The sequence below is a fragment of the Paenibacillus sp. FSL M7-0896 genome (genome assembly GCF_037975415.1).
In the GTDB taxonomy this organism is placed as follows: Bacteria; Bacillota; Bacilli; order Paenibacillales; family Paenibacillaceae; genus Paenibacillus_AQ; species Paenibacillus_AQ silagei.
In genome coordinates this window covers 57,672-115,342 of record NZ_CP150250.1, presented here as the reverse complement: position 1 = coordinate 115,342, position 57,671 = coordinate 57,672, and the positions used below count along the sequence as shown (strand labels likewise).

Here is a 57,671-nt window from a genome sequence, read left to right as displayed (position 1 = left end):
CGGCTGTGCTTGACGATATTGGTCACGCCCTCCTTGATGCAGAGGCTGAGAATACTCTGCGTCAGATCGGATACGCCCGGCAACGCTGCATCCCCTTCTACCTCAAGCGCAATCTCGGCGCTGCGCAGCATCTCCGCTGCCTCAACCAGCTCTTCGGCAACTGAGACTGCACGCATCTCTGAGACCAGCTCCCGCACCTGGCGCAACGCGGCCCGCGAGGTCCGCTGGATCTCACGGGCTTCCGCCTGCGCCCGCTCGGGATTTTTGACAACCAGCTTTTCAACAAGCTGGCTTTTCAGCGTAATCAGTGACAGCGTGTGTCCCATCGTGTCATGCAGATCGCGGGCGATGCGCATCCGTTCCTCGCGCTTGATCATCTCTCTAATCACCTCATTGGCCTGATCCAGCTCCTTCTCCAGCATCCTCCGCCGGTTCATGGAGCGGATACCGAAGGGAGTAATCAGCATCATCAGCGCAAAGGGCACCATGAACAGCAATCCCCCCGTGCTGTACATTTGATCCAGGGACAGCAGAGCCAACGTGATCAGCACAGCTGTGAATATGGCCAAGGCCCGTCTGAACCGGCGCAAGTCGGTATACCAGCCGATAAAGTTGCTGGTGAAGAAGCCCATATACATATTGTAGGGGCTATAGACTACGGTTAGCACGACAATAATCAGCATCTGCAGCCCCAGCCAGGCCGTATACGTTCTCTCTTCCGCCCAGTAGAGCTGGCGGTAAATCACCAGGAACAGCAGGAGCAGCGCCACTCCCCACACCAGCTTATAGCCGCTGTAGCCATCGAGATTCAGCACCGGGAACACCAGATAGAACAGCCAGATATAGGGGAAGAAACCGAATCTTTTCGGAAATATCCGGAACTGCTTACGTGCCACCATGGATTACACCGCTTCCTGTTTTCGCCTTATATAGACCGATAATAACATAAATACAGCCAGGTAACCGAGCAGCAGCAGTACGGCCTTCCACGACGGGGAATCTCCCGCTACAATCGCCCAGGCTCCATCTCCATAATTGTAGGACGGCAGCCAGTGTCCGATCTTCTGCATCAGCTTAGGCATAATCTCCAGAGGCATCCACATGCCCCCGGCCACCGCCAGCCCCATATAGAGCACATTGCTCACCCCGCTGGCCGTATCCACCCGCTTCATGGACCCGATAATCGTACCCAGCGCCAGAAAAGGCAGAGAGCCCGCAAGCAGCCACAGTCCGCTAAGCAGCCACTGCGCTGCTGTCAGCGATACCCCGTTAATCAGGTACCCGGCTGCGAAAATGCACAGAACCGAGAACAGATGCATGATGCTCTGACCGAACATTTTGCCGAAAAAATATACCGAAGACGGCAGCGGAGTAATGCGGATAAACGTATTCCAGCCCTGCGTCTGCTCCTGCACCAGCCGGACGCCGAGGGTCATAATCGCCGAGCCCATCACGCTGAAGGCCGCCATCGACATCAGATAATGCGCCTGCCACTGCTTCGTATCGTCCGTCCCCGTATTCACCACCCGGGTGAAGATGAAGTAGAACATAATCGGCATGAGCAGCGACCAGAATACATAATAGGGATTGCGGATAATCCGCAGCAGCTCTGCCTTGCACTGGGCTATCATAGGGTTCATCATACTGCCGCCTCCTCTTGATTCAGGGTCAATTGCTCGAACGCTTCATCCAGCTTCCCCTGGTCGATCCGTACATCCTGCACGGCCAGCCCGTTCACGAAAATAGCCCGCAGCGCCTCATCCGTATTCCCTGTCGACACATGCAGCCGTCCATCCTTCTCGTAGCAGCCTTCCACGGCTGGCAGCTCCAGCAATTGACCGCGCAGCAGCGCCGGGTCGCCGGACGCCAGGAAGGACAGCGACTTCTTGACCAGTCTCGCCTTAATCTCATCCGGGCTTCCGTCCGCCGCCAGCACTCCCCGGTTGAACAGCAGAATCCGGTCCGCGATATCCTCCGCCTCCTGCAGATAATGGGTGCTGAACAGAATCGTCTTGCCCTGATCGGCCAGTCCCCGCACCCTCTCCCAGAAATGCCGCCGCGCTGTCGTATCCAGCCCCACCGTGGGCTCGTCAAAAAACAGCAGATCCGGGTTGCCCGCCAGCGCCAGCGCGAAGCTGAGACTGCGCTTTTGTCCGCCGGAGAGCTTCTCCGCATAGCGGTTCAGATCCGCCTCCCCCAGCCCCGTCGCCTGAAGCAGCACCTCCATCTCCATGGGCTGCGGATAATAGCTGCGGATCAGGGCCAGAAGCTCCCGGACCTTGAGCCGGTCCATGACACTGACCTCCTGGAGCATGGCTCCGGTCCGCTGCTTCACTCTGACGTCTGCCGGCTTAAGACCGAACACCTTCACGCTGCCCTCCGAGGGCTCGAGCAAGCCCAGAAGCATCGCCAGTGTAGTGGTTTTGCCGGCTCCATTAGGGCCAAGCACCGCTGTGATCGAGCCGCGGCTAATCGTAAAGCTCACCTGCTTCACCGCTTGCTTCTCCTGGAAGCTGCGGCTGACATTGTTCATTTCAATGACATGTTCCATCGTGTATCCCTCCGTGTCCTTCTGCCCTCTTGGCTATATTGCTATAGTACCGGAGACCGGAGAGAAGCATCAGTATGGACTGTCACCGATTCAAAGTGACAACTGTCACCCGGGCAACAAGTGGAAACGGCTTTGCCGGTCTTTTAAAGGACGGTAGCGTTTCAGCGAGAAATAGAAGGATAATTTATCATGTGAAACATATAAATTCTTATATTTAAATAAAGCGCTCCTGTCCACGATTCCGTTATCGTAGCAGGAGCGCCTCCGTGTGCATATTACTCAAACCTCAATTGCCCAATCGCCTGTTCCAGCATGCCGTTCAGCGTCTCCCCTCCGGGAGGGGCGCTTACCCAATGGAAAACCGCTGTGCGTATCGCTGCCATAAGCAGCGCGGCCAATAAATCCGGGTACAGGTCGAGCTTCACATCCTTGTGTGTACGCTCCGATATCACCTTGGCGAGCTCCCGCTCAATCTCGATCTCCACCTTCCGTGTCGCGCCGAACAATGCAGGATCATCGCGGAGGAGGACGATGCGTGCATACCACTGCCGGTCTGTAGTCTCAGCGAATCCGTCAAGCACAGCGGCGCGGATGGAGTCCTGAAGCGGTTCACCTGAAGGACGGCTGGCAAGGGTAGCCGCTATCCGCTCGGAACGCTGATAGGCATTGCCGACAATAGCAGCCTCTTTGGACGCAAAATAGTTATTGAACGTCCGCATGGAGACATTCGCAGCTGCGGCAATATCCTCCACCCGAACCTGACTGGCCCCTTTCTCCATGGCAAGTCTGCAGGCTACATCACTTAGCGTCCGCCTGGTCTCTTCCTTCTTGCGTTCTCTCAAGCCCGGTTTCTCAGTCGTCATGTCCGTCTATGTCTCCATTCCTGTATGTAGTCAATTCTATATGTAATCAAAGGCCTGCGGTGCTGAAAGTTTCAGCACTACAGACCCTGGTATCATTCTGCGGAATGGTTTACTGCGCCACTGGAAGCTGAATGTTATAATCCAGCACCTCGTCCAGCCAGTCAAACATCACCTGATAGCTGAGCGGCAGATTGTTCAGTTGGCAATGCAGGTCGGCACCATCCTCTTCCGTCCCCTTGAATATCGCATTCTTCTCATTCGGAGCCTTCTCGTAAGTGTCTATCGCTTGCCGCTGCATCTCAGGATGCTCTGCTTCCGAATACATGGAGAGCAGGGGACATTTGACGTCCTTCGGGTCCACTTCGATAGCTTCCCTGGCTACATGATACCACTCGGCAATACTATCGAAGCCGTGCGACCAAGCCGATCCGGCGAATAGAACCTGGCCGGTATAGGGCATCTTCTTGCTCTGCTCCGCCGCTTCTTCCGCGGTGCCCCGCAGGAATGAAGGCATCCCGCGTTCAATGAAGGACGCCATGGAGTATACCGGGGAGTTCGGTACTGCCGCTGCGAAGCGGTCGTCACAGCTGGCATGCACCATCGTCTTGGCCCCGCCATAGCTCATGCCGCTGACCACCAGCCGCTCAGGATCCACATCCGGACGGGCCAGGACGAAATCCGTGGTGGCTCTGTAGACATTATGCAGTTCCTCGCGCGGGAAGTTCCGGGCTGTCGCCTCAGGCTCATAGAATCTGACACATACATCATAAGGAAGGTCTACGATCAGCGCGTTGTATCCCCGGTCAATAGCCGCTTGCCCTCCGAGAAAATAGGTATCTTCCTTGTGCGTCTCCCCGCCGTTATGGAAAATAATCGTTGGCTTAGGCGCATTCCCGTGCTCCGCCTTCAGGAAGCAGCCCGGGAACTTATACCCCTTGTACTCCACCTCGACCCACTCATGGGGAATCTGCTCAGACTTCGCATCAAGCGCCTTACGGAAGCATTCCACACTTTTTCCGTGATACCGAACGAAATCCGGTTCACCGGGAAAAGCTCCATAGAAGGCTGCCCTGTAATACGAATGGGCACGAATGAATGCCTCACCGGCGCTGATCAGATGCCCTTTCTTCATGCAGCGCTCTGCTGTTGCCTCGATTTTAACGGCTTCCTTCTCGAATTCAGTCTTCCAGCTGGTTAAAGAGCCGGGATCGATGTTCCTTGCAAGCTTGAATACTTCCCCCTGTGCCACACCGCCGCAGTATACGAACGACAGCAGCCACTGGAATGTGAACTCAATGTCATCCCGCTCAAAGAATACCTTGTGCGTCAATCGTGCAGCCACCTTTGTCTCTTGCCCATCTACCTGTACCATACCATTCTCCTCCTTCTCCAATCTATCCTTTCAAGATCATCCACAGCAGACACAGCCGCGAAGCGGAAGAGGGAATCAGGCTACGGCGCGATTCCGGGCCCGGGTGTTGGCGTCCAGCGAAATTCGGTCTCTAACCAGATTTTAGCACTTTCCATATTTTTGCGCAACACGCAATATTTCTTTTGATGCAATTTTTCAATACGTGCAAAATAATCAAATGGGGGAATAGTATTCCGCTCGCTTCGTCTCACTCACCTTCAATCGAACCCACTGTAATCGGTTTTCCACATACATTCGCCCCGCTCCCCCCCCGCAGTTGCACATTGTATGTTGTTTTCCACATACATTCACCCCGCTCACCCTTGCAGTTGCACATTGTATGTTGTTTTCGGCATACATTTACCCCGCTAACCCTTGCAGTTGCACATTGTATGTTGTTTTCCACATACATTCGCCCCGCTAACCCTTGAAGTTGCACATTGTATGTTGTTTTCCATATACATTCGCCCCGATCACACGCAGTAGCACATCTTGGCGACGTTCTGCCTATCTCTGGCCAATTTTGATGGTTTTCACTCTCACCAACCGCTTGTATGGAGCAACATTGTTGCAGTTTTTGCAGGATTTCTCCAGACATCTTACTGGCTGCGGTGCAATGTTGCATCATTTGCAGGAATTTTGGTATTTTGAGCAGGTTAGCTCTGACATTGTTGCATTTGGTGCAGGATTTCTGCATAGGCCGCTTATATTGGACAGCATTGTTGCATTTCTTGCAGGAAATTTCAATATTTGTTACTGGATGTGGCGTATTGAGCCTGCGTACCTTCGCGCCAGACCACTATGTTCGGTTAATACGAAAATAAAAGTCGGGATGCGACTGATGCACCCGACTTATTTTCATTCCTGGGGGCGACAAGGCCTCTGTCTTGTCATGCCTGTTTTTCGCATACATTCGCCCCGCGCCCCTCCAATCCAAAAAAAGCCTCCCCCGCGACCACGGGGAAGGCTCACCAAATCTCTACCTCTGCATGAATCCCTTGCTAAGCAGGAATTCCTTCATGTGCAGCCGGGCAGGCTGAGCCAGCCGGCCGGCCATCATCTCCGACCAGGAGGCTGCGCTCTGGCCGCCGGTACGCTCGCGCATATAGTCGCTGGAGATGGTGTCGTATACGCGGGCCTGTTCCACTGCGGCTTCGGCATTGTAGCCGTTATGATGCAGCACCGCTGCCTGCGGCAGGCGCGGGCGGATGCCGTTCACGGCGGCCGGATACCCGAGGCACATGCCGAAGACCGGATAGACCAGCTCTGGCAGGCCGAGCAGCTCAGATACAGCGGCGATCTGATTGCGGATGCCGCCGATGTAGACAATGCCAAGGCCAAACGATTCTGCGGCAACGGCAGCATTCTGCGCGGCCAGCGCCACATCGACAGTCGCTACAATCAGATTCTCGGCCGTGTCCTCATAGGACGGCTTCTCCTCCAAATGCGGAGCAGACGCTTCCCGCAGCCGGTACAGATCCGCACACCAGACCAGAAAGACCGGGCACTGCTCGATGTACACCTGATTGCCGGATAAGGCAGATAACTGGGCTTTCAGTGCTGGCTCCGTTACAGCAATAACTGTGTACGCCTGGACATTGCTGGAGGTCGAAGCCATCTGCCCCGCTCCAATCACTGCTGCCAGCAGTTCGTCACTAACCGGCTTGTCCTGGTACTGGCGGACAGAGGTATGACGGTTCAACAGCTCAAGGGTTTCATTCGTGGGTTTCATTATCATCCCGCCTCTCTTCACTCCTATATAAGCCTATTATGATCCCATTTCGCGGCTCAGACAACAAGTGGGGCTTCCTTCCAGCCTCTTCCTCCCTCTTTCGACTCTTTCGACTCTTTCGGCTCTTTCGACTCTTTAGCCTCTTCCGCCTCTAAGGCCTTTACCACCCGCTCCCCCGCTTCACCTCCTGGACTATCTCCCGGATTCCCTCATCAATCTGCGTAAGCCCCGCCCGGGAAATACTGATGCGCAGGAATTTGTCGCGACTCTGGTAACCCGGCAGATAGAAGCCGTTCCCCGGCACCACGTGGATCTTCCGCCCGGCCAGGCGCTTGACCAGACGCTCCAGGTTGACGGTGAGCGGCAGCTTGAACTGGATATAGATGCCGGAGCTGTCCGCAGAGGCTTCGATGATGCCTTCCGTATTATGCCGCCCAAGTGCTTCGTATACCGCGCGGATTTTTTTGGCGTACATAGCTTTGATCTTGTGCCTGTGATGCCCGTACATCCCGTTCTTGATGTATACCTCAAGCGCAGCCTGCGACAGCAGCGAGGTATCGGTGTAGCCTTTATAGGAGCGGAAGGTCTCCAGCAGTGGCTGCGGCACCACTACCGCACCGAGCCGGAGGCCCGGGAAGATGATTTTGGAGAAGCTTTTGAGATAAATGACATGGGAGGTCTGGTCATACGCATAGATCGGGTCATAACGCCGTCCGATCCCCAGATCCGCCATATAATCATCCTCGGCGATATAGACATCGTACCTTGCTGCCAGTCCGGCAATGGCCTTGCGTTCCTCGGTGCTGTACGTTGTCCCAAGCGGATTGTGATATCTGGGCATCGTATAAAAAAACTTGAATCTCCCGCTGGCGAACCGCTCCTCCAGCTCCTGCAGGTTGATGCCGGCCGCCGAACGCCCGATTCCGCTCACCGGCAGCCCCTCAGCCTCCAAATACCGCAGATAGATATCATATCCCGGCTGTTCTACCAGAATCTCCGTCCTGCCGCCGGGAAAAGGCATTCTGGCCAGAATCTCCAGCGCCTGCTGTATCCCGGAGGTAATCAGGATCGACTCCGCCTTGGCGAACACCTGATACTCCGCCAGATGCGACACCAGGGTGCGGCGCAGTGTCTCCAGCCCCAGCGCATCGCCATAGGTGAACAGATGGTATTTGTACTGGTCAATCGCTTTATTGAGGCAATGCTGGAAGTCCAGGTACGGAAACACGTTCAGATCGGGCGAAGCCGAAGCAAAATCAACCGCCCCTTCACCCCCCGCCGCTGCCGAATCGTCACTCTTGTCCACCATGTAATAGCCGCTCTGCGGAATAGAGTAGATCGTATGCGTCCGCTCCAGCTCCCCGTAAGCCTTCAGAATGGTACTGACGCTGCAGCCATAGATTTCTGAAGCACTGCGCACAGACGGTAGCTTATCCCCGGGGCGGTACTGCCCTTCCTTCATCTGCCGCTCCAGCTCTGTGATCACCTGATGATACTTGTTCATCGCCCGCCTCCGTTCGCCGTCATTACCATGCTATGCCTTGTATTTTATCCTATTATTCTTCCCTTATTATATAGGGATCGCTGCAAACTGTACCGGTACAGTTAAGGAAACCTTGTATTGTTGGTGTACGCCTTTTCCTTTAATTTTAAAGTAATAGATCGAATGTTTACAGCATCCAATCTTCACTAACCTACAAGGAGATGTACCCATGCACAAACAAGGACTCAAGCTGGCCTACAGCTTCGCCGTACTCAATGCGGTCATTATCGGCTTCTCCTTCCTGTTCACCAAAGTGGCGCTCGTTCATGCCGGGCCGCTCGACACGCTGACCTTCCGGTTCGCCGCCTCTTTTGCCGTCATGTCGGTTCCGGTCGCCCTCGGCTGGGTAAAGGTTTCCTACCGGGGCAAGCCGATGGGCCGGGCCCTGCTGCTCGCCGCGATGTACCCGCTCGGCTTCTTCACCCTGCAGGTCTTCGGACTTCAGCGCGCCACCTCAGCCGAGGGAGGCATCCTCTATTCGTTCACTCCGGTGGTGACGATGATCATCGCCTCGATTTTCCTGAAGGAGAAAACCACCCTGCTGCAAAAGCTGTGCATCTTCCTCTCGGTATTCGGCGTGGTATTCATCTTCGTCATGAAGGGAAGCGGCATTCAGCTGTCTAATATGACCGGGATTGTGCTGCTGTTCATGACTTGTCTCGCTTTTGCCGGGTACAGTGTGCTGGCCCGCTCTCTCTCCAGCCACTTCAGCCCCGCTGAGCTCAGCTACCTGATGATGGGGGTCGGCTTCGCCACCTTCCTGATCATCTCGCTCACCGGTCATACAGTCAGCGGGACGCTCGGGGAGTTCCTGAATCCGCTGGGAAGCGCAACGTTTGTCCTGTCCGCCGTATATCTTGGGGTGGTCGCCTCGCTGGTCACAACCCTGACTTCAACCTATATTTTATCCAAAATCGAGGCCTCACTCATGAGCGTCTTCACTAATCTGTCCACCATCGTATCCATTGCAGCCGGAGCGGTCTTCCTGGGTGAGCAGATTACGGTCTATCACTGGATCGGATCCTTCCTGATCATCGCCGGGGTCATTGGCACGAACCTGCTTGGCCGGAAAAAGACCGCTGCAGCTTCCGCAGCAGCCAGCGAATAGAGTAGCTTAGACTTCATTCGCCTATCCATTCAGCTTCTTCGATAACAAGCGGAAACGGTACCGTCCTTTTAAAGGACGGTACCGTTTCCGCGAGAAATAGAAGGATAATTTATAGAGTAAAATATATAAATTCTTATATTTAAATAAAGAATCGCCGGCAGATACACTCCGGCGATTCTTTGAGTTGCGGCCTTCTGTCCGTCCGGATGACTCCGGCTGCGGCAGGCCGCATAATTCTTATAGCTTGACGCGCTGTAGCCGCAGCGCATTCAGTACAACCGACACCGAGCTGAAGGCCATCGCGGCTCCGGCCAGCCAGGGCGCCAGGAAGCCGAGCGCTGCAATCGGGATTCCGACCGTATTGTAGGCCAGCGCCCAGAACAGATTCTGCCTGATATTACGCATAGTCTTGCGGCTCATCAGGATCGCATCCGGGATGCTCATCAGATCACCGCGCATCAGCGTAATATCCGCCGCCTCCATCGCCACATCCGTGCCGGTGCCGATCGCCATGCCTGTATCCGCGGTCGCCAGCGCCGGAGCATCGTTGATGCCGTCGCCTACCATAGCCACCTTGACCCCGCCGCTCTGGAGCCTGCGAATCTCTTCCGCCTTGCCCTCAGGCAGCACCTCCGCCAGAACCGTGCGGATGCCCGCCTGATCCGCAATCGCCTGGGCCGTAATCTTGTTGTCTCCAGTAATCATGACAACGTCGATGCCCATGGCATGCAGCCGGGATACCGCCTCACGGGAGGTCTCCTTGATGGTGTCAGCCACGGCAATCACTCCCGCTACCGCATCATCGACGGCTACCAGCATCGCTGTTTTGCCTTCCTGCTCCAGCTTGGTCATGATCCCTGTCCACGGCCCGATATCCAGCCCGTTCTCCACCATCATCCGCCGTGTGCCTACGCTTACCTTCTGGCCGTCCACTACCGCCGACACCCCGCGCCCCGGTACCGCCTCGAACTGGCCCGCAGGCGGCAGATCGATTCCTCTGCCCTGTGCTCCGGCCACAATGGCCTCCGCCAGCGGATGCTCCGAGAGCTTCTCCGCAGCCGCTGTTATGGCCAGCAGCCGGTTCTCGCCAAGCACCCGGCCTTGTGCAGCTATTGCTGTAGTCGCTACAATATCGGTCAGCACCGGCTTGCCGTTGGTCACGGTCCCGGTCTTATCCACGACCACTACCTTCACGCCCTGCGCAGCTTCCAGATGCTCCCCGCCCTTGAACAGAATGCCGAACTCAGCAGCCCGCCCGGACCCGGCCATAATCGAGGTTGGCGTCGCCAGTCCCAGTGCGCACGGACAGGCAATGACAAGCACCGCAATGGCTTTTTCCAAGGCCTCCGCGAACTGACCGGGCGCTCCCCAGATATACCAGACACCAAACGTTACGGCAGCAATACCGACCACAATCGGCACGAAGATCCCGGAGATGACATCGGCAACCCGCTGAATAGGCGCCTTCGAGCCCTGCGCTTCCTCCACGACTCTGATGATCTGTGCCAGCGCCGTATCGCGGCCGACCTTGCGGGCTTTGACCCGCAGCATTCCGTTCTTGTTCAGCGTGGCTCCGATAACGGAATCCCCCGGCTTCTTCTCTACCGGGATACTCTCGCCCGTGAGCATGGATTCATCGACGGAGGATAGCCCCTCTACGACTTCACCGTCTACAGGCACCTTCGTGCCGGGCTTCACCAGCACAATATCGCCGATCACTACATCCTCCACCGGAATACTCAGCTCTGCACCGTCCCGCAGCACCAGCGCTGTCTTGGCCTGCAGCCCCATCAGGCTGCGGATCGCATCTGATGAACGCCCTTTGGCCAGCGCCTCAAACCATTTGCCCACCAGAATCAGCGTGATCAGCACCGCGCTGGTCTCGAAATACAGCTCCACGGTATGGTTCATCCCGCTCATTTTCAGGGAATCGATCGTCAGGTACAGGCTGTAAAAATAAGCCGCAGAGGTGCCCAGCACCACCAGCACATCCATGTTGGCACTGCCGTTCTTCAGCGCCTTATAGGCGCTGACATAGAACTGCCAGCCGATCACAAACTGAACCGGGGTAGCCAGCACAAGCTGGAACCAGGGATTCATGAATAGCTCAGGCGTCCAGATCCACGTAGTGAACGAGAAGTGGCCTGCCATGGCCCAGAGCAGCGGGAGAGATAACAGCGCGGAGATCATCCACTTATTCCGCTTGCGTGTAATCTCTTCGCTGCGCTGCTCCGCGATATCCTTCCGGTCCTGCTTAAGCGCCGCCTTATAGCCGATGCTGCTCACCTTATCCATTATCTCGGCGGTACTGATATTACCCGGCGAGTACTCCACATGCGCGGTCTCCAACGCCAGGTTCACATTGACCGCAGCAATCCCCGGCATCCGTCCCAGCACCTTCTCAATCCGTGACGAGCAAGCCGCACAGGTCATTCCTGTGATATCGAAATCCGCCGATTCCTTTAGCGTATCATAGCCCAGAGAGCGGATTTTTTCCTCCATCTGCGGCACATCCATAGCCGCCGGGTCGAAGCCCACCGTAGCCTGTTCCAGCGCCAGATTGACATTCGCCCGGGTCACCCCCTCCATGCGGGACAAACCCTTCTCGATCCGCGCCGCACAGGCGGAGCAGGTCATGCCGGTAATCTGCAGCGTTGCCTGCTGCTGCGGGGCGGACTCTGCACTCTTTTCCATCCTCATGCACCTCCATATACCCCCAAGGGGTATATTTATTTTGAAAAGAAAAGGCATTGGCGCCCGGCCCTGTACCCCAGGGTTCCCTGCTCCAAGCCCTTATATTACACCCTTAGCTTACACTACGTCGTAGCCCTGATCTTCAATAGCAGCCTTGATCTTATCCAGGCTTACCGTATTCTCATCGAATTCAACCGCCACCGTCTTCGCCGGCAGATCCACCTTCGCCGCAGCGCCTACGCCGCTAACAGCCTTCTCTACAGCACTTACACAATGACCGCAGGACATTCCTTCAACATTCAGTGTTACATTCGACATTTGAATAACCTCCTAATTGTTGTTGGTATACGCATAATTTGTGTTCATATTCGACAGCCAGCTATATAGATTTTGATACGCGAGGAAGGGATGGCTGTGCTTGATTGTACTTTGTACAACAGATACCGGATAAATCAGCCTCCAAATCGAATCTATTGTATTTTGTACATTAGATTTTCAACTTTTAGGCACTTTAACCTTATTTCCCTGACTTCAATTGTACGGAATACAATAGAATAGGTGTTTGGATTGTTTAGCAGGAATTCTATTGCACTAAGTACAATCAGACCTTTGGTTGTTTCTTCTTCCTCACCACAGCCTGGAGAACTTGAACTATTAAATCCCCTACAAAGGTGATCTTCACCGTTCCATTTCTCCAGGCCCCACCTTTATTTCATCAGCTTGTTCACCGTGACCAGCAGCTCATCAATCACCTCATGCTCACCGGCTTCGATCCGTTCGATAATGCAGCTCTTCATATGGCCTTCAAGCAGCAGCTTGCCGACACTGTTCAGGGCCGCCTGCACCGCCGCCAGCTGATTCAGCACATCATCGCAGTAGGTATCGCGTTCAATCATGCCTTTCACACCGCGGATCTGCCCTTCAATCCGGTTCAGCCGGGTCGTCAGCCCATTCTTGAATTCCGGGGAATGATGACTCTTGCGGTCGCCGGAAGCAGAAGAATGGCAGGCTTCGGCGCAATCTTGTCCGGCAGGGTCCTTCTCATTTGTAGACACAGGAATCAGCCTCCTTATGTACCAATATAATATACCCCCCATGGGTATGTCAAGACCTTAGCGGACAAGTGCCCTCCGCCCCTCCTTCAGATACTTTGCCCTATTGCAGCTGGAATAAAGGACCGGCCGATAAGGAATACCAAGTACACGCATGCAAGTTCCCAAGCAGATCCCAACCCGTCTGTCCTCCTGAAAAAAACAATTGCCACCCTATTCAAATTTGAATATAATAAAATTCCATTGAATTTTAAACATAAAGGAGCTTAACATGCACACCAAAGAAAGTAATCTCAAGCTCGTCATTGTCGGACTGCTGCTCGGCATTCTGATGTCGGCCATGGATAATACCATTGTTGCCGCAGCTATGGGCACGATTGTGTCCGATCTTGGAGGACTGGATAAAATCGTCTGGGTCACCTCTGCTTATATGGTCATGGTTATGGCCGGCACCCCGATCTTCGGCAAATTGTCCGATATGTACGGGCGCAAGCGGTTTTTCATCTTCGGGCTTATCGTGTTCCTGATTGGCTCCGCCCTGTGCGGAACGTCGGCGAGCATTACCCAGCTCAGTATTTACCGTGCGATTCAAGGGATTGGCGGCGGTGCACTGATGCCGATTGCCTTCACGATTGTCTTCGACATCTTCCCGCCTGAGAAAAGAGGCAAGCTCACCGGACTCTTCGGCGCTGTCTTCGGGATCTCCAGTGTGATTGGGCCTCTGCTTGGTGCTTATATCACCGAATATATGAGCTGGCACTGGATTTTCTATATTAACCTGCCCATCGGGATTGTCTCGTTCTTCCTTATTATGACCTCCTACAAGGAATCCATATCGCATTCCAAGCAGCGGATTGACTGGGGCGGCGCCTTCACCCTGGTGGCAGGGATTATCTGCCTGATGTTCGCCCTGGAGCTTGGCGGTAATCAGTATGCCTGGGACTCTGCGGCCATTCTCGGACTGTTCGCTGCGTTCGCCGTGCTTCTGATCGCCTTCATTGTCATTGAAAAATTCGCGGCAGAGCCGGTCATCTCCTTCGCCATGTTCCGGGGGCGCCTGTTCGCAACCAGCAGTATCCTGGGGCTGTTCTATGGTTCGGCATTCATCGTAGCAACGGTATATATCCCGATCTACGTCCAGGGGGTATACGGCGGCTCGGCCACCAACTCCGGCCTGATTCTGATGCCGATGATGATCGGTACCGTAATCGGCAGCCAGTCCGGCGGCCTGCTTACCACCAAAACGAGCTTCCGCAACATCATGCTGCTGTCAGCAGTCTGCTTCGTAGGCGGGATCTACTCCCTCAGCACCTTGACCCCAGAGACCTCCCGGATGGCGCTTAATGCCTTCATGGCCCTGACCGGCTTCGGAGTCGGCTTCTCCTTCTCCGTGCTCAGCCTGTCTTCGATCCAGCATTTCGACATGCGCCAGCGCGGCTCGGCAACGTCCACCAGTACCTTCATGCGCTCGCTCGGGATGACGCTGGGGATAACGATCTTCGGCATCATCCAGCGTAACCACTTCGCCTCCGAGCTTAGTACAGCCTTCGGAGACAGCGGCCAGGCCGCTTCCTTCGGCGACCCGCGTTCCGCGTTGACGCCCGAGGCCAGAGCGCAGATTCCGCCGCCTGTACTGGAGAAAATCACGAACTCACTGTCTTCGTCGATCTCGCATACCTTCTTGTGGGCCATCGTTCCGGCGGTGCTTACGGTGGTCTTCGTCCTGCTGATGCCGAAGGACCGTCTGCTGCCGCAGGGCAGCCAGCACGGTGCAAATCAAGGTCAGCGGTAAGCCCATGCCGATGAAGCTGCTGATTCTGGGACTTCTGCTGGAGCGGGATATGCATCCCTATGAGATTACCCTGGTCATGAAGGAACGCTCCATGGATCAAGTCATCAAGCTGCAGACCGGTTCCTTATATTATGCCGTTGACAAGCTGGCCGCAGGCGGCCATATCGAGGCGGTAGAGATTATCCACAGCCCGGACCGGCCGGATAAGACCATCTACCGCATTACGGATAAAGGCAAAGAATTGATGGAGCAGCTCATTCTCCAGCAGATTAAAAAAAGTGATCCACCCTATCATCCGCTGTACATGGCCCTGGCCCTCGCGCGTCATATCGACCAGGGCAAGGTGGCGAAGCTGCTGGAGGAACGCATCCGGGAGGCGGAGCATCAGGTGAATTATGCCTACCAAGTATACGAGGAGCATATCTCCATCGTGCCCCGCTCGGTGCTGCATATGATGTACGGCAGATATGAGCATAGCCAGACCGAGCTGAAATGGCTGAAGCGCCTGTATGAGGATGTAGCCGTCCGCAAAATGAATGATATCGGCAGACCGATTATCGCAGACTAAAAGAAGTAGATAGCCGATGTGATTGTTTAGCGAAGACGATATGTGTTTATTAGCAAGTGGAAACGGCTTTGCCGACCTTTTAAAGGGCGGTACCGTTTCAGCGAGAAATAGAAGGATAAGTTATCGTGTGCAACATATAAATTCTTATATTTGGAGCAAACCGCTGGCGAGCGGCTTGGGCATCCGGCTGTACTACAGTTTGTATTCGTGCGGTGTGCCGGCCCCGCCCTGGCGGATACTCTGGAAAGGGAAGTGAAGCCGCTATGAGCGATGATAAAAAGCCGATCAGAGACGAGCGTGACCACCCGGAGCAATACCCTACAGACAAGCCCAGCCTGTTCGATGTAGATGAGAGCGAGCAGCATGTGGACCCGATACCGGTAGAGGACCTGACTCTTGAGAAAGAGGAAGAGAAGGATAAAGAGACCACAAAACACCGCTCCTCCAGTGACAAGAGATACCACACCGGGTTCTAAAGATGTATGCTTTTCCGGTAGTATCATCGGAGCATTACAAGCTTAATGGTATGGAGGGATCACATTGCTGAGAGCGTTACCCCTTAACCGGCGCGGCATACCTGCCAGCCGTATCGCCCTGGGCTGCATGGGGCTGGGCGGCGGGTGGGACCGTGAACCGGTCACGGCTGCGAACATAAAGCAGGGACACGAGGCGCTGGATGCGGCGCTGTCTATAGGTATTAATTTTTTTGACCATGCGGATATCTATACCCGGGGCAAGGCGGAGAAGGTGTTCGGGCAGATCTTCAAGGAGCGGCCGGGGCTGCGCGAGGACATTCTCCTCCAGTCAAAATGCGGCATCAAGCTGATGGAGCCAGGCGATATCTCCAATAGCTTCGACCTCTCCAGGGAGCACATTCTGTCCAGCGTCGATGGAACTCTCGCACGGCTGGGCACAGAGTATATTGATATTCTGCTGCTGCACCGCCCCGACCCGTTAATGGACCCTGAAGAGGTGGCGGAAGCACTCCATCAGCTCAAGGCCTCCGGCAAGGTGCGCCACTTCGGCGTCTCCAACATGAGCGCCGCCCAGATCCAGCTGTTACAGACTTATTGCGACGAGCCGTTCATTGTCAACCAGCTGCATATGAGCCTGTCCCGGATCAGCTGGGTCGACGCCGTACTCAGCGTGAACCGCGACCCGTGGAAGGACATTACATTCCCGGAGGGCACCATGGAGTATTGCCGCGCCGGGAACATCCAGCTCCAGGCCTGGGGCCCCCTGGCCCAGGGACTCTTCAGCGGACGGCCGCTTGAAGGCCAGCCGGAGAAGGTTGTGAATACAGCAGCCATGGTACGGAGACTCGCTGACGAGAAGGGCACGACACCCGAGGCCATCGTACTGGCTTGGCTAATGACGCATCCCGCAGCCATCCAGCCCATCATTGGCACCGTGAATCCGCTGCGGATCGCCGCCTGTGCAGACGCAGACCAGGTAGAGCTCTCACGCAAGGAATGGTATGAGCTGTACGTCACCTCCCGCGGGGAGAAGCTTCCTTGAGATTGAATTTTACTGGAAATTACATGATTGAACAGGTTCAGATTCAGCGAAACCGGACATTTTCATAAAATAGCGGAGAGGTACTGTCCTTGTATGGACAGTACCTTCTTTGTGTCGAAATACGCTAACCCTATCGTTTAGCCAACTGGTGCAGCATCCGAATTATACTCGCATACATTGAGTCCGATTACTTTCCTCATTCCCGCTCGCCGCCCACTTTTGCCCCATTCAGGGGCACTTGTGCCCCTCATTTCCGCTCGCCGCCCACTTTCGCCCCATTCAGGGGCACTTATGCCCCTCATTTCCGCTCGCCGCCCACTTTCGCCCCATTCAGGGGCACTAATGCCCCTCATTCCCGCTCGCCGCCTACTTTCGCCCCATTCAGGGGCACTAATGCACCTCATTTCCACCTCCCGCCCACTATCAGCGGATAACTCCTATGCACTTTACCTCCCCCTCGTCTCCCCCTCACCTTTCTCTGCTCCTCCCAGCCACGCTCGCCGACCGTTCTTTATAATGAACTTTTGTGAAAAACAGCGATATCGTCAGATAAATCGAGATATCCCATACATTTCGTACTTTATTGCGAACATTCCGCTGAAAATAACATTTTTCTTTTCTCAGCAGCACAGTGTATGATTTGCTTACGATATCGTTCTTTATTAAGAACGAATATAACGAATTATTCATTAGCAACTCGAGAGGGGGCTTAGCTATGTACCCCAGATCTGCCAAGCGGCGCAAACGGAAAACCAGGAAGCTCGGCCTGCGGATTCTGCAATCGGGTATGGCCATATCTGTGCTCCTGATGTACACCTCAGGCCAGATCGGCAGCACCTATGGAGAGTTCAACACCTCCCAGGAACAGATCAGCTCCATCGGGCTGTGTTCGGTTTTCCCGGGTCAGATTGAGCAGTTGTTGTCGGAATTCAGCGGGCATCTAAACACCGTCATAGAGCTGAAAGCTTCCCTTGGCAGCCATAGCATCAGCGGAGTGTATAACACCTCAGTCGCTGCCGGAGAGCTGTCGCTTGCAGAGCTGGATCAGGCTGCGGATGAACTCTCGTCCGAGCTCACTCAAGCTGGCAGCGAGATCGACCTGCTGGAGAAGCAGCTGAGCTTCAACGGGACGGTCTGGCAACAAATTCTGCAGGAAATCGGCCATGCAGCGGCCATTCTGCACAAGCTCGGAGGGTATATGATGAATCTCGACCCTAACTGTCTGGAAATCCGTGATGCACAGTTCTTCGACCAGCTTCAAGAGAGTCTTCATCAAAGCGGGATTCTGTCGGAATCGCTGGCGGAGACGTTAAGCGGAATTGTAGAGTACCTTGGCTCGATTCATGATTTCGGCGGATCTTTGCCTACAGGCAATCCAGACCGCGTCTTGCTCCGGCAGCATGACTCTAGCTTCCCCGCCGAGGAGCCTATCCTCTCATTCGTAACCAGCGCCTACCAAGCAGATTCGCAGGTATCTCCCGCGCTGCTGACCACGTATGAGCAGTTGAATACCGAATTAACGGCGTCCAAGGATACCCTGTCCTCCACAATTCACACCTTGCAGGAACGGCTGGCAGAAATCGCTGAGGCCAAGACGGCCCTGGAGGACAAGGCGAAGGCACAGCAAGAGGAAGAGGAACGCCTGGCGCTTGAAAAAGCCGATAAAGCCAGAGCGGAGGAAGCCCAGCGGCTCGCCATAGAGAAGCAGAAGGCTGCTGACGAAGCGCTGAAGCTGGAGCATGAACAAGCCCAGAACCAGCCGACCGCAACCAGTCCTCCTGACAAAAGCCAGCCGACAGAGGTGCCCGCTCCCGAAGCGCCTGTAGAGGACAATCCAGTCCCCACAGCTTCTTCAGCAGCAGAGGTTATTCCCACTGCCACTCCGGCGTCTGAGATTCTTTTACCGGAGGCAACTCCAGATCCATTACCCGGCAGCGTAATTCCAGGCACTGTAATGGACGGCGCGCAGCCTGCTCCTACAGCTACACCGGCTCCACAATCCGACACCAGCAAAGGCGGCGAATAAGATGCGCATCCGAAAAATAGCCAATACGATAATTTCCACTCTGATTCTAATAGTGTTCCTGGTGCTGATCACAGCCGTTGTGATCTCCAAGGCCTCCGGCGGCGAGCCCTCCTTCTTCGGCTACCAGATCAAGACGGTATTATCCGGCTCCATGGAGCCCGGCATCCAGACCGGTTCCATTGTGGCCATTAAGCCGGGCGGGGATATGACCCGGTTCCAGAAGGGCGATGTGATCACTTTTCTGAATCCCGATAATATTCTGATTACCCACCGCGTGGTCGATGCCGAGCTGAACAGTGCTCTGGGGGAAGCCAGCTACACCACCAAGGGCGACAATAATGATTCAGCCGACACCGCAGCCGTCAGTTCCACGAATGTGGTAGGTGAGTACACCGGCGTGACCGTCCCCTATGCGGGCTATGCCATGAGCTTCGCAGTCTCCAAAGCCGGAAGCGTAGTGCTGATGATTATTCCCGGACTGCTCCTGCTTCTCTACGCGCTGTATTCTTCCTGGAAGGCCGTTGCAGCACTGGAAAAGAAGAATGCCCCGTCATCCGCAGCCAGCAGCGGCGGGCCGGATACTCTGACTGATCTCGTACAATGATCAATTGTTCTCTCCCGTTTACGAAACGCGGAGCCACAATACAGCTTGCCGGAAGCACCGGCTATGCACAAAGCAGACTCATAAGAGAGGGATGAACAAATGAACGTCAAAAAAACATTAGGTCTCGGCGTTGTATCGGCAGCATTAGGCTTAACCCTGGTCGGCGGAGGCACCTTCGCTTACTTCAGCAGCACTTCTACTTCCTCAGCTTCTTTTAACAACGGAACCCTATCACTGCAATCTGACCCCTCCGTCATTGTTAATCTCAGCAATCTCAAGCCGGGTGATACGGTCTTACGGGACTTCAAACTTAAAAATGACGGGACGCTCAATATTCCCAAAGTGGTACTGCGCACCTCATCGGCCATTACAGACGCCCAGGGAGACAACGGCTCCCATAATTTCAAGGATGATATTATTGTGACCTTCCTCGTGAACAAGGATAAGAAGGAATCGCCGCTCCTGGTCATCTCGCTGGCCGATCTGGAGCAGGAGAGTCCCGATCTGGTGGCCCGGGGAATTCTCGGAGCGATCTTAGGCGGAGAGAAGTCCGGCATCAAAGCCGGCACCTCGGATAACCTGACCATCCAGTTCGCCTTCAAGGAGACCCTCCAGCCGCAGAACTATTATCAGGGCGACACGCTTGCACTGACTCTGAATTTCGAAGCCAACCAGGAAAAAGGCACGCTCAAATAATTCCACAAAAACAAACCATTCGAGGAGGAAATAAATAATGGGTATCAAAAAAACATTGGGTCTTGGCGTAGCATCGGCAGCACTGGGCTTGTCTTTAATCGGCGGGGGCACCTTCGCTTACTTCAGCTCCACAGCTACCAGCACGGCAACCTTCGCAGCGGGTACGCTGAAGCTCGGCTCTTCCTTCAATACTCCGGTAGCGCTGACGAATCTGAAGCCGGGAGACTACACCGTCCGCACCTTCACCTTGTCCAATGACGGCACACTGGATATCAAATTCCTCAAGCTTGCCACCACTTACACCGTGACCGATGCCAAGGGCGATAACGCGGGCCAGGATCTCGGAGACCACTTCAAGGTCAAGCTCCTCGATAATACGTACACCGGCGGATCATTAAGCGGTCATGTGCTGTCCGAGATCTCCCTGAAGGATCTGAAAAATACCCCCAGCTACGATCTCGTAGCAGCAGGTGTACTGCCAGGAGGGATTGCCGCCGCCGGGTCCAAGACCTTCAAGATCGCCTTCGAATTCGTAGACAACACGCTCGATCAGAACATTTTCCAGGGTGACGGCTTAGCTCTGAACTGGACCTTCGATGCTCTTCAAGGAGTGGGAGAAGCCAAGTAGATCAGGGGCCAGCCTATACAAGTGAAAATGGCTTTGCCGTCCTTTTATTAGGAAGGCAGCGTTTCAGCAATCCATCAAGACGGCATATCCTCCCTCATCCGGGCCGGGTATGCCGTTTCTTTTTTCCCGCTGCCGGGTTCAAGGATTTTTGTCCGTTTTGCGGATTTTTGTTATACTGACAAGAGAAAACGGCTTTGCCGGCCTTCGAACGGGCGGTACCGTTTCAACGAGAAAGATAAGGAGAATGTATAGCGCGAAGCATATCACTTCTTATTTTTCACCAAAAAAAGTACGGAGGGCGTTGTAATCGTGTCAGATACTATGGGAAGCCGCATCCACAAACTCCGGCTGGAGAAGGGCTATTCGTTATCCGAGCTTGCCGATAAGGCTGATGTGGCGAAATCATACCTCAGTAATGTGGAACGGAACATTCAATCCAACCCCTCCATTCAATTCATCGAAAAAATCGCTGACGCGCTTCAGGTATCCATTCATGCACTGTTGTATGGCGGACTGGCAGAGACGGAAGAACAGGCTCTGGACGGGGAATGGTTCCGGCTTGTTCAGGAGGCCATGGCCTCCGGTATAAGCAAACGCGAATTCAAGGAATTCCTCGATTACCAGAAATGGCGCATGGAACAAAAGGACAACTAGACGGGCATTATATGCCACAGGGAAGACTCCGCACGGCAGGGAGGCCGCCTTCGGCGAAGGCAGCCTTTCAAGCGGCATACAGAAAAGGCACAGCGTACCGGACGCTGTGCCTTTTCTGTATGTATCGCAGCAATGATGACCGCCCTTACATCGCCTGGAGCGCCTTCTCACTTAGAAACCGGCGGATATCCTCCGCCGCGATCCCCGCCTGCTTGGCAGACATCAGCAAGTGCACCCATTCTAAATCCAGATCTACTGCCTGCAGCTCGTCATTCCCCTGGTTGGACATATCCAAGAAATCTCCTCCTAGAATTTTCGCGTCCCCAGGCAGTCCGGCCATCATAGTAGTATTGCTACTTTGTAGTATTTCTACTTTAGATCCGAGACTTTGTGCCCCTGTCTTTCGGCAGGTTTACCTTTTACTGGACCCTTTCCATCATGAAAGGATCTGGCAAGAATCGATGAAACCGTTCTCCGCAATAACATTATACAAGATCATACGCAATTAGTGTGTCGTTTTCTGGAATTTTTTTATGAAAAAATGTGAGGAAACTTAGCTGAAATTGCCAGCGGCTTGTATAAATATTTCCAGTTCCAAGTTCAAACACTAGCTAATAGTTTAATTATACTAAAGGGAACCCCATCCGCCCCGACTTGCCGCTGCACGCAACATCGTATAGAGACAATTACCCATTTGTATGTATAACGGGCTGTTATATGAGTTTTTTCTATTTATGATAGTTCCGTATGAATACTGTAATGAATCATGCCAAATTGCGAACGGATTGACCGAAAGTATGAATTGATTACCCCGCCGGAAAGTAGCACAATAGGATGAGAATGAAACCGCAAACATTTGCAGCTCCGCCAAGTGGCACACTGGATGCCTCGCGTGGAGTTTATCCGTTAGGAGGACCTATTCATGGCAGTCAAAGAGCCCTATAACGACACAGTATGGAGCAAATACTACGGCCCCAACCTGGGCTACATCCAAGAAAGATATGAGCAATTTGTCAAGGACCCCTCTTCTGTTGAACAGCATTACCGCGATCTCTTCACCGTATCCGGCCCCCCTCCACTGGCACCCGATGCCGAGAGGGCTCCAAGGCCTGCCGTATCAGCAGATGCCGAGTGGCTCAAGAAGGCTGTCAAGGCCTCGAAGCTGATCGCCAATATTCGAATATATGGCCATATGGCCGCAGACATTGACCCGCTGGAGCGCAGCACGAACCCGATGGCCAAATGGCTGGAGCTGGAGACCTACGAGCTTACCCGTGAGGATCTTAATGCCCTGCCCGCTTCGCTGATCTGGGATAATGCCCCTGCGGATGTGCATACCGCGATGGATGCCGTCCACAGAATGCGCCAGGCCTATACACAGACCATTGCTTATGAATTCGGGCATGTGCATGATGAACGCGAGCTGCGTTGGCTCAACAGCCAGGCGGAATCGATGACCTCCCCTGCCCCGCTGAATAATACAGAACGCAAAGAGCTGCTGAAGCGGCTGGTTCAGGTGGAGCATTTCGAGACCTTCCTGCACAAGACCTTCGTCGGCCAAAAGCGCTTCAGCCTGGAGGGCAATGATGCCCTTGTGCCGATGCTGGATGAGATTGTGCGGGCTGCCGCGCATGACGGCGCCGAGCATATCCTGATGGGTATGGCCCACCGCGGAAGACTTAATGTGCTGGCCCATATTCTGGGCAAGCCTTATGATATTATTTTCTCAGAGTTCCATCATTCGCCGAACAAAGAGCTGTTCCCTTCGGAAGGCTCCATGGGCGTGACTTACGGGTGGAGCGGTGATGTGAAGTACCATCTCGGGGCTGACCGTGCCGTCCGCGAAGGCGAAACCGTACGTACCCGGATCACGCTGGCCAATAACCCCAGCCATCTTGAATTCGTCAATCCTGTAGTCGAGGGCTTCACACGCGCCGCACAGGAAGAACGCAACGCTCCGGGACTGCCTAAGCTGAACACAAGCAAGGCTATGGCTGTGCTGATGCACGGCGATGCAGCCTTCCCTGGCGAAGGTATTGTGGCTGAGACGCTTAATATCGGCAAATTGCAGGGTTATCAGAATGGCGGTACCGTGCATATTATCGTCAATAACCGGATCGGCTTCACCACCGAGAGCGAGGATTCCCGCTCCACCCATTATGCCAGCGACCTGGCCAAAGGGTATGAGATTCCGGTTGTGCATGTCAATGCCGATGACCCGGAAGCCTGCATTGCCGCAGTCCGTCTGGCCAGCGCTTACCGCCATATGTTCAAGAAGGACTTCCTGATTGATCTGATCGGCTACCGCCGCCACGGACATAATGAAATGGATGATCCCGAGACGACCCAGCCGATTGTGTACGGCAAAGTGCGGAACCACCCTACTGTGTACCGTGCTTATGCAGAACGCCTGGAGCGCGAGAAGGTAATCACAGCCGATGATCTGAAGAACATGATTGCCGAGGCTGAGAGCGTCCTCCAGCAGGCCTTCGATCAGATGAAGGAAGGCAAGCAGAAGAATGCGGAGTCCAAAACCGCCGTCGCGCTGGATAACAGCAGTCCCCAGCAGCGTCCGACAGCCTTCCCTCTGGCCGGTCTGCAGGAAATTAACCGCGAGCTGCTGCGCGTACCGGCGGGCTTCAAGGTCTATCCGAAGCTGGAACGGATTCTGCAGCGCCGCAAGGATGCGCTGAATGACGGAGAGCGGGTAGACTGGGCACTGGCAGAGACACTGGCCTTCGCGACCATCCTGAAGGATGGCACGCCGATCCGCCTCAGCGGACAGGATTCACAGCGCGGCACCTTCGCCCACCGCCATCTGGTGCTGCATGACAGCGAGAACGGCGAACTCTATTCTCCGCTGCATCAGCTGAGTGATTCCAGCGCTTCATTCGGCGTCTACAACAGTCCGCTGTCCGAGGCCTCTGTCCTCGGCTTCGAATATGGTTATAACGTGTTCGCACCGGAGACCTTCGTCATCTGGGAGGCTCAATATGGCGACTTCGCCAATGCCGCTCAGGTCATTATCGACCAGTTCATTTCCGCCGGCCGTGCCAAGTGGACGCAGCGCAGCAATCTGACAATCCTGCTGCCTCATGGCTATGAAGGCCAAGGACCAGAGCACTCCAGCGGCCGAATGGAACGGTTCCTCCAGCTCTCCGCCGAGGAGAACTGGACTGTAGCCAACCTGACCAGCGCTGCGCAGTATTTCCATCTGCTCCGCCGTCAGGCCGCGCTCTGCGGACAACCGGATGCCCGGCCGCTGGTGATCATGGCGCCGAAGAGCCTGATCCGTAACACGCGCAGCACCTCGGCGGGAGCGGATCTCGCTTCGGGCACCTTCCAGCCGGTTCTTCCCGAGCCGCTGCTCGGCAGTAAGCCGGAAGCCGTGAAGCGCCTCGTGGTATGCAGCGGCAAGGTGGCCATCGACCTGCAGACGGAGCTGGAGGCAACGCGCGGACAGGACTTCTCCTGGCTGCACATTTTGCGCATGGAACAGCTCTATCCGTTCCCGGAACGCGAGCTTGGCGCTCACCTGAGCAGCTTCAGCTCTCTGGAGGAGATCGTCTGGGTGCAGGAAGAACCGAAGAATATGGGCGGGTGGACGTATGCCGAATCCCGGCTGCGCGCCATCGCACCGCAGAAGGTCACTGTCCAGTATATCGGCCGTCCGGACCGTTCCAGTCCGGCCAGCGGCTACGCAGATGTCCACAGCTTCGAGCAGCGGCGCATTGTCCGGGAAGCCCTGAAATTGAATGCTGCAGTGCAAGCACCTGTACCGTCTTCCTGAGCACAGCAAGGCGGTCATCCGATATCACGCACACCACTATATTTGGGGAGGTACGGCCTGTGTCCGAGATAAAAGTACCCGATTTGGGCGAATCGATTTCCGAAGGAACGATCTACAAATGGCTGGTTAAAGAAGGCGACACTGTCGGCCAGGGAGATGTGCTTGCCGAGCTTGAGACCGACAAGGTCAATCTCGAGATCAGTGCGGAGGAGGACGGCGTCATCTCCTCCATCCTGCGCCAGGCGGGCGAGAACGTTGCCGTTGGCGAAGCCATCGGCATCATCGGCAGCGCCGCCGGGGCAGGTGCTGCCAGCGGGGGCAAGCCTGCAGCAGATAATGCTCCGCAGAGCGGCAGCGCGCCTGCTGCTGCCGCAAGTACCGCAGCGGCTGAACCGGCCGCTGCGGTAACGGCTCCAGCCGCCGCCGAAGGTGCGGCGGCAGGCACTGCGGCCCTGGCTTCGCCGGGGGCGCGCAAGCTGGCGCGGGAGCGGGGCATCGACCTCGGCGAGGTCAGTGCCCGCGACCCAATCGGCCGGATCGGTCAGGCCGATGTGGATGGTCATGGCGCAGCCGGGCCGCAGGCCGCTGCGCCAGCAGCTCCGGCGGCCGCGCGGCCGGAGCCGGCGAAGCCCGCGCCGCCGGCAGCGGGCAAGGCGCCGCACGCCGAGGACGGCAAAGCCACCGAGCGCAAGCGCATGTCGCGGCGGCGGCTGACGATTGCCAGCCGCCTGGTCGAAGCGCAGCAGACGGCCGCGATGCTGACCACCTTCAACGAGGTGGACATGACCGCCATTCTCGACATCCGCAAGCGCCGCAAGGATGCCTTCAAGGAGAAGCACGAGGTCGGACTCGGCTTCATGTCCTTCTTCACCAAGGCCGTCATCGGCGCGCTCAAGGCTTACCCGATGCTGAACGCCGAGATCGACGGAGAAGATCTCCTGCTGAAAAAATATTACGACATCGGCATTGCCGTAGCTGCCAAGGAAGGCCTGGTCGTACCGGTCGTCCGCGATGCCGACCGGCTTAGCTTCCCAGAGATCGAGCGGCGTATCGGCGAGCTGGCCTCCAAGGCGCGCGCCAATACGCTCAGCCTGCCGGAGCTTCAGGGCGGCACCTTCACCATCACGAACGGCGGAGTGTTCGGCTCCCTGCTGTCCACACCGATCCTCAATACCCCGCAGGTCGGCATTCTCGGCATGCACAAGATCCAGCTGCGCCCCATCGCGCTGGATGAGGAGCGCACGGTCAACCGTCCGATGATGTACATCGCCTTGTCCTACGATCACCGGATCGTGGACGGATCAGAAGCGGTCAGCTTCCTGGTCAGAGTCAAGGAATTGCTGGAGGACCCGGAATCCCTGCTGCTGGAAGGCTAAGCCCCCGGCCCATCGCTTCTCCAACCATTTAATTAACATAAAGGCACCCGTTAGAGCGTAACCCTACGCCCTCCCGGATGCCTTTTTGCTATATCCGCTGACTCTGCCTCCGCCATACCCGCTCATACCAACATGCGCCTGTTCTCAGCAGCCCACGCACCTCCACCGCGCTAAATGTGGTCGGTTTTTCGACCACATTTAGCCGACGAGGTAGCGTCCGGGCCAATTGTGATCGGTTTTTCGATTACATTTGGCCGACGCGGCGCACCCAGTCCAATTGTAGTCGGTTTTTCGATTACATTTGGCCGATGCGGCGCACCCTGTCCAATTGTAGTCGGTTTTTCGATTACATTTGGCCGACGCTACCCACCCAGTGGTAGCGTCAAGAAGTTTGTGTAAAAGAGTAGAAGTGCCTCCCCCGGGTTACGGGTTGGGATGTAGTGTTTCTGGGGGAGGGGGAACCCCGACTCCCAGAAACTGGATTTCTCTGTTACGCCTCTTCCGGTGTGGGCAAAGAGGGGTAGCGTGTTTCGAATAGCTCTTTTAGCTTCTTTTTAACGGCATCCACTCCAAAGCCTTGGGCGACCCGCCCTGCATGACGTTCATTGTATTCCAGCATCTCCAGGTACACGATTTTCTCTGCGGCATCCATGTTTGTCAGACTGTTCATCGGTTTCAGACGCTTGCGGATTTCCTTGTTCATCCGCTCGATGGGGTTCGACGTGTAGATCGCTTTACGGATCGACAGCGGATAGTTGTAGAACGTCAGGAGTGTGGATAACTGTTCCTCCCAGGACCTCATTTCCTTCGGATACAGCTTGTTCCACTTCGCTTTGACCGTATCAAAGTTAGCCCGGGCTACCACTTCATCCGGTGCCGTATATACGGTTTTCAACGCCTCCATGACATCGGTTTTGTGCTCCACCCGAATTTTATGAAACGTGGCCCGCACTTTGTGCACTACGCAATGCTGTACATCCGCCTGAGGATAGGTCTCTTTAAACGCCGCATCCAGTCCCGGTAGCCCGTCAAACACACCCAGCAGGACTTCCTGCGCTCCGCGGTCGTACAGGTCTTTGAGTACCTCCCGCCAGCCATTCGAACTCTCTTGGCCACCCACGTAGAACCCGAGAATTTGACGCTGGCCCTCCTCGTCAATTCCCATCGCAAAGTAGACCACTTCACCACGAACCGTGCCCCGTTTCAGCTTCACGTACAGCCCATCTAAGTAGATGACGGAGTACCGTTTGCTCAGTGGCCGCTTTTGCCACTGGTGGATATCGTCCAGCACTGTAGCCGTAATATTGCTGACCGTGGTGGGGGAGTAGTGGCTGCCAAACATACTTTCAATGAACCGGGCCACATCCCGCGTACCCATGCCCGATTTATACATTTGGATGACGGCCTCTTCTAACCATCCGTCCCGCCGCTGGTACGGCTCAAACAACTGCGTCTGGAAAAGGCTTTGGCGGTCCCGGGGCACCTGAAGATCCTCGATATGGCCGTATTTCGTGTGTAAATCTCGCGTATAGTAGCCATTGCGACTATTGCTGGCGCCGGCTTCTTCACTCTCCATAAACCCCTGGATTTCGGCGCGCAACAGGCGTTCCATGTTGTCTTTCACAAAATCTTTAACAAGTTTTTCAAATAGATTATTCAGAGAACTTTCGGGTAAAATATTCATTGGTAGGGTTCCTCCTTGGTGGTTTCGCAATCCCGAGGATACCCTACTTTTTTGGTGCCTGACTAGGCTCCAAATCTTGGTACACAACTTACTTTACGCCATCCACCCTGTCCAATTGTAGTCGGTTTTTCGATTACATTTGGCCGACACGGCGCACCCTGTCCAATTGTGGTCGGTTTTTCGATTACATTTGGCCTACGCAGCGCGTCCAGTCCAATTGTGGTCGGTTTGCTGAATTAAGTACGTTAAACAGTTGAACGGACGACATTCTGTATTAGGTACACTGCTCATTTTCATGCTGGAGTTGTGCCTCGAAAGACATGTTTGTTTTCGACCATGAAAAAAAGACCTCCACCACCCGCTCACGCGAACGTAGGACATCTCTTCTCCAAAAGCTATTCTCTTTGTCTATACTACTTTAAGCCGACGTAAGTCGATAAGTTGATATATGGTTTAAGCCGTATGCCGTGAAGGCTTCAAGCTCATTCCCTTGGCTTTGGCTGCTCTGGCTACCGGAGGCTTCAGCGAAACCGCCAGGATACAGGCCAGAATACACAGCAGACCGATGATGTTAAAAGTAGGCTTGAACCCGCCGAGGAAGGCGGCGATGAATGAACCGGACAGCGCACCGATCCCGAAGCCCTGATAGATGATGCCGTAGTTCTTGCTGTGATTCTTCAGGCCGAAGAAGTCACTGACAATCGCCGGGAAGACGGTAATGTTACCGCCGAAGCAGAAGGCGATGGCCGCCACACAGGCGAAGAACAGGCCATAGCTCAGTGTGGCATAGCTGAGGGTAAACATTGCCACAGCCGTTACTGCGAGCGTGATACTAATCAGCTTGGTGCGGCTTACCCGGTCGGATAATGCGCCAAGAATCAGGCGTCCGGCCGTATTGAAAATAGCAATCATCGCTACCGCATTCGCCGCCGTCGCCACATCCATCCCCGCCAGCTGCACACCGATATCCTTCACGATACCGATCAGATAGAGGCCGCTCATGCAGGCGGTGAAGAAAATCACGAACAGCAGGTACGCTTCCTTCGTGCGGAGCATTTCCTTCACGGTATAATCCTTGGGCAGCAGAGCCGCCCCGGAAGCGGACGATGCCCGGTTTCCCGCAGCAGTTACAGCAGGTGCAGCCACCGGAGCCTCCCGGATCAGCAGCGAGCCGATGAGTATCATCATCATGACCATCAGGCCCCAGTATAGAAAAGCATTCGATACCCCCGCCGATTCAATCAGGCCGCCGTTGATGTATTTGAAGATCAGACTGCCCGTTCCGTAAGCACCCACGGACACCCCGGAGATCAGTCCCTTATTCTTCGGGAACCACTTCATCAGGTTGGACAACGAAGTAATATACGCCGTTCCGTCCGCATAACCGACCACTACGCCAGCCAGCAGGTAGAACATCGGCAGGGAACTGGCCTGTGAGCTTAGCATCAGCCCCAGCCCCAGCAGGATGCCGGAAGCTGCGGTCAGTCTGCGGAGACCGAACCGGTCCTGCAGCTTGCCTGCGAACAGTGTGGCGAAGGCCAAGGCAAAGCTGGTAATAGAGAACGTTATCGAAACTGAGCTAAGCTCAAAACCAAATGTACTAACAAGATGTGCATTGAACAGGCTCCAGGTGTAGATGGTACCGAGTCCCATTTGCATAATCACTGTACCTAATACGATGAGCCACCGTTTACTGGCTGTATCCGTTATCATCAGAATTCCCTCTTTCTCTCTGAAGTCGCTGAAATCGCTTCAAGGCTTACTCTGCCTCTTCATTGTAGCGAAAGGAGCTCCTTCTGAGAGAAATCCGGAATGAGATGACACTGACGGGGAATGAACTGCCGTTAGAGACGCATAATCTGCCTGAATTCCTTCACCTTGCTGCGGCTGACTGGAACCTCCACATTCAGATCCCGCAGCCTTAGCAGATAGGTATTGTTGAACCAGGGGATGATTTCCTTGATTTTGGACAGATTGACCAGATAGGAGCGGTGACAGCGGAAGAACTGCTCCTGCGGCAGGCGGGTATGGAATTCACTGATACTGAGGGCCATGCTGTATTCCTCCCCCTTGGTGATCACACTCGTTGTTTTCTCCTGCGCCGAAGCATAATAGATCTCGTCCGCATCGACGACGATAATCTTTTCATTTTTCCACAGATTGACCTTATCGCTGCCCAGCTTCACCGGCCCCTCTTCCCCCTGGCGGCTCCTGGCCGCGATGGCACCCTCCAGCTTCTGCAGCATCGCTCTGATCCGCGTCTCGCTGTAAGGCTTCAGAATATAGTCGAATGCTTCAATCTCGAACGCCTCGGCGGCATGCTCCTTATAGGCTGTAATGAACACAATATACGGCTTGACCGCGAACCGGCTGATATTATGGGCCAGCAGCACCCCGTCGATCGAAGGGATATTGATATCCAGGAAAATCACATCCACCGTATCGGTCTGCAGGTACTTCAGCGCCTCCAGCCCGTCCTCGAATTCCGCCGCAATCTTGATCCGGCTATGGGTCTGAATCAGATACGTAAGCTCCTGTCTTGCCAGCACTTCATCCTCGACAATGATCGCTCTCATCGCTGCTCCTTTATCACATCAAAATAGATTTCCGTCCCCTTAGCCAGCCGCCTTATGGTCAGACCCGTGCCGTAGATCAGCTTGATACGTTGGTGCACGTTGTTGAGGCCGATTTTGTTGCCCTCCATGCTTCCGCTGTAGACCTTCGCAATCGTCTCTTCACTGATCCCCGCTCCGGTATCAGCAATCCGCACCCTTACGCTGTCTCCGTGGTCCTTGACCGAGATGTCTACCGTCCCGTTCCCTTTCCCCTTCAAAATCCCGTGGATAATCGCATTCTCCACCAGCGGCTGAATGACCAGACTCGGAATACGTACCGTTACCTCATCTATATCGTACAGAACGCTCAGCCGGCTGCCGAAACGAGCCTTCTCAATCTCCACATAATGCTGCACCTGCTGCAGCTCGCGCCGGATATCTATGGACTCATCGGTCAGCTCCAGATTATACCGCATATACCCCGACAGATTGACGATCAGCTCGCGCGCCTTGTCCGGGTCGATCCGGATGGAGGAGATAATCGCATTCAGCGCATTGAATAGAAAATGGGGGTTGATGCTGGTCTGCAGTGCCTTCAACTCGGCCTTGTTGGCCATCTCCTTGATCCCCTCAACCCGTGACACCTCCATCAGCGTGGAGATGATCTGTGACAGCCCTACCGCCATGGCCTGGAGGGAATAGGTGATTTTATGCGCGTGGGTATAGTAGATCTTGAGTGATCCCGTCACCTCCCCCTTCTCCTTCAGCGGGATAATGATCAGCGAGCGGATGTCCCGGTTCATGTATTCGGTATCGTCGTCACGGATGGTAATCTCCCCGCTGCTCAGCGTCTGCTTCGTCTCCTCACTGATGATCTCATTAGCTTCGGCATAATATTCTTCCCCGACACCCACGTAAGCCAGAATGACTCTGGTATCGGTAATTGCCACAGCATCCGCCCCGATATCCTCCTGGATGATTCCGCAGATGGTACGCAGCGACTCGGGAGTAATACTGCGGAAATACGGAAGCGTCTTATTGGCAATCTCCAGCGCCAGCTTGGACTGCTTCGCGGCAATCCGTTCTTTCTCCCCCTCTACACTCTGCACAAGCGTAACGATCAGCCCGGCACAGATCTGCCCCACTATCATCGGAAAAGCAATCTTGGACACGATATCCACGCCCAGCGAATGGGGATCAGCCATCACCAGAATCAGCGCCATCGTCAATGCCTCACAGGCCATTCCGGCGGCAATGGCAGCGATCCAGCGGCGTTCAGGCGAAGTGCGCCGGTAGATGATCCCGGATACCACGCCCGCCGTAATGCTGGTAATCAGACACGGGAGCGAGGTGACTCCGCCGATATCAATCAGGAAGCGGTGTACGCCCGAGAGGATCCCGGTAATCAGCCCGACCCAAGGACCGAACAGAATCCCTCCGGCTATGATGGCGATAATCCGCACGTTGACCAGAGACCCTTCCACATTAATCCCGCTGTAGGTTCCGAAGATGGCGAACAGGCTGAAGATGACCGTAACAATCGCCAGCTCCTGCGGCGCATGAACGCCTTTGGCAAAAATCTCCTTGAACCGCGGCACCCGGCTCAGGACGAACAGACACATCAGCAGCAGCGCTGCCCGCTCAAACAATTGCAGCAGAATACTCAAATTATATTGCACACTCACGCCTCCATAGGACAAGCTATCGGTCCATTATAAGTTGGGATAATGGTTATAGCAATCTGCGCAGCCGCCGCTAAGGGTTGAGGTAATTCTATTGGATTTCCAAACCAGGCATGTCGTGTTCCCTCACTGAGTATAAAAGCCCTTCTATTGCGGAAAATTAACTATTATCGTAAGGTTGTTTTAAAGGAGTGATAGCCTGTGCGTATAGCTTTTTGGATTGTATTTGCCTTTGTTGGCATTTTGATCTTTTGGATAGTGGGCGGCTTAATTGGCCGTAACAAACGAAAGTAATCTATGGGGGCTATAACAGCCCCTCAAAATAACTGCTGCACCTTTTCTTCGGACTGCGCAACAGTCACTATGACTCTCGATGAAAAAGTTTCAAGGCAGGATAGTAGATGATGGTATCCTTGATTGTTTTTTGATAAACTTGGAATATATAAGAATTGGAGGCGGTTAACATGAAAAGTAAGAAGAATAATGGGCAAAAAAACGGGGAATATAGCGCCTAATTAGCCCTATAACTGCGACTCCCCATTAGGGAGAAAAATGTCTTGAATAATCCTTTTCTAAGTATCCAAAACCCAACTCCATTAGGCGCGGGTTCATACGAAATGGCTCTGCCACTAATTACTGCTTTAGAATTGAAGCCAGGTATGCGTGTATTGGAAATAGGCGCTGGTACTGGTCAAGTTGCGGCAACGGTAGCTAAACATTGGGGAGTAACTGTAATTACATTGGAATTGTGGGAAATATTGAGTGTTATCCAGGAATATGCATCAGAACAGGGTGTAGATAATAACGTTCTGGCAGTAAGAGCGAATGCTGAACTTATGCCATTTCCTGACGAAGCATTTGATGCAGTCTTTAGTATCGGCTCTTTTTTTATGATAGAGGATAGGGAACAAGCTCTGAAAGAAATCACACGCATTACTCGCACTAACAGTTTTTTTGGAATTGCAGAACCTATGTGTACATTGAATCCAATACCGCTTGGTTTGGAGAATTTCGATATCTTACAGTCTTATAAAAAATGGATTCGGACGTTAGATTGGAATTGCAATTTACTTCGAAATCAAGGTTTTTTAATTACCGAAAGTTCTTACTTCTCTGAGAGTTACCAATGGATGCTCGATAATTTCCGATATTACGAAGGCGAGAAGGATTTTATTTTGCACGATGAAGGACGTTGGTTGAGTCTAGGGCTCGCTGTTGGCAAGAAAGTACGGCGATAAGCGTTGAATTAACAGGGAATGACTCTTGAACACCGAAGGGCTACCGTATGGTAGTCCTTCGTTATGCTAAAGGGCCACGTTAACTCAATAACACAACGGCAGTCTATGACTTTATTATCTCGTTCAAGAGCTGTCGTCGTTGAAATTTTTGGGGCCAATGTTTTTAATGCACCTTATGCAAATTTGAGTTTGTTCGCAAAATGCTTATATCTCCATTCCAGCCTAATGACCCGCTAATCAATTCAACCTACTATCCCTCTCTTACTGCGCCGTATGCGTCCACTGTTCAATGCCTCTAGACTGCCAGATCAATCCCCACCACACCCACAATCTCTCCGTCACTGTTCGTAATTGCTCTGGAGAGAGTGATGCAGGAACGCTTCGTAATGGCCGAGACATACGGCTGCGAGACGTACTGACCTTCCGCCATTGCCCCGCTCCACCAGTCCCGGCGCTTCGCATTCAGCAGCCCGGCCGCAGGCTCGGAGTAGATGAAGGTGCCATCCGTCCGGTTGGACCAGATGGCCTGCACATCCGGCACCTTATTCTTACAGGCCGTAAGAACTCTGCCATGGATGTCCGCATCCGCTGCACACATCTCCTGCTTGGCTGCTATCTCCTGAAGCACCGTCTGCATTTCCTCAAGCCGCGCCGTATATTGACTCAGCTCAATGACTTCGCGTCCGGCAATGCCGTTCACTGACTGCTGCAGGGTCTGAGATTCCAGCAGCAGGCTTGCGCTGATCTCATTAAGCTGCCCAATCTGCGTGCGCTGGCGGGTCACCTGCTCCAAGGTCAGGTCTACGCCTGCTATGGTCTCATTGACAATCCCCACTGCACCGCTCAGCTCGCCGGTCACCTCTTCGATCAGACTGTTCTGCCGCTCTGCCGCAGCCGCTGACTCCGTAACTATGACCCCGACTTCCTCCACCCGGGCCGAGATATCCCCGAGGCGCTGCTTCACCTTCGCCACTTCATTCACTCCATGCGCAACCGCTGTCTGCTCCTTCGTGACCGACTCCAGCACCTGCCGTACGCCATGATTGAGATCCCGCAGCACCGACGTTGAGCGCTCCACGGAATCCCGGCTCTGATCGGCCAGCTGCCTGATCCGGCCTGCGACCACAGCAAATCCGCGGCCCGCTTCCCCGGCCCGCGCAGCTTCAATCGAGGCGTTCAGGGCCAGCAGCGAGGTCTCATTGCCGATGCCTACGATCAGGGCGTTCATCTCCTCCACCAGCGCAATATGTCCGCTTAACACGGTGAATTTGCCCAGCATATCTCCGCTCTGCTCCTGCAATTCCTCCATGACCTCATCTGTATTCTTCAGGGAATCCACCATCCCCGCCATCCCTGTACGTGCTGCCTGCATCGCCGTACTCAGCCGTCCGGTCAGCTCTCCAATCTGTCCGGTAACTGCTGCGACTCCGCCCATCCTGGCAAAAGCCCCCTCAATATTGGCCTTCGCCTCATTGCTGCGGGTCTGCAGCTCCACCTCGTAGGCATGCGAATAGTCCGCTGTCTGCTGAAGCCCTTCGGTATGACGGGTAATCTCCTCCAGAGCACCATGCAGCCGGTCCGAGGTGACAACAATTTCATTGCCCAGCCGCTCTACCTTGCTCTGTGATTCCACCAATTGCCGGGCTCCAATCACTCCGCCCCGGCGGATATCCAGCGCAAACCCGGCCAGCGCTACCATCAGCAACAGATAGACAACCTTATGTACCCAGTACATCTCCATCCATAAGCCATACAACCCCACACCTAGCAGCAAAATAATAACGATAGCGGCCTTGCTCCGGCGAATTCCCATTCTGCACGTTCACTCCACTCTATCATGTTATGTATTCTAACATTATATCAGCAGAGTTAAATTAAGGGAACTATTTCTTCGCCATCATGCCGCGGGCGATCCACACGCCAGCCGCTCCGGCCTGGGCCAATCCGCGGGTAATGCCTGCCCCGTCGCCGCCGCAGTAGAGGCCGGAGATTTCGGTCTCGAACTCATCCGTCAGCTTCGGACGGGCGGAATAGAATTTCGCTTCCACGCCATAGAACAGCGTATGTTCGGAGGCGATGCCCGGGGTTACCTTTTCCAAGGCCTCCACCATTTCAATCAGGCTCTTCATCGTGATGTACGGCAGCACCAGACCCAGGTCACCGGGCACCGCTTCCTTCAGCGTCGGCTCCAGGAACCCTTCCTTAATCCGGGTCTCCGTAGACCGGCGGCCCCGCAGGATATCTCCGTATTTCTGTACAATGACCCCGCCGCCGGACAGATCATTCGCCCGCTTGCAGATCTCCCGGGCATATTCATTCGGCTTGTCGAACGGCTCGGTGAAGGTATGGGAGACCAGCAGCGCAAAGTTGGTGTTCTTCGAGCCCAGCGCTGGGTCCTTATAGGAGTGCCCGTTCGCGGCCATCGCTCCACTGTGATTCTCCACAACCACATGTCCCGAAGGATTGCTGCAGAAGGTACGGACGCGTGTACCCACGGAGGTATTGAAGATGAATTTGCCCTCGTACAGATGCTCATTGATCTCCCGCATTACCACATCCGAGGTCTCAACACGTACCCCGACATCGACCTGGTTATTGTACATTTTGAGCCTGCGCTTCTTCAGCACCTCGGTCAACCAGGCCGAGCCGTCCCGACCCGGAGCAATCATCACCAGGCCAGCCTCATGATTCTCCCCGTTCTTCAGCGTAATGCCTGTAATGCGGTGCGTTCCGTTCTCTTTGACGGTAACGATATCTTCAACTTCTGTCTTGTATAACATATCAATGCGTGTCCGCAGATATTCATAGATCGATTTCAGAATCTCCAGGTTCTGCTCGGTTCCGAGGTGGCGGACCTGCGCCCGCAGCAGCTTCAGCCCGGCGGCATATCCCCGCTGCTCGATACCGCGAATGCTCTCCGTAGTCGGATCGGTAATGACCGGGGTTGCCCCGTGCTCCAGGTTGATTCCATCTACATATTCAATCAGCTCCATCACCTTGGAAGGAGGCAGATAATCCGTCATCCAGCCGCCGAATTCAGTGGTAATGTTGAATTTGCCGTCACTGTACGCACCAGCGCCGCCGAAGCCCGCAGTAATGGAGCAGGCCGGCAGACACCCGGCGAATTCCTTACGGCCGGAGGCGGGCGGACAGAGCTTGATTTTCTCCTCCAGGATCGGGCAGTTGCGGCGGTAGATATCATGTCCCTTGTCCACCAGCAGCACCTTCAGCTCAGGGGCCTTCAGTGTTAATTCATAACAGGCGAATATTCCAGCCGGACCGGCTCCAACAACAATTACATCATATTTACTCATATCTTCTCTGTTCCTCCCAAGGTGAAACGGCTTCGGCCTGCGGTTGACAGGGGCCGCAAAGCGTCTCTGCAGTATATTAGTCCACTTAACCAAGCAGCACACATCAGCACACAAAAAAACCCGGCCTCTTCATAGGTATGCAAAATGCACCCTATTCGTAGCCAGGAATTTACGGTCCCCTGTAGAAACCCCCAAACCTTATCATTGAGGATATACGAACAACTTCACCCGTTATTACGGGCCAATTGGAATTTTACCTAACAAATCCGAATGTGTCAATGATGAATAGCATTAATAGTTCGTGTTTACAGCATTACGAAGAATGTAGCGCTTTGACAGCCTACCAAACACCTTACAAACACGAACGTTATCCCAGTCCTATCCCAAGACATAAGACCTAGAAGGAGAAACAAGAACATTGTCGAATATATAAGTACATAGTCACTGGAAAAGAGGAACATCTTATGCAGATCCCACCGCCAACTCCTCGCCAAATGTACTGGAACCGGGTTCTCCTCAATACCTTTTGGCTGGTGCTTTTCGTCTATCTGGCCAGCCAATTATTTGTCTACTTCTCGATGTCGGCGCATCGGCCCGAGTTGTCCGGCAGACAATATACCCTGCTGCATATCTGGATTCCGGATTCTATACTGTTCGTTCTGCTGCTGATACTCGAAGCTGTCCATAGATATAAACCGTTGTTATCTGAACTCTTGATCATTCTGACAAGCCATCTGTACGGCATCCTGATCATTACGAATCTCAGTCCGGACTATCATGTGAAGCCGCTGATTATGCTGCTTCCCATGCTGGTATCCATGATCTATCTCAAGGAGAATTATCTGCGGACCTCTTCACTGATCTGTCTGTTCTACATTGTCATCCTGTTCCTGAACACATCTATTTACGATTTCACTCTGCGCATCCAGAACATCATTATTACCCTGATCTTCGCAGCAGTGTCCCTGACCGGCTTCGCCGTAATTGCGCGGGGCAAGGAGCTGATGCGCTCACTGGAGAATTCGGTGAAGTCAGAGCAGGAGCTGCGCATCCAGAACATCATTATGGACCGGCTGTCCAAGATCGACCCGCTGACTGACCTGTACAACCATAAGACCTTTCATGAGTACCTGGGCTGGCTGATTGACCATCAGCAGAGCAATCCTTTTCCGATGCAGCTGGCTGTTATTGATATCGACAATTTCAAAAAGGTCAATGACCGGTACGGGCACTGGGTCGGAGACATCGTTCTCCGGCAGGTCACCGCTGTCATGCTCCAGCATATCGACTCGGATGACTTCGCAGCGCGGTACGGCGGGGAGGAATTCGTGATTATTCTGACATCCAAGACATTAGAGGATTCGGGCCGCATTATGGAGAATATCCTCGCAGGAATTGCAGGCCTTCCGATCAGCGAAATGGACAATGAATCGGTTACCGTGAGCATCGGAATGCATGAATATAACGGCGGGGATTCCAAGAGCTCTATCTTTCAGCAGGCGGATGATGCCCTGTACGAGGCCAAGAAAACCGGTAAGAACAGAATCGTCATTCTGTAGGGCTCTCCATCCTATATCCCAAACAAGCGGGTCCACCGTGCATAGCAACCTATGCCGGGGACCCGCTTTCCTGTGCACCTGTTCTCTGCGCTCTATTCAAGCTCCTCCGCCCCATACCGTCTCTGCGGAACGAGCAGCTCCATGACCAGGCGCTGCGGCACCGGCCGGCTGATCAGATACCCCTGCACCTTATCGCAGTGAGCCTCCCGGAGGAAAGCCCATTGGCTGGCATCCTCCACACCCTCGGCTACTACATCCAGGCCCATCTTGTGGCCCAGGATAATAATCGTCTGCACAAAAGATTCACTAAAAGCCTTATCGGCCAGGGAATCAATGAAGATTTTATCCATCTTAAGGGTAGAGATCGGCAGCTGCTGCAGATAGCTAAGGGAGGAATACCCCGTTCCGAAATCATCCAGGGCAATCCGTATCCCCCGGGACTGCAGGAACTCCAGCTTGCTGACCGTTCTCCCGAATGACTCCATGAAGATCGACTCTGTAATCTCCAGCTCCAGACTGGACGCCGCAAGGCCGCTCTCCTCCAGACTGTCCAGCACAATCTCTACGAAATCATCCTGCAGGAGCTGAATGATGGAGATGTTCACCGATATTTTGTAAGGAATGCCGGTCCGCTGATGGATGCTGTTCATGAACTTGCAGGCCTCCCGCAGCACCCATTCGCCGATATAGATAATCAGCCGGGAATCCTCGGCAATCTTGATGAAGGAGAGCGGGGAGACAAAGCCGAGGACCGGACTGTTCCAGCGGATCAGAGCCTCGAAGCCTGAGATCAGCCCGGTCTCCATCTGTACCTGCGGCTGATAATGCAGCTCGAATTCGTTATTATTCATCGCACTGCGCAGATGCTTCTCAATATTCATCCGGTCATTGAAGGCGGTATGCATCGATTTATCATATACGACGTAGGTGCTTTTCCCCTCTTCCTTGGCCCGGTACATCGCTACATCGGCGTTCTTCAGAATCTCTTCCGTCGTCTCGCCGTCTTCCGGGTAGAAGGAGATTCCGATACTGGAGGACACATACAGATTGCTCTCACCGATAAGAAAAGACTTGCGGAACGCACGCATAATATCCTCGGCCAGATTAAGCACATCCACCCGGCTCTCAATATCCTTGAGGAAAATGACAAATTCATCTCCGCCCAGCCGCGACAGCAGATCCTCCTCACGCACAACAGACTGGAGACGTTCGCTGGCCTTGCGGATCAGAATATCCCCGGACTTGTGTCCAAGCGTGTCATTGATGTATTTGAAATTATCCATATCTACGAAAAGCAGCGCCGCACTGCCTCCCGTCCGGCGGAAATAACTCTCCATCGTCTCCAGCAGACTGAGCCGGTTCGGAAGATTGCTGAGCGAATCCATATACGCCAGGCGGTGCATATTCTTCTGATTCTCCAGCAGCATATCATATTGTCCTACAATCTCCTGCTGGGTCGCAGTAAGCTGCTCATAGGTTGCCTCCAGCTCCTGGTAACTGTTATTCAGCTTGAATTCTGCCTGCTTGCGCTTACTGATGTCGATCAGGGAGCCGAGGAACAGGACAATCTGATCCTTCGGGTCAACGATTGCCTTGCCCCGCACCTCGAACCAGATGTACTCCCCCTGCCCTGTTCTCATCCGGTATTCGGTTTCATAGATCGGGGTCAATCCGGTAAGATGCTCCTGTCTGGCCTTGCGCGCGGATTCCTGATCATCCGGGTGAATAATGCTGAGCACGCCTCCCTCGAAGGAGTTGATCTCCGCCTCAGTATATCCCATTACCTCGTACCACCGGTCCGAGAGCTTGTAGAAGCCGCTGTCCCAGTCCAGCTCCCACATGTACGCACCAGAGCCTTCCGAGGCCAGGCGGAACCTCCGTTCGCTGACCCCCAGCTTATTGAACTGATCCTGCAGCTCTACCTCTGTGGCCGCCAGCTCCTCATATGTAGACTCCAGCTCCTCGTAGCTAAGCTGCAGCTTAAGCTCATTCTGCTTGCGTTCATCGATATCGATGCCGACCAGCACGAAGATATCCTCCGCCTGCTCATCCATCCCCTTAATGAGGGCTGTGCGGACGGAGAAATAATGCGCACCCGGAGAATGGTCGGGAAGTCTCAGCTCGACATTGGTCACATAATCCCGGGCTGCCGCTCTGGCAAGGAGCTCCCTAAGCACAGCGGCTCCGGCCTCCAGGCTTGGCAGCTCATCTATGCTTACGCCCAGCACCTCCTTCTCCTTCAGCCCGGTCATTATCTCGGCATATTTATTGAAGCGCACACTCCGTTTGTCCCCGTGAACAGCCCATACAATCACCCCGGTATTCTCGATCACATCCTTGAAAAATTCCTGTTCGGAATGAATCGTACGGCGCAGCCGCCGGATATACATCCGGAGCAGGACCGCACCGAATACCAGCAGAAGGGTCCCGATGGAGAATACGGTAAAAATCCGGTTACGCATCTTTTCATTATAATGGTCAGAATGCACGAAGAAATACTGCTGGTACAGCTCTTCGAAGGCACCGGTGCTTACCAGACGCTCTAGCCTTGCATTGACGTAAGACACCAGCTCCGGCTTGGACTTGCTGATGCCGTAGGCCACATCCTGCGGATATAAATTGCTCATTTTGCGGATAATATTACCGGTTAAGCCCTGTTCTACAATCAGATAATCGACAACCCCCTGATTCTCGAACAGCAGGTCGATCTCCCCTTGACGCAGAGCGTCCAGTGCATCCGGTACGGTTGCATATTCTATGTATTCTGATGGCGGGATACCCGCCTCGTTCTGCAGGATGGTCTCTGCATATTGTCCTTTGCCAACACCGATCTTGTACTTACGGAGTGTGCCCAGCGTCACCTCACCCTGGAGTCCCTGGCGCGAATAGACAGAAATATAGCTTTTTAACACGGGCTTTGAGAAAAGAATGTCCTTCTTCCTCTGCTCGCTGACAGCCATTAGCCCGGTAGTATCAATCCTGCCCTCACTCAACCGCCGGTACGTCTGCTCCCAATTCCCGGTGCTGTAGTGGACAAGATATTCGTTCTTCTCAAAGATCATACTTGTCAGATCAATATCGAAGCCCGTCAGATAACCATTCTGTATGTACTTATAAGGTGGATAATCCAGTTCTGCCTGGTACTTAATTTCCTGTCTTTCGGCATAAGCGGCAGCGGGGTGTGCAAGCATGAGCACAATGCTAATTAGAAGCAACAATTTACACCGCTTCATCGCAATTCTCCTTTATCCCAAGTAAGATCGGCTTAACTATGTATACAAGCTTATTCGACAAAATATGGTAGGGTTCCTGCTCCTTTTTTCTCATTTCCGATAAATTGTGCACATCCTGCGGGTTCATATCCTTAACTCTTTAGTGCATCATCTTAGATTTAATCAAAAACTTTAGATTTGTATTGCTTTTTGCGGTTAAAGTGTGGATAATAACAGTAACGGTTGATAATGATTATCATTATTGGATGTGCAACATTCATTATTTTCTATATTTGAGCCAAAAGGAGACTGAACACCCATGAACGCAGCCACTACCCGGACCGCCCTGCAGGTTGACGATTACCTGGACCTGCTCAATCTTGCTGTGAAAGTCGGAGATATGAAATGGCAGAAAGAAATCAAGTCCCGGTTGCAGTATATCCTGTGCCTAGAGACCAGATAGCCCATTTCATACAGAAATAGATGAATATAGCTTACTTCTTATACAAGAGGCGGTTCCAAAAGCCATGAAATGGCTGCTGGAACCGCCTTTTGATTTGGAGCAGGATCAACGTGAGCACTTGGGTGGACGCTATCGCCCGTCAATTCCGGAGTACCTGCATCTGCGGGGCTCAGAATGTGTAATGATATAGTATAATGATCAGCATACTATAACGAACAATAGCCTATAGATCGGAGTGTGTCAGATTGAGAAAAAAACTCACCCTCGCCTTGGTCCTGATATTATCCCTGCTGTGGATTCCAGGGGTCTATGCTGCAAATATTCCTGCACAGCAAGGAGTAATTACGGATGAAGCCCGGCTGCTGTCTGCCCAAGAAGTAGAGAGCCTTACCGGGTTAGCCACTACAGGCCGTTACACCTTCCATGTCTTAACCGTTGATTCACTGACCGGGAGCGGCATGTCCAGTTATGCTGCGGATGTATATGATACCTGGGGGCTGAAGTCCCGGGACATCCTGCTCCTGATCGCTTATGAAAATCAGCTGACTGAGATTAGCTTCATTAACCCCGGGCTGCAGGATGCGCTCGATGCCTGGTCCTTACAACAGGGCGGAGCTGCGGGTAACGCAGCAATTAACAAGGTGCTGGAGAAATATTTCAATCCTTATGCCAAAAAGGGAGATATCCCTGAAGGCATACGTTCTGTGATCCAGCAGATGCAAGCCATTGGCAGCAGCGGACAGAGCAGTAATACCGGCAGCGGTGCGGCAGGCGGTGCGGATGCCGGTACGGCAGGAGCTGGCTCCAGTCCTAACGGCAGCAGCAGCAGATTCCCTCTCCTGCCGGTCGCAGGCGGTCTTGTCTTGGCCGCGCTGCTGATATTGCTGCTGTATGTGGCAATTACCGGAATGCGCCGCCGCAAGGGACTGTCCGTGCAGCGTGAGCAGCTCGCCGACCTATTGGTACGGGCGAACCGCGCTCTGGAGTCCCTTCAGCCTTTCCAGGGGATTGTGCAGGGCAAGACTGGTGAGAGGGTCGAGGGCATCTCGAAGCGCCTGACCTCCCGGCTGGTCGAAATCTCTGCGTTGCAGACCGCCGGGCAAGCACCATTGCCGCCGTTCTACCGCTTGTCTGCGCTTAAGGCGGCGGCAGAGCAGCTTCAGCAGACAGAGGGGGAATTCCGTGCCTCCCTGGAGGAAGAGGAGAAGAATATCGCAGTCGTCAGCGATGCCGACCGGAACGTCAAGCAGCAGATCACCGAGCTGAAGCAGACTGCCCCGGAGCTTGAAGAACAGCGGCAGCAAGCGGCCATGGAGACGGGCTATACCCTGGAGGAGATTGCCCAAGATCTTCAAGAGCTGGCCGAAGAGACGGCCAAGGCAGATCAACTGGAGCTGTTCGACCCCATTGCTGCCCAGGAGATTACTGCACAAGCGAAGAAGCGGCAACAGCAGATTGAGCAGGATATGCAGGATGTGGGGACCTTTGACGATAAGCTGAAGGCCTTTCCCGGTGTCCTGGCGGCTGCACGCAGCCGGGTTGCCGGGCTGATCGACCAGAACTCTCTGCACAATATGAAGGTTAAGCCTTACGACAGCCTGGAGCAGGCTTCCAATGCCGCCAGTTCCATGGAAGCGCCGCTGCACAGAGGCGATATGGACGAAGTGCGCCGGATTGGCGCTGACATGGATGCCCTTATGACTGAAGCCGTGGCCATGACGGAACGCCAGGCTATGATCCGGCAGAATAACCTCAAGGATCTGGAGACTGTACGCAGCACATGGGCAACGCTTAGCCAGCGGCGGAACGAATTACAGAGCCGGCTTGCCGGGGCGAAGAACCGGTTCGCCCGGAAGCACCTGGACGCTCTGGAGCAATTGCTTGAGGAGGCCGGAGGCACGCTGCGGCAAGGCGCGGCGGAAGTGCCTCAGCTTGAGACCTGGACCAGCGATGCACGCGGAGAGTATGACAATGCCCGCAGCGGGCTGGACCGGCTCCTTGCTTTGCAGGATGAGACGGCAAGCAGCATGAGTAGCATGAGCAGCAGTTTGGACACTCTGGAGGAGCGTCTCGACAGCTTGAGCAGGCTGTTCACAGAAGGGCAGAGCCGGGTGGATGCCGCCTACAATCTGCTGCACAGCAGAGGAATTGCCTCGCAGAACCGCTTCCAGCTATCACTGCTGCCGGAATATACCGAGCTGGAACAGCGTCTGGCCTCAGGTCCCTACGATCTGGATCAGCTGGAGGAGACAGGACGCTCCTATGCTTCACAGATTGCTTCCTTCGTAGAAGAAGCGAACCGGCTGGTCCGTCAGAAGGAAGAGGCCGAACGCGCAGCCCAAATGGCCATGCTGCGGGAGCAGCAGCGCCGGGAACAAGCCCGCAGACGCAATTCCGGCCCGCCGGGCGGAGGATTCGGCGGCGGGCTTGGCGGCGGACGCTCCTCCGGCGGCTCTTCTTGGGGCGGCGGCGGTGGCGGCGGACGTTCCTCCGGCGGCTCTTCGTTTGGCGGCGGCAAATCCGGCCGAAGCTCCGGCGGCTCCAAGTGGTAAGCAGCCGATTGCCGCTACAGCACATCCTCACCCTAACAGGTGAATGATGTAACAATTTATTCTGGGCCATCAAGCGAAATCAGGGGCATTAGTGTCCCTGATTTTTGCTTTCTATGTACTTCCTCCGGACCCTGCGCCCTCACGCTAGCACATTGTATTTGGTTTTTCTTTGAAAATACGTCTGGCGCTGCGATAAACGCACGGCCTACGCCGCGCTCCCAGTCCCATTGTGGTCGGTTTTTCGATTACATTTGGCCTACGCAGCGCACCCAGTCCCATTGTGGTCGGTTTTTCGATTACATTTGGCCTGCGCGGTGCACCCAGTCCCATTGTGGTCGGTTTTTCGATTACATTTGGCCTGCGCGGCGCTCCCAGTCCCATTGTGTTTGGTTTTCCGTTAAAATATGTTAAATAAATGAAAAGACGATGTTCTGTTTTTTAGCCACGCTGCTCATTTTCATGCTGGAGTTGTGCCTTGAAAGACATGTTTGTTTTCGCATACATTTGCCCACTTACCCTCGCCAGCACCGATTGTATTCGCTTTTCCACATACATTTGCCCTAGGCCTACCTGCGCACGCACAACAGCGATCCCCCGGTAATCGGAGAATCGCTGTTGTGTCATGTTATTGCCGTTCAGTGAGACTCATCCTCCAGAAACGGCTTGTTCACATAGTAATACATCACGCCCATTAGCACGCCGCCGCCGATCAGATTGCCTAATGTGACCGGGACGAGATTATGCACCACGCCTCCCCAGGAGATCGTACCAGGGTGATCCAGGACGAGAGCAATCGCGAAGGTACACATGTTGGCAATACTATGCTCGTATCCCGAGATGAAGAAGCAGAAGACGAACAGGACCATGGCGAACATTTTGGCACCGTCGTTCTTCATTGACATCGGGACGAAGAAGGCCAGACAGACGAGCCAGTTACAGAGAATCGCCCGGAAGAACAGCTGCATCGCCGGTGCTTCCATCTTATGGGCCACCACATTCAGCAGGAACCCGTTGACAGAGGAATCATAGAACAATCCGGTCAGAAAAATAAGCAGGGCAAACGCCGTAGCCCCAAGAATGTTGCCCAGATAGCTGACGACCCACATCCGCACAACCTCAGTCCATGCCAGCTTGCGCCTCAGTGCCGCATAGGTGTAATAAAAAGTGTCCCCGGTGAACAAATCGCCCCCGCCGTAGGAAATCAGGATGATGGCTGCGCCGAAGGTGATCGCAGCCATCGGATAGGTCATCGGCGATTGTTCCATATAGAAGAAGTTGCCGGTCTTAAAGGCTACGATCACGCCGAATCCGATAAACATGCTGGCGAGCATGGCCCTGGCAATGTACCGCCATACGCTTTGCCGGAATATCTTCTGTTTCTTAAGTGCAAGCTTCTCTACCTGCAGCAGTGCCTCGTTCTCCATTTGACCCTCCGTATTCACTTTATATTTTCAGTGGTGCCGGAAGACTGATGTACAGCCTCCAGCTATTATACCCAATAAACCACTGGAAATTGCTTGAATCACAGAGCATCAATAATTTATGAATCCGCACACTCCCCGCACTCTTGTTACAGGCCGTTGTCCTCCCGTTCATTCAGGCTGGCAATCGCCTCCGCCTTCTCACTGCTGGCTACGACGATAAGCACCACGATCAAGCATCCCAGAATCATCCCGCTTATCCCCTCTTTCTCCACAGGTCGCCTTAGTGACAACGTATGTGGGGGAGCGGGATAATATGAGTAGGATTAGCGGAGAATCAGTCAGTCAAACCGCCAATATAATAATTAAGCGCCTTATAATTAGCATCATAGAACAGGATAATGTAGTCTTCAGGCTGTCCATTCCGCGCCGCATCATCAGATAACTGAATTTGCTCATAAGGATAGATACTGTTGGTATTCCGGTAATCATTTAAACACTGTACTGCGGATTCTGCAGAGAATTCTTGCTTAGCTGCTGCCAACGCTGATTTAGAGGTCGCTGTGAAATAGACAGCTTCGGGATGCGTTTTCTGATAATCTTTTACAGATACATAGTCTATACGGGTACCGTTATTATAATCACGGACCAGCTTAACTCCATCCCCAATCTGTACCGCCGTTCCGTCCCACACCGGCCGCTTCGACGAGAAATCTACCAGCTTGGTGGTATAACGTATTGCTTGCCCTGCCTTATTATAATAGACCACTGTAACGTAATTCTGTCCGCTCTTATCTGTCACCGGAAGAACTACTGAATGAATGTCAGCAAAATCAAATTCCCCATAAGGGCTTGGTTGTGCTAAATCCTCTGCACGAACAGGATTGGCTGTAATGTAATACGAGAAGCTGCCTATGCTTCCCTTCAACTCATCCGGGAAACCCATCCAATTCATACTTATTGTCTTGCCGTTGAATTGATTATACCCATCAATAATTACGGATTGAACCAGATCCATATTTTGAAGTGGTCCCGATCTCTTGGCGTTCATAAGAGCTGATACAGCATTCTTAAGCTTAGTCTTGCGTTCTCCCCAATTGAAAGAATCATCAAACGGCAAGTAGGCTCTATAAGCCCTGTTAACTGCATCTTCATCCATTAAAGTTACATTCGAAGGAAGCTCGTCAATTCTTTTCATGGCTGCTTCTAATTTCAGGTCTGTGCTAAGCATCACCTTGCCGGTGTAATAACCCAATGGCTTCATCTCGGAATCGAGGAAAATAATGGTGTATTCATCTTCGTTATATGTTTTGAAATTATATAATGTGTCATAGGCAAACGGGATATAGCCCGGTGATGAAGCACCTACTGCTGTATTAGAGGATACTGTGGCATCAACCACACTGACCCAGCCGTCTCTGTACACTTTACGCGAAGCATGAATGATATCATTCAATTCCAAATTCAGGTTACTGTCCATATAGTACTTCGGGGTAATTGTATATCCCACTGCTCTTCCGCCAAATTGCAAAGCAGCATCTTCCACATCAATAGTATCCCGATAATATACTTGGGAAGACACTGTGCTGAATTTCTCCTGGGTAATAGTCACACCACTGTTTAGTAACATTATACTGCTATAAGCCTCAGTAACTGAGGGCTGCAAATTCACCTTTTGAGTATAGAATCCGGTCACTTCATTAGATGAATTCCGTACCACAACCGAGACATATTTATCGCCTGCTGTGCCAATCCTGCTCTTTGGAATCGAAACACCGGTATATGTCAGCGTCTTCAACGAGTATCCCGTACTAATAGAAGCGTACTGGAGATTGGTAAGCTCCCAGTGGAGATCTCTAGAGCTGATCGGCTTCGCTGTTACATAATAAGTTATCTGGTCATTTAGACGGATAGTGCTTCCAATCACCCTGCTATAATCAACTTCTAGATAAACAGCATTCGTAACTGAATCGTCAGGGCGAGAGGTGATGCTGATATCCAGCGCCGGAAGCTCCTTGACCGGTAATTCATTAACAGGTTCCGGGCTTGGTGTCGGTGTCGGTGTTGGAACCGGCGTTGGTGTTGCCGCCGGAGCCTGGGTTGGTGTCACCTGAGGACCACCGCCACCGCCACCGCCACTACCGCCGCCACTTCCTCCCGCAGCTACAGCAGCAGTTGCAGTTGGTGCAGCTGTAGCTGCGGGAGTAGCCGACGGTGTTACGGCTGGAGCAGGCGTTGCCGCTCCCTGTACAGCTTGACCCGTTCGAGAGACTGCCGCATCGATCAGCGCTAAGGATTCTGCACGGGTCAAGGCTTTGACGGGCCCGAAGGTTCCATCCGGATATCCTTTAAGCACCTTCGCTGTGACTGCGGCAGCAACACTCCCTTTACTCCAGGATGCAATCTGGCTTGCATCACTGAATACTTCCAATACCTCTATACTGCCCGCGTCCAGCTTCAGCAGCTTGCTGACTATAACTGCTGCTTCCTGGCGGTTAATCGGAGCATTCGGGCGCATCTCATTGTTGAAGCCCTGGATATATCCAGCCGCTACAGCCTTCGCAACCTCACTATACGCCCAGCTGGTAGACGGCACATCGGTGAATTCCACCTTACTCTGTTCCGTAAAATGATAAGAACGGTTGATGAGCGTCATGAACTCCGCTCTGGTTATGGTCTGGTTCGGTTTAACCGATCCATCTCCGAAGCCTTTAAGCAAGCCGTTATCCAGCCAGCTTTGAATCGTCTGCTGCGCCCAATGTCCCTCATAATCCTTTGTCCCTGCTGACTGGGCTGCCGCTGTCCCCATAGAACCAAACAGCATCCCCGCTCCGACTATACCTGCCAATATTCCCGTTAACTTCCTGATCATCAATACTCTCCCCCTGAATGTACGACTGAACCCATCTCATAATATCTCACCGGAATATATTAGTAAATTAGAAATTTAACAACAAAAAAAGCCCGCCGAATCCATATCAGCAGGCTTGGTGCGTTATTCAAGTTATTTTACCGGCCCAGAAGCAAACCCTTAATTCAAAAAGCTGCTCAGCCCGCTCTCCGCCTGCTTCAAAGCCTGCGGCTGTGAGCCTTCGTTAAGCCCGAGCCGGTTGTTCAGCTGGGTGTTGATGGTGGTCATTTTGGACGTATAGTCCTGACAGCTCTCGATGATCCGCCGGTTGGACTGCTCTGAGGTATCCAGGGCGCTGAGCAAGTCGCCAATAGCCTGATTCACGGCTTCCAGCGACATGGACGGCTTGGAGAGCAGCTCCGTTGTCTTCTCTGTCGTCGTGCGCAGCAGCCGCGCATTCTCCTTGAACTGGTCCTCGATGGTCTTGTTGGTGGCTTCGACCGCATTGATGACATTCTCCTGATCGGCCAGGGACATGGCAATCATCGCCGAGACGGTGATCAGGTTAGAGGTCTTATCGATCGCGTTGTTTACGGAATCAATCAGCTTGTCATTATTGTCATTGATGATATCCGTTGCCGCAATCGCCTGATTGTAGAGCAGAATCATCTCGGTCATGGACTGAATCCGCACCATGACCTTGCGCAGCCCCCGCTCCAGATACGCTTTGCGGAATTCATTCTCGGGCTTGGCGATCTCCACCTCGAACAGCTCCTTCAGCTTGTTGCCGAAGGCGATCTTGGTCTGGAGGTTATAGATCTCCTCCATGGAGGTACGCTTCAACTGGCGCATGTTAACGATGCTCTCCTCTAGCGTATCCCGGCCGTCACGCAGACCGGTGATAATGGCATCAATGTTGGTGCGGACCGACTGATATTTATATACATAATTTTTAAGCGGGCTTTTGCGCAGCATTTTGCCGAAGAAGCTGACATTCTTACTCTGCTGAAGGGTCTCGCACTCATTGCGCAGCTTCATAATCATATTCGGCACTTCCACCCGCTTGCCGCTCATCAGGTCATTGACGGGGCGGTCCAGCAGCTTCAGCGTCTGGCCTGCCTTCTCCTGCGTCTTCACACCAAGCTTCCCGATATCATCCATCAGGGAATCCAGTGCCACCGTGTCAGTCTTGGCTACCTGCTCAATTAACTGGGAAGCCTCCTGGACTACCTTCTGCTCATCTTCTTTTCTAAGCTCAATTAACTGCGTGGACATGGCTATCCTCCTCCTATAATTCGGAACTGCTGTAGCGCTGATGAATCAGTTCCGCCTTGGTCTGAAGTTCCATCAGGTCTTTGTGCTCGATCGTCGACGCAATATCGGAAATTTTGGCATCGACATCACGCAGACCGTTCAGCAGCATTCTCCGGTTTCTTGTCTTGGCTTCGCCGCCCAGGCGCAGGAACGGGTTGATTACTCCATTAAGGTCCTTCAGCACCAGCCTACGGACGGTATGGTTAATCTCACCGTTACCCAGCTCCTGCAGCAGCGGAATGACGCGCTGCAGCCTGGCGAACAGCGCCAGCGACTTCTCGACAATTTCATTGTCCAGCGTATCCTTCTGCCCTTCGGAGATGATCATATCCTCCAGGATGCCCAGATACTCCACCACCGGAGCGAACTCTGCTCCGATCTGTATGTCCTCCCTGTGTCCGGCACCCGAATGGGCCGGGGAGGCCTGTCCCGCAGCAGCAGGAGAGGCAGCGGCAGCAGACGAAGCCTGCTGCGCGGCGGAGGATGCCGCCGGAATGGCCTGCGGCTCCTGTCCGGCAGGAATCACCTCTACCGGGAGATTCACTTTGGTGCGCCTGAGCTCCGGCACTGCAAGTGCTGCGCCGATTACCGGGAGCAGCAGCGAGACCAGCTCAGGCAGGAAGCCGCTGGTCAGTACGGCTACAACATAACCGGCACCGGCATACGCCAGTACTTTGAATTTAGCTTGCATTCCTTCTCACCTCTTATGAGCGTGAATGCTACACGCTCAATTCACGGAATCCGTAATGACGGATTCTCCGTTTATTCTCATGATCAGCGGCTGCTCGACATGGCTGGCCAGGACGTTATGCTCGAACGATGCAGGCATAACCTCGCCGCCGAGCGCGCTTTTGACAGCCAGATATGGGAAATTGATTCCGGACAGACAGGAGATATGCAGGCCGCCGGACATCCGCGGGTTAATCTCCAGCAGCTTGGGGACGCCACCGCTGTATTTCATCTGGATATTGAAATTGAACGGAATCCGGTACGTCTCAGCCACCCTGCGGGCCACCTCCGCAAGCTCCGGGATATACTCCATCAACCGCAGGCGGCCGCCTGCCTTACGGCGGGGAACTGCGGCCAGCAGCCTGCCCTTCTCATCCGACAAGCAATCAATACTATATTCATATCCCTCCAGCAGCTCCATCACCATCAGGTTAGGGAAGCTCCCGGCTTCATCAAGGATACGGTAAGCTTCCTCGAAGGAGATCAGCGGAGTCACATGGCCGAACAGCTCCTCCACGGGACTGCGGTCATTGTCTATGATCCGGAATCCGAGTCCGCCTTCCGTCTCGGTAGGCTTGAAGCAGACCTTGTGTCCTTTAGCTGCGAGGTCTTCATAAGCTTCCCTGAACTGCTGCGCATTACTAACCACATGATAATCAGGAATCGTCATAATCCCGGTGGTCTTCACGCTCTCATAGAACTTGCCTTTGTCCATGATCATCTCCAGCAGATCCAGATCACGGCAGACCAGCACCTTCGTTCCGATCTCATCGAACAGCGAAGCATGCAGCGCGATATCGAGCATATGCAGCCGGGGGATGAAGATATCAATCTCGTTCCGGCGGCAAAAATCAACACAGAACTGCACATATTCAATGCCTTCGAGCGCCGGCTCGGTTCCGGCCACATCCGCGCCTTGCAGCGACATATGGTGGATATCCGGGTGGGTGGCGAAGATTTGCACCGGAATCCCGTCTTCATTGCTCCGGATGAGATTCATATAGTGATAGGCAACAGAGAACCAGCGGTTGAAATATATATTTACCTTTTTCATGGTGGCGGTCCAACTCCCAATGCTGTCAAATGTGTATAAATCCTGTGAACATACTGCATAATCTCATCCGCGGCAAATACCCCCGGCCGCTTAGTAAACGGATACTCTAAGTGTACTAAACCCGCCTGCTGCTCGGCAAATATTTCTCCGTGGCAGGGAGCTATGGCATAATCGGCGGCGGCGAGCAGGCTCTTGTCCAGAAGAGAGTCACCGGAGGCGACCATCGGCTCTGAATGCACGGTGCGGCGGACATGAAGAATGGCATCGCTTTTGTTCACCGCCTCCGGCACGATATAGAGCTTGCGCCCCTGCAGGGATACTCTCCAGCCAAGCTCACCCAGCCGTTGAGACATCCGGGCAATCTCCTCAAGCGGCAGCGAATCCCGGTGAACCACGAAGGTATAGAACAGCTCATCGCAATACCGCCGGCTAATGATCCATTCTTCCCGGACAACAGCACGCACGATGCTCTCGGCTTCTTCCGCCGCAGCGGAGCCGCGTTCCACCGCTTTGCCGACAGCCGTCCGCCAATCCTGATCCACTACCCCGTTCACAAGAATATTGCCGCCATTGCTGGTGATGGCATAATCCGGAATGACCGTCTCCTGGAACAGGTTAATCCGCCGGTACTGGGCAATGGTACGTGTAGTCACCGGCATGAAGACGATCTTCGCCGCCAGCTCTTTCAGTGTAGCCAGAGCCTGCTGTGAGATATACGATACCACCTTGCCGTCAACAACCTCTGCCGGAACCAGACCGGGGGTATCCTCAGGAACGCCTATCGCGCTAAGAGAGTAGATCAGCGTGCGGTCCAGATCGCTGGCGTAGATCATTCACTCTCCCCTTTCAGCGGCTTGATGATTCCGCAGCAGGAGTAGGTCAGCCCGGGATAGACCTCTACCGGCACGCCCCGGTCCTCCGCCAGCAGCAGAATATGCCGCAGGTTGGGATTGTCCAGCCTGTCGACAAGAATTCTCCAGGGCACTCTCCGCAGCAGCACACGTGTCGTCTCCCCCACTCCTGGCTTCACCAGATTGATATTATCGATGCCGAAGGTATCCTGGATACTGCGGATATCGGCCAGCCCCTGCCAGGTAATCTCCGGCGGATGCTCCAGCATCTCCGCAGCCTGCGCAAGTGCCTCTGCTGCTACTTCCGCGAAATATGGGGTAATCGCTTCAACGAATACGTTGGACAGATCACTGTCCAGCCATTCCTTGTAGAATTTGGCCCCGTGGAATTCCTCAGGCCCGATCAGATCATCGCGGAGCACCGTACGGCTCATCAGGCCGGATACCGTGGAGTTCAGGCAGGCGCTTGGAATCAGATAATCCTCCCGGGTACCGAAGGTTCCCGAGCAGTGCCCGGGATCGGCGAGTACCGCCAGATCATCATTTAGCGTAATGCCATATTTCTTATGCATACTCTCACAGGCCTCTATCAGCACCTGCCGGATGGCCCCCTTACCGGTCCAGCCATCGATGAATTGCAGTTCGGCATCCCTTCCATGCTGCTGTAGCATATAGAGCACCGCATTCTCATCAATCCCCTTGCCGCGGATAATCGAGATGCTGTAATGCGGAAGATCCGCTCTATATTTCTCAAGAATATAACGTTTGATCAGCACCCCGATAGGTGTGCCCGCTCTCGCCAAAGAGACCAGCACCGTATTCGCCGTTCCCCGCCGGGCAACAATCATCTCGGACACCACAGCTACAGCCAGCGCCACCTTCCTCGCAGTCTGCTGCAGCGTCTCATGAAACAATTCGATATACTGCTCTGTCGGCTGGTACTCCACCGGGAGCATCTCTGAATAATGCACGCCGGACTGGATCGCTTCCTCCCGCTCGGCTGTTCCCCGCTCCAGGGATACATTGCTTAGATCCTTGAGCAGGAAGGTAACGTCGGAAGCAGGATAGCTGCCCAGTGCCACCGGAGGGGATATTGTTCTATTGTGAATGGCTTCGATATCTATTCCCTTCATAGCTCTGAGCCTCCCGTATCTGGTTCTGGGCTGAGTACAACAAGATGTACCTTATTGCCTGCCAGCCTCTGTAAAATATCCGTCATCGGTGCAATCCGCTGCCGGGGCACCTCGCGCTCCAGCAGGACGAAGATATCGTCATACTGGCCGGAGTCCACATTATAGATGAAATTCATGATCTCCGTATCCCCTGCGGACGGATACGCAGCAGCGCTGTGCACGCCGTAATCCGCACGCCGCTCGGGATGGATCGGACTGCGGGTTGAGGACTGGTACAGCACGCCCTCTCCCATCTCTGCAGCGATCCGCATCGGCAGATACATGAACTCGCCTACGCCCAACACCAGGGTACGTCCGCCTTCCCGCAGCCCTCGGAGCTGCCTGGCCACGCGGCTTACACCTGCATCTATCCGCGCATTATCCGCAGACTCCAGGCCGAAGCGGCCGCTGTGCTTCAGATAAGGCGATGGATTGATAACGCCCTGCCCATCCGCCGAGGTTACCGGAAGCCGCTCTAAGCCGTCGAATGCATAAGTAGTTACAAGCTCTGCGCCTGTGGTAGCAGCGGCTCCGTTACCGGCTGCAGGCTGCAGCAGCGGAACCCCCTCAACCTTGATGCTTCCTTGCAGCAGGGATAGAGCTTGTATGCGTATCCCCAGCTCCAGCTCCAGATCACGGTACGCCTGGATATTAGCTTCACTCCGCCAGTCCAAGAGAGAAGCCACTACATACTCCCTGCGCGGAAATTTGGACTGGATGTCCCGGATCGTATTAATCGCCGTATTACCGGTCGTAATCTCGTCATCCACTAATACAATCGGCTCTGTCCCCGATAACAGCCCGGCATTCAGGGCATAGCAGAGATGATCTACGGCGTGGGAATGCTCCTCTTCAAAGGTCACCACCGATTCCAGCTCAGGAATCAGCTCACGCGTGGTATGAATATAGGACGCACCGCCGGCGAATGCATTATACATGCTGTGGCCCAGGGCGGTAGCGGTTTCGGCGAACCCGATAAACAGAACCGGCTCAGGCAGAGCCAGGCGCGCAGCAAGCAGCGCATGATAAGCTTCTTCCGCATACTCAGGATGGATCAGGCCATGAACGGCCTGGTTCATCAGCGGTTCCATCATCTCCCGGTCAGCGGTATCCGCGCTCATCTCCAGATACAGGAGCAAGGCGAGTGCCGCTCCGCTAAGCAGCGGGGTATAGGGCCCTACGGGAATATGCTTGCCAAGCACTTTGCTGACGAACAGGAAGGAGCGCTTCTTATTGATTCGTGCAGCCATGGAGAACAAGGAATCCACAGGCATATGAAAAGGATTCGAGGTTTCTGTTACCGTAACCCGCAGATTCTCGACGATATTAAACGTGTGTGTATTCGTTCTCGGGTAGTAATCCGACAAAATGCTGTTGTTCATGTAACACCCCGTATATTTGAGATCGTAATAAAATTCGTCTGGCCCAGTTCAAATGAGGCTTGATTTCATTCATTTTGTTATAGTATTCACTCTTGAACACGCCGCGGCTGCCATCGTTGCTGTCTACAATACTTAAGGCATCCACATACTCTTCATGCATTACGGTATACATCGCCTGCACGGGTCTGAGGTGGGAGGGGTGGATAATGGTTTTGCCCACAATACCGTTCTCCTTGTCCAGAATTACTTCCCGGATCAGTCCGTCCATCGAGCTTGAAATGAAGCTGTTGCGCATCTCGCGGCCATGCTTGCCATAAGTATCCTCGAAGGGCGTCTCCCGCAGCTGCGGGCGGAGGACCCGGTGTCCTTTGCTGGCAAAATACTCCCACACAGGCCCAGAGATGACGTATCCTTCCTCCACACGGCCAAAGACGTTAATAATATCCGACATGCAGTCACGGATCGGCGTCAGGTCATAAATACTGATATCCGGGCTGCGCCGCAGTCCGAACAGACTGGAGAAGTCCGTCGCTCCAATCCGGACATTCAGTACATACTCGCGGTATTGCCCCAGCAGATCGCGGACCCCAAGCAAAGTATCCATCCGGCTCTCCCGGTAGATGATCGGTGCATTCTCCAGAATCGGCATCCCGTACAGCACCGGAGCGGAATAGCTGCGTGTGTCATTGTAATCGGCAATGGCCTCGAAATAATCCGTACCGTTCTCTACGGAGAATTTGGGGAAGACGAAGCCGGTCAGCATGGTGATTAATGATCCCAGCCGAAAGATCAGATCCCGCAGCTGTGCAGGGTTACGTACGCGGATGAACAGCAGCGGAAGACTGCCGCGCTGGTCCGGCTCATTCTCCGCATAAGCGGACAGAAATGCCAGATGCCTGACGATGGATTCTTCGGCATAATCCACTTCACCGTCCCCGATGGCATCCTCCAAATCTATGATTACCGTGATAAGCCCCGAGGCTCTCAGCTTAATAATATCTTCGGCAACACTGGCACGGGTGGCCGGCATATAAAGGGCTGCTCCGACGGCATAAGCCAGTAAATCCTTGCGGGTAGTATGATCAAATGAAACCGGCGGAACATGGAATAATGAGGCTTCCTGTTCTTGTGTGAGGTAATCGAAATATCTCAAGGCCCTTCCCCCTTAATGTTGTGCCAGCACAATCCAAATGGCCTTTGGCTGCGAGCAGAACCAGCTATGCCGTCCTCTCGGGGACGGTATCCGGCTTGCTTAGAACCCAAGCAAAGGCCATGCTATAAACCTGTTACGATTACCCGAAAGGCGTGCCGGAGTCCACCCTTCCCGTGAACCCCGCGCCTTCCTGCACAGCTATAAAGGATAAAGAGATGAAGCACGCACAACCATCAGGCCTTGTGGTTCTCAGCCTTCTTGCGTTTGCTTGCGCTGTACACGATAGTACCTGCAAACACCGCAATTAGAATACCGAAGAAAATTACATGCGGCAATTCATAGCCGAAGGCTCCGGCAAGCATTTTACCGGCAATCAGTGCAATAAGCAGGAATGCTGTCTGTTCCAATTCAGGATATCTGGCAATCAGCTTGAGGAACACCTGTGCCACTCCGCGCATCATCAGCACGCCGAGAATACCGCCCAGGAAGAGTACCCATACTTCACTGCTAAGACCAAATGCGGCTACCACGCTGTCAATACTGAAGGCAATATCCATTAATTCAACGAGGAGTACCGTCTTCCAGAAGGATGCGCCTTTATTCTTAATCTCGCCATCTTCACCGCTGCCCTTGAACAACCCTTTGTAGGCAATGTAGAAGAGATACAAGGCTCCAAGCACCTTAACCAGCGTAAATTTGACGAGATAGGTCCCCAGACCAATCGCCAGGAATCTAAATAAATAAGCGCCGAGTATCCCGTAGAACAAAGCCTTACGCTGCTGCTCTTTCGGCAGGTGCTTAACCATGACCGCCAGTACAAGCGCGTTATCAGCAGACAACAGACCTTCCAGCAGAATCAGGCTTCCGATTATCCCCCAG

At 53.8% G+C, this 57,671-nt stretch carries 45 protein-coding genes and 2 riboswitches (2 of these 47 cut by a window edge); of the genes, 16 read left to right on the top strand and 29 right to left on the bottom strand.

The genetic code is table 11. The features are described from left to right. The 7 genes from MKY12_RS00485 to MKY12_RS00455 all read right to left on the bottom strand — a co-directional run. A protein-coding gene (locus MKY12_RS00485) for a sensor histidine kinase (protein WP_339312462.1) crosses the window boundary here: on the bottom strand, nt 1-899 show its 5' portion. The gene continues 259 nt to the left of window position 1, outside the view; 899 of the gene's 1,158 nt are visible here — the first part of the coding sequence; it begins with the start codon at nt 897-899; the stop codon falls past the left edge of the window. A gap of 3 nt (nt 900-902) precedes the next feature. Then, nucleotides 903-1,640 (bottom strand): ABC transporter permease, encoded by a 738-nt coding sequence (locus MKY12_RS00480; protein ID WP_209877392.1) that lies wholly within the window; start codon nt 1,638-1,640, stop codon nt 903-905. Continuing rightward, complete coding sequence (locus MKY12_RS00475; protein ID WP_339312460.1) at nt 1,640-2,551, bottom strand: ABC transporter ATP-binding protein; 912 nt, start codon at nt 2,549-2,551, stop codon at nt 1,640-1,642. The genes MKY12_RS00480 and MKY12_RS00475 overlap by 1 nt, the downstream gene beginning before the upstream one ends. Before the next feature lie 275 nt (nt 2,552-2,826). Beyond that, nucleotides 2,827-3,414: a TetR/AcrR family transcriptional regulator gene (locus tag MKY12_RS00470; protein WP_339253138.1), complete on the bottom strand. Its 588-nt coding sequence runs from the start codon at nt 3,412-3,414 to the stop codon at nt 2,827-2,829. A 109-nt stretch (nt 3,415-3,523) separates the two neighbouring features. Next, on the bottom strand, nt 3,524-4,786 hold the full coding sequence (locus tag MKY12_RS00465) for a prolyl oligopeptidase family serine peptidase (protein WP_339312459.1): 1,263 nt from the start codon (nt 4,784-4,786) through the stop codon (nt 3,524-3,526). A 1,018-nt stretch (nt 4,787-5,804) separates the two neighbouring features. Continuing rightward, nucleotides 5,805-6,557 (bottom strand): oxygen-insensitive NADPH nitroreductase, encoded by a 753-nt coding sequence (nfsA, locus tag MKY12_RS00460; protein ID WP_339253136.1) that lies wholly within the window; start codon nt 6,555-6,557, stop codon nt 5,805-5,807. Nucleotides 6,558-6,717: 160 nt separating this feature from the next. Further along, nucleotides 6,718-8,061: a PLP-dependent aminotransferase family protein gene (locus MKY12_RS00455; protein WP_339253135.1), complete on the bottom strand. Its 1,344-nt coding sequence runs from the start codon at nt 8,059-8,061 to the stop codon at nt 6,718-6,720. A gap of 208 nt (nt 8,062-8,269) precedes the next feature. On the opposite strand from MKY12_RS00455, the gene MKY12_RS00450 reads away from it, so the two are divergent. Beyond that, nucleotides 8,270-9,208, top strand: a complete 939-nt coding sequence (locus MKY12_RS00450; RefSeq protein WP_339312457.1) for a DMT family transporter — start codon at nt 8,270-8,272, stop codon at nt 9,206-9,208. Between the two features lie 237 nt (nt 9,209-9,445). On the opposite strand, the gene MKY12_RS00445 is transcribed toward MKY12_RS00450, so the two are convergent. The 3 genes from MKY12_RS00445 to MKY12_RS00435 form a co-directional block, all read right to left on the bottom strand. After that, nucleotides 9,446-11,902 (bottom strand): heavy metal translocating P-type ATPase, encoded by a 2,457-nt coding sequence (locus tag MKY12_RS00445; RefSeq protein ID WP_339312455.1) that lies wholly within the window; start codon nt 11,900-11,902, stop codon nt 9,446-9,448. Nucleotides 11,903-12,019: 117 nt separating this feature from the next. Further along, nucleotides 12,020-12,220, bottom strand: coding sequence for a copper ion binding protein (locus MKY12_RS00440; RefSeq protein ID WP_036732845.1), 201 nt, complete (start codon nt 12,218-12,220; stop codon nt 12,020-12,022). Nucleotides 12,221-12,609: 389 nt separating this feature from the next. Further along, on the bottom strand, nt 12,610-12,957 hold the full coding sequence (locus MKY12_RS00435) for a metal-sensitive transcriptional regulator (RefSeq protein WP_036732850.1): 348 nt from the start codon (nt 12,955-12,957) through the stop codon (nt 12,610-12,612). Nucleotides 12,958-13,225: 268 nt separating this feature from the next. Between MKY12_RS00435 and MKY12_RS00430 the strand changes: the two genes are divergently transcribed. The 9 genes from MKY12_RS00430 (at nt 13,226) to MKY12_RS00390 (ending at nt 21,440) form a co-directional block, all read left to right on the top strand. After that, on the top strand, nt 13,226-14,746 hold the full coding sequence (locus tag MKY12_RS00430; protein WP_339312454.1) for an MDR family MFS transporter: 1,521 nt from the start codon (nt 13,226-13,228) through the stop codon (nt 14,744-14,746). Then, the gene (locus MKY12_RS00425) at nt 14,724-15,314 is read left to right on the top strand and encodes a PadR family transcriptional regulator (protein WP_327196509.1); all 591 of its coding nucleotides are present in this window, start codon (nt 14,724-14,726) and stop codon (nt 15,312-15,314) included. The genes MKY12_RS00430 and MKY12_RS00425 overlap by 23 nt, the downstream gene beginning before the upstream one ends. A gap of 263 nt (nt 15,315-15,577) precedes the next feature. Further along, the gene (locus MKY12_RS00420; RefSeq protein ID WP_339253130.1) at nt 15,578-15,790 is read left to right on the top strand and encodes a hypothetical protein; all 213 of its coding nucleotides are present in this window, start codon (nt 15,578-15,580) and stop codon (nt 15,788-15,790) included. 64 nt (nt 15,791-15,854) lie between these two features. Further along, nucleotides 15,855-16,832 (top strand): aldo/keto reductase, encoded by a 978-nt coding sequence (locus MKY12_RS00415; protein WP_339312452.1) that lies wholly within the window; start codon nt 15,855-15,857, stop codon nt 16,830-16,832. Nucleotides 16,833-17,547: 715 nt separating this feature from the next. Beyond that, a complete protein-coding gene (locus MKY12_RS00410) occupies nt 17,548-18,858 on the top strand; it encodes a hypothetical protein (RefSeq protein WP_339253128.1) in 1,311 nt (436 codons plus the stop codon). 1 nt (nt 18,859) lies between these two features. Next, entirely contained in the window at nt 18,860-19,462 is a 603-nt protein-coding gene (locus MKY12_RS00405; RefSeq protein WP_339253127.1) for a signal peptidase I, read from the top strand. A gap of 99 nt (nt 19,463-19,561) precedes the next feature. Beyond that, nucleotides 19,562-20,158 carry a TasA family protein gene (locus tag MKY12_RS00400; protein ID WP_036732870.1) on the top strand — a complete coding sequence of 199 codons (597 nt, stop codon included), beginning with the start codon at nt 19,562-19,564 and terminating at the stop codon, nt 20,156-20,158. Nucleotides 20,159-20,195: 37 nt separating this feature from the next. Further along, complete coding sequence (locus MKY12_RS00395) at nt 20,196-20,786, top strand: TasA family protein (protein WP_036732873.1); 591 nt, start codon at nt 20,196-20,198, stop codon at nt 20,784-20,786. A gap of 321 nt (nt 20,787-21,107) precedes the next feature. Continuing rightward, entirely contained in the window at nt 21,108-21,440 is a 333-nt protein-coding gene (locus MKY12_RS00390; RefSeq protein ID WP_036732876.1) for a helix-turn-helix domain-containing protein, read from the top strand. Between the two features lie 145 nt (nt 21,441-21,585). Here MKY12_RS00390 and MKY12_RS00385 read toward each other — a convergent pair whose 3' ends face one another. Continuing rightward, the gene (locus tag MKY12_RS00385) at nt 21,586-21,729 is read right to left on the bottom strand and encodes an anti-repressor SinI family protein (protein ID WP_143803895.1); all 144 of its coding nucleotides are present in this window, start codon (nt 21,727-21,729) and stop codon (nt 21,586-21,588) included. A 34-nt stretch (nt 21,730-21,763) separates the two neighbouring features. Further along, nucleotides 21,764-21,867: riboswitch (cyclic di-GMP riboswitch) on the bottom strand. Between the two features lie 495 nt (nt 21,868-22,362). On the opposite strand from MKY12_RS00385, the gene MKY12_RS00380 reads away from it, so the two are divergent. Both MKY12_RS00380 and odhB read left to right on the top strand, forming a co-directional pair. Continuing rightward, nucleotides 22,363-25,230: a 2-oxoglutarate dehydrogenase E1 component gene (locus MKY12_RS00380; RefSeq protein ID WP_339312450.1), complete on the top strand. Its 2,868-nt coding sequence runs from the start codon at nt 22,363-22,365 to the stop codon at nt 25,228-25,230. A gap of 59 nt (nt 25,231-25,289) precedes the next feature. Further along, nucleotides 25,290-26,606 carry a 2-oxoglutarate dehydrogenase complex dihydrolipoyllysine-residue succinyltransferase gene (odhB, locus tag MKY12_RS00375; protein WP_339314730.1) on the top strand — a complete coding sequence of 439 codons (1,317 nt, stop codon included), beginning with the start codon at nt 25,290-25,292 and terminating at the stop codon, nt 26,604-26,606. A gap of 490 nt (nt 26,607-27,096) precedes the next feature. Here the strand turns inward: odhB and MKY12_RS00370 are convergent, their stop codons facing one another. The 4 genes from MKY12_RS00370 to MKY12_RS00355 all read right to left on the bottom strand — a co-directional run bounded on the left by MKY12_RS00370 (nt 27,097) and on the right by MKY12_RS00355 (nt 32,524). Beyond that, a complete protein-coding gene (locus MKY12_RS00370; protein WP_339249823.1) occupies nt 27,097-28,290 on the bottom strand; it encodes an IS256 family transposase in 1,194 nt (397 codons plus the stop codon). A gap of 453 nt (nt 28,291-28,743) precedes the next feature. Next, complete coding sequence (locus MKY12_RS00365; protein ID WP_339312448.1) at nt 28,744-30,003, bottom strand: OFA family MFS transporter; 1,260 nt, start codon at nt 30,001-30,003, stop codon at nt 28,744-28,746. A gap of 131 nt (nt 30,004-30,134) precedes the next feature. After that, nucleotides 30,135-30,866, bottom strand: a complete 732-nt coding sequence (locus MKY12_RS00360; protein ID WP_036723527.1) for a LytTR family DNA-binding domain-containing protein — start codon at nt 30,864-30,866, stop codon at nt 30,135-30,137. Continuing rightward, nucleotides 30,863-32,524: a sensor histidine kinase gene (locus MKY12_RS00355; RefSeq protein ID WP_339312447.1), complete on the bottom strand. Its 1,662-nt coding sequence runs from the start codon at nt 32,522-32,524 to the stop codon at nt 30,863-30,865. Before MKY12_RS00355 ends, MKY12_RS00360 begins: the two co-directional genes overlap by 4 nt. Nucleotides 32,525-33,084: 560 nt before the next feature. Between MKY12_RS00355 and MKY12_RS00350 the strand changes: the two genes are divergently transcribed. Further along, the gene (locus MKY12_RS00350) at nt 33,085-33,765 is read left to right on the top strand and encodes a class I SAM-dependent methyltransferase (RefSeq protein ID WP_051477874.1); all 681 of its coding nucleotides are present in this window, start codon (nt 33,085-33,087) and stop codon (nt 33,763-33,765) included. A 295-nt stretch (nt 33,766-34,060) separates the two neighbouring features. Here MKY12_RS00350 and MKY12_RS00345 read toward each other — a convergent pair whose 3' ends face one another. Beyond that, a complete protein-coding gene (locus tag MKY12_RS00345; protein WP_339312445.1) occupies nt 34,061-35,578 on the bottom strand; it encodes a methyl-accepting chemotaxis protein in 1,518 nt (505 codons plus the stop codon). A gap of 70 nt (nt 35,579-35,648) precedes the next feature. Then, a complete protein-coding gene (locus MKY12_RS00340) occupies nt 35,649-37,079 on the bottom strand; it encodes an NAD(P)/FAD-dependent oxidoreductase (protein WP_339253120.1) in 1,431 nt (476 codons plus the stop codon). A 138-nt stretch (nt 37,080-37,217) separates the two neighbouring features. After that, nucleotides 37,218-37,317, bottom strand: a riboswitch (purine riboswitch). 226 nt (nt 37,318-37,543) lie between these two features. On the opposite strand from MKY12_RS00340, the gene MKY12_RS00335 reads away from it, so the two are divergent. Further along, complete coding sequence (locus tag MKY12_RS00335; RefSeq protein ID WP_339312444.1) at nt 37,544-38,638, top strand: diguanylate cyclase; 1,095 nt, start codon at nt 37,544-37,546, stop codon at nt 38,636-38,638. 92 nt (nt 38,639-38,730) lie between these two features. On the opposite strand, the gene MKY12_RS00330 is transcribed toward MKY12_RS00335, so the two are convergent. Continuing rightward, nucleotides 38,731-41,871 carry an EAL domain-containing protein gene (locus MKY12_RS00330; protein WP_339312443.1) on the bottom strand — a complete coding sequence of 1,047 codons (3,141 nt, stop codon included), beginning with the start codon at nt 41,869-41,871 and terminating at the stop codon, nt 38,731-38,733. Nucleotides 41,872-42,169: 298 nt separating this feature from the next. On the opposite strand from MKY12_RS00330, the gene MKY12_RS00325 reads away from it, so the two are divergent. Next, a complete protein-coding gene (locus MKY12_RS00325; RefSeq protein WP_200869518.1) occupies nt 42,170-42,313 on the top strand; it encodes a hypothetical protein in 144 nt (47 codons plus the stop codon). Between the two features lie 245 nt (nt 42,314-42,558). Next, complete coding sequence (locus tag MKY12_RS00320) at nt 42,559-44,865, top strand: TPM domain-containing protein (RefSeq protein WP_339312441.1); 2,307 nt, start codon at nt 42,559-42,561, stop codon at nt 44,863-44,865. A 144-nt stretch (nt 44,866-45,009) separates the two neighbouring features. Here the strand turns inward: MKY12_RS00320 and MKY12_RS00315 are convergent, their stop codons facing one another. The 11 genes from MKY12_RS00315 to MKY12_RS00265 all read right to left on the bottom strand — a co-directional run. Then, nucleotides 45,010-45,246, bottom strand: a complete 237-nt coding sequence (locus MKY12_RS00315) for a hypothetical protein (RefSeq protein ID WP_339312439.1) — start codon at nt 45,244-45,246, stop codon at nt 45,010-45,012. Between the two features lie 254 nt (nt 45,247-45,500). Next, on the bottom strand, nt 45,501-46,289 hold the full coding sequence (locus MKY12_RS00310) for a formate/nitrite transporter family protein (RefSeq protein WP_036723535.1): 789 nt from the start codon (nt 46,287-46,289) through the stop codon (nt 45,501-45,503). A gap of 334 nt (nt 46,290-46,623) precedes the next feature. Then, nucleotides 46,624-49,158, bottom strand: coding sequence for an S-layer homology domain-containing protein (locus MKY12_RS00305; protein ID WP_339253114.1), 2,535 nt, complete (start codon nt 49,156-49,158; stop codon nt 46,624-46,626). 159 nt (nt 49,159-49,317) lie between these two features. Next, on the bottom strand, nt 49,318-50,412 hold the full coding sequence (locus tag MKY12_RS00300) for a toxic anion resistance protein (RefSeq protein ID WP_036723538.1): 1,095 nt from the start codon (nt 50,410-50,412) through the stop codon (nt 49,318-49,320). Between the two features lie 13 nt (nt 50,413-50,425). Further along, entirely contained in the window at nt 50,426-51,142 is a 717-nt protein-coding gene (locus MKY12_RS00295) for a hypothetical protein (RefSeq protein ID WP_339312437.1), read from the bottom strand. Nucleotides 51,143-51,178: 36 nt separating this feature from the next. Beyond that, nucleotides 51,179-52,234 (bottom strand): ATP-grasp domain-containing protein, encoded by a 1,056-nt coding sequence (locus tag MKY12_RS00290; RefSeq protein ID WP_339312436.1) that lies wholly within the window; start codon nt 52,232-52,234, stop codon nt 51,179-51,181. After that, a complete protein-coding gene (locus tag MKY12_RS00285) occupies nt 52,231-53,067 on the bottom strand; it encodes an HAD family hydrolase (RefSeq protein ID WP_339312435.1) in 837 nt (278 codons plus the stop codon). The genes MKY12_RS00290 and MKY12_RS00285 overlap by 4 nt, the downstream gene beginning before the upstream one ends. Beyond that, nucleotides 53,064-54,218, bottom strand: coding sequence for a cysteine protease StiP family protein (locus tag MKY12_RS00280; RefSeq protein ID WP_339253108.1), 1,155 nt, complete (start codon nt 54,216-54,218; stop codon nt 53,064-53,066). Before MKY12_RS00280 ends, MKY12_RS00285 begins: the two co-directional genes overlap by 4 nt. Beyond that, on the bottom strand, nt 54,215-55,507 hold the full coding sequence (locus MKY12_RS00275) for a phosphoribosyltransferase family protein (RefSeq protein ID WP_339315032.1): 1,293 nt from the start codon (nt 55,505-55,507) through the stop codon (nt 54,215-54,217). Before MKY12_RS00275 ends, MKY12_RS00280 begins: the two co-directional genes overlap by 4 nt. A 76-nt stretch (nt 55,508-55,583) precedes the next feature. Continuing rightward, entirely contained in the window at nt 55,584-56,792 is a 1,209-nt protein-coding gene (locus MKY12_RS00270; RefSeq protein ID WP_051477877.1) for an HpcH/HpaI aldolase/citrate lyase family protein, read from the bottom strand. Between the two features lie 233 nt (nt 56,793-57,025). Beyond that, nucleotides 57,026-57,671, bottom strand: the 3' portion of a protein-coding gene (locus MKY12_RS00265) for a TerC family protein (RefSeq protein WP_036695602.1). Its footprint extends 98 nt past the window's final position; 646 of the gene's 744 nt are visible here — the last part of the coding sequence; the start codon falls outside the window, past its right edge; its stop codon occupies nt 57,026-57,028.

Coding starts and splice junctions, on each gene's coding strand:
- MKY12_RS00405 (WP_339253127.1), top strand. CDS start 18,860: ATGCGCATCCGAAAAATAGCCAATACGATAATTTCCACTCTGATTCTA.
- MKY12_RS00450 (WP_339312457.1), top strand. CDS start 8,270: ATGCACAAACAAGGACTCAAGCTGGCCTACAGCTTCGCCGTACTCAAT.
- MKY12_RS00430 (WP_339312454.1), top strand. CDS start 13,226: ATGCACACCAAAGAAAGTAATCTCAAGCTCGTCATTGTCGGACTGCTG.
- MKY12_RS00290 (WP_339312436.1), bottom strand. CDS start 52,234: ATGAAAAAGGTAAATATATATTTCAACCGCTGGTTCTCTGTTGCCTAT.
- MKY12_RS00325 (WP_200869518.1), top strand. CDS start 42,170: ATGAACGCAGCCACTACCCGGACCGCCCTGCAGGTTGACGATTACCTG.
- MKY12_RS00445 (WP_339312455.1), bottom strand. CDS start 11,902: ATGGAAAAGAGTGCAGAGTCCGCCCCGCAGCAGCAGGCAACGCTGCAG.
- MKY12_RS00455 (WP_339253135.1), bottom strand. CDS start 8,061: ATGAACAAGTATCATCAGGTGATCACAGAGCTGGAGCGGCAGATGAAG.
- MKY12_RS00400 (WP_036732870.1), top strand. CDS start 19,562: ATGAACGTCAAAAAAACATTAGGTCTCGGCGTTGTATCGGCAGCATTA.
- MKY12_RS00330 (WP_339312443.1), bottom strand. CDS start 41,871: ATGAAGCGGTGTAAATTGTTGCTTCTAATTAGCATTGTGCTCATGCTT.
- nfsA (WP_339253136.1), bottom strand. CDS start 6,557: ATGAAACCCACGAATGAAACCCTTGAGCTGTTGAACCGTCATACCTCT.
- MKY12_RS00280 (WP_339253108.1), bottom strand. CDS start 54,218: ATGAAGGGAATAGATATCGAAGCCATTCACAATAGAACAATATCCCCT.
- MKY12_RS00465 (WP_339312459.1), bottom strand. CDS start 4,786: ATGGTACAGGTAGATGGGCAAGAGACAAAGGTGGCTGCACGATTGACG.
- MKY12_RS00440 (WP_036732845.1), bottom strand. CDS start 12,220: ATGTCGAATGTAACACTGAATGTTGAAGGAATGTCCTGCGGTCATTGT.
- MKY12_RS00310 (WP_036723535.1), bottom strand. CDS start 46,289: ATGGAGAACGAGGCACTGCTGCAGGTAGAGAAGCTTGCACTTAAGAAA.
- MKY12_RS00380 (WP_339312450.1), top strand. CDS start 22,363: ATGGCAGTCAAAGAGCCCTATAACGACACAGTATGGAGCAAATACTAC.
- MKY12_RS00475 (WP_339312460.1), bottom strand. CDS start 2,551: ATGGAACATGTCATTGAAATGAACAATGTCAGCCGCAGCTTCCAGGAG.
- MKY12_RS00420 (WP_339253130.1), top strand. CDS start 15,578: ATGAGCGATGATAAAAAGCCGATCAGAGACGAGCGTGACCACCCGGAG.
- MKY12_RS00410 (WP_339253128.1), top strand. CDS start 17,548: ATGTACCCCAGATCTGCCAAGCGGCGCAAACGGAAAACCAGGAAGCTC.
- MKY12_RS00360 (WP_036723527.1), bottom strand. CDS start 30,866: ATGAGAGCGATCATTGTCGAGGATGAAGTGCTGGCAAGACAGGAGCTT.
- MKY12_RS00335 (WP_339312444.1), top strand. CDS start 37,544: ATGCAGATCCCACCGCCAACTCCTCGCCAAATGTACTGGAACCGGGTT.
- MKY12_RS00305 (WP_339253114.1), bottom strand. CDS start 49,158: ATGATCAGGAAGTTAACGGGAATATTGGCAGGTATAGTCGGAGCGGGG.
- MKY12_RS00315 (WP_339312439.1), bottom strand. CDS start 45,246: ATGGGACTGGGAGCGCCGCGCAGGCCAAATGTAATCGAAAAACCGACC.
- MKY12_RS00275 (WP_339315032.1), bottom strand. CDS start 55,507: ATGGCTGCACGAATCAATAAGAAGCGCTCCTTCCTGTTCGTCAGCAAA.
- MKY12_RS00390 (WP_036732876.1), top strand. CDS start 21,108: ATGGGAAGCCGCATCCACAAACTCCGGCTGGAGAAGGGCTATTCGTTA.
- MKY12_RS00345 (WP_339312445.1), bottom strand. CDS start 35,578: ATGGGAATTCGCCGGAGCAAGGCCGCTATCGTTATTATTTTGCTGCTA.
- MKY12_RS00370 (WP_339249823.1), bottom strand. CDS start 28,290: ATGAATATTTTACCCGAAAGTTCTCTGAATAATCTATTTGAAAAACTT.
- MKY12_RS00395 (WP_036732873.1), top strand. CDS start 20,196: ATGGGTATCAAAAAAACATTGGGTCTTGGCGTAGCATCGGCAGCACTG.
- MKY12_RS00340 (WP_339253120.1), bottom strand. CDS start 37,079: ATGAGTAAATATGATGTAATTGTTGTTGGAGCCGGTCCGGCTGGAATA.
- MKY12_RS00295 (WP_339312437.1), bottom strand. CDS start 51,142: ATGCAAGCTAAATTCAAAGTACTGGCGTATGCCGGTGCCGGTTATGTT.
- MKY12_RS00285 (WP_339312435.1), bottom strand. CDS start 53,067: ATGATCTACGCCAGCGATCTGGACCGCACGCTGATCTACTCTCTTAGC.
- MKY12_RS00300 (WP_036723538.1), bottom strand. CDS start 50,412: ATGTCCACGCAGTTAATTGAGCTTAGAAAAGAAGATGAGCAGAAGGTA.
- MKY12_RS00385 (WP_143803895.1), bottom strand. CDS start 21,729: ATGTCCAACCAGGGGAATGACGAGCTGCAGGCAGTAGATCTGGATTTA.
- MKY12_RS00470 (WP_339253138.1), bottom strand. CDS start 3,414: ATGACGACTGAGAAACCGGGCTTGAGAGAACGCAAGAAGGAAGAGACC.
- MKY12_RS00365 (WP_339312448.1), bottom strand. CDS start 30,003: ATGATAACGGATACAGCCAGTAAACGGTGGCTCATCGTATTAGGTACA.
- MKY12_RS00480 (WP_209877392.1), bottom strand. CDS start 1,640: ATGAACCCTATGATAGCCCAGTGCAAGGCAGAGCTGCTGCGGATTATC.